Below are 48,500 nucleotides of genomic sequence, written 5' to 3' on the forward strand. Positions count from 1 at the left end.
TCGTGGTACGACCGCCGCGACTTTACCTCCGGTAACAACACTCATGTATACCTGGGTTACTCCACCGACGGCGGTGCAACCTTCACCCAGATGCGCATCACCCAGAATGTTATCAATCTCACCAGCAGTGTATGGTGCGATTACAACGACATTACAGCTCACGCGGGCAAGATATGGCCTATCTGGACCGGGCAAAGTGCCAGTGTATGGATCGCACTTGTTACACAAACCCTTCTAAGTAGCCAGGAGATCGTGAACGAATCCCGCACCACTTTATTCCAGAACTATCCCAATCCCTTCAACACGTATACGTTCTTCGATTTCTTTATCAGCGAACCCGGGAATGCCACCATGAAAATTACCGATATGACTGGTAAAGAAGTAGCGGTGATTTTTGAGAATCAGCATTTCGAAAAAGGGAGCCAACATGCTGAAATTCACAACGATAAATTAAGGCTTGCAGGGGGTATGTACTATTGTACCCTTTACACGGCTGCCGGCATTTCCACTCAAAAGATCCAGCTGGTCAAATAATAATATTTGGATAATTGGTTAAAACGTGCATACATTTGCTGCCTCGATGAATTATACTATCCATACGATTTTGAACAAGGGCATGATGTGCTGTATGATGTGTTGCTGCCCGCGCGGTATGGAAATGTCTTGCTGATAAGAAAATAAAAGTAATAAAGCAGAGGGCCTTTCCGAATGGAGGGGCCCTTTTTCATTTTACATTCTTCAACAGAAATTAATCACAGTATAAACAGAACATATGATATCGTTTCAGACAGAGTTAGAAAATCCCATCGTTCAGAAGGACATCATTGAGTTGGAAAAAAAGATACGGCAGTACCGGGAAGGAACCATTGATCCGGACCAATTCCGTTCGCTTCGGCTGGCACGGGGCATCTATGGTCAGCGGCAACAGGGAGTTCAGATGGTACGCATAAAGCTTCCGTTCGGCAAAATTACGCCCCGCCAGCTGAGGAGGATCGCGGATATTTCGGACGAGTATTCCAATGGAAACCTGCACCTCACCACCCGGCAGGATATACAGATTCACCACGTGAGCCTTGAACGCACACCGGAATTATGGTCGCTACTGGAGAAAGATGCTCTTACCATCCGTGAAGCCTGCGGCAATACGCTGCGAAATGTTACAGCCTCAGCCGAAGCAGGTATAGATCCACAAGAGCCTTTTGATGTATCTCCTTATGCTCAGGCGGTATTTGAATATTTTCTGCGTAAGCCTTTCGGACAAGAGATGGGAAGGAAATTCAAGATCAGTTTTTCTTCCAACGAGAACGATACTGCCTTTGCCTTTATTCATGATATCGGCTTTATCCCGAAGGTAAAAATCATCAACGGAGTAGTACAGCGGGGCTTTAAAGTCGTGATCGGCGGAGGGCTTGGTGCGCAGCCATTCAGTGCGCAGACGGCCTATGAATTCCTGGAAGAATACCGGATCATTCCGTTTGCGGAAGCCGTTATGCGGGTATTTGACCGTTACGGAGAGCGCAACAACAGGCATAAAGCAAGATTAAAATACCTTTTAGCACAAACGGGTCTTGAAATATTTCTTGAAATGGTGAAAGCTGAAGCTCCGGCCCTGCAGCAAGAGGAAATCGCCATTCGCCGTGATTCCGTACCCTCTGTGCCGCCCTCCGGAAAAATCTTCACCTCTCTCAAACCTTCAGATCCGGAAAAATTCCGTCGCTGGACAGCCACAAATACATTTGAACAAAAGCAGCAAGGGTATTACGGAGTATATATCCGGGTTACGCTGGGTAACATCACCTCCGCTCTCAGCAGGGAAGTGGCCCGGATCGCGGAAGCCTATGCCGCGGAAGAGTTACGGGTTACCGTTAACCAGGGATTGCTTTTGAAATTTGTTCCCTCTCAGGCTCTTCCTTCTCTGTTCCGGGAACTGGACGCGCTGGGGCTCGCCCTGCCGGGATTCACCGGAGCTGGATATATTACAGCATGTCCGGGCACTGACACCTGTAATCTGGGCATCTCCTCTTCCACCGGGATTACCCGTGAGCTGGAAAAAGTAATCAGTGAGGAATATCCTGATCTGATCTACCGGAAGGATCTGAAAATCAAAATCAGCGGCTGCATGAATTCCTGCGGTCAGCACTCCCTGGCGCAGATCGGTTTTCACGGAAGCTCCATCAAAGAAGGCAACACCGTTATTCCCGCCTTACTGCTTCTGCTGGGTGGCGGAGCGCTGGGAAACGGAAGTGGAAGATTTGCGGAAAAGATTCTGAAATTTCCTTCCCGCCGTGGCCCCGATCTACTTCGCGCACTCCTGAATGATATTCTTGCCAATGCAGCGAATACCGAATCGTTCAATGCCTACTTTGACCGCAAAGGGAAGGAATACTTTTATCATTTACTGAAAATATTTTCTGATACTTCCTCTTTTTCACAACAAGAGCTGATGGATTGGGGTCAGGAAGAAAAATTCAAACCAGTGATCGGAGTGGGTGAATGTGCGGGTGTTCAAATAGACCTCGTACAAACTCTTTTCCTGGAAGCAGATGAAAAACTACAGGCTGCACAAGAAAGCTTTCTCCTTCACTACTACGCTGATGCCGTGTACTACGCCTACGCTGCTCTTATTCATTCTGCCAAAGCCGCGTTGCTCAGCCGGAAGGTGTATGTAAATAGTCAGGATTCTGTTCTCCGGGCGTTCGATACCCATTTAGGTGACCAGATCGGACCGGAATGGAGGCCATTCAGGGATTTTGTGCTTGCCATCCGTCAGAAAAGGCCCGATCTTACTTTTGCCACCGCATATCTTGCCGGTGCTTCCGATCTTATAAAGAGTATCCGGAATATCCGTTTAAATGAACTTTCAAAATCTTCTGCATGAAAAGAAAACAACCAAAGCTAACAATCGCCGGTGCAGGCCCGGGCGATCCCGGTTTAATCACGTTGAAAGCGGTAACTGCTCTTCGTAACGCCGATGTTATTCTGTACGATGCCCTTGTGAATCCGGATTTGCTGAAACACGCTGCGCCCGGAGTGAAAAGGTTATATGTAGGAAAGCGAGATCATCGTCATACCCTTACCCAGGAACAGATCAATTCACTGATTGTTAAACTCGCATTAGAACATGGCCATGTGGTGCGTCTTAAAGGAGGAGATCCATTTGTTTTCGGACGCGGCCAGGAAGAACTGGCTTATGCGGCATCCTTCAATATTCCTACGGAATACATTCCCGGGATCTCCTCCTCCGTGGGAGTACCGGGCATAGCCGGTATTCCGGTAACACACCGGGGATCCAGCGAAAGCTTCTGGGTAATCACCGGAACCACGAGGAGCGGAAAAATCAGCGAAGATGTGTTCAAGGCTGCCCAAACAGACGCAACCATTATAATCCTGATGGGTGTGAGTCACCTGGCCGGCATTGTAAATATTTTTCAAACAGCCGGTAAAACGGATCTTCCGGTGGCGGTAATCCAGGATGGTTCTCTTCCCACCCAAAAGGAGGCGGTAGGTGTGCTAAGCAACATTGAAGAACGCGTGAAGCAGGCAGGCGTGGGCTCACCGGCGGTAATCGTAATCGGAAAAGTGGTGAAAAGTCATCCGGACTTCAGGGAAAAAGTACGGGTTGCCACCCGAACAGCTCCGACCAAATCATCAGGAAATACGGTACTTTTGCACCCCCCGGTTTATAACTGAAATGTCTAACAATTCCAACAATACCCTTTTCCCTGTCTTCCTGAAACTGGATGAACTGAACCTGCTGGTAGTAGGAGGAGGAAAAGTGGGTCTGGAAAAGTTACGCGCAGTAAAGAAAAACAGTCCCGGCTGCCTTATCACCTTAGTAAGCGAAAAGCTGGAAGAGTGCGAAGAGATTGAAGGGTTGAAAATCAGAAAAAAAAGGTTTGATGAGGGTGATCTCGAGGGACAACAAGTAGTAATTATAGCTGTCGGAGATGCAGTAGAAGCGAAAAAGATCCGGGATATTGCAAAAAAGCGCAACCTTTTGGTGAACGTAGCAGACAAACCGGATCTCTGCGATTTCTATTTAGGGAGCATTGTGCAAAAAGGAGATCTGAAGATTGCCATTAGCACGAATGGGAAATCACCAACCATGGCGAAGCGTGTAAGGGAAGTACTGGAAGAGAGTTTTCCTGAAGAAACGCAGGAAGTACTTGAAAATCTTTCTTCAATCCGGGAAAACCTGAAAGGAGATTTTGCCAAAAAAGTAAAGGAGCTGAACCGGATCACCTCAGGGCTGGTAGAAGAACAAAAGCGGGAACGCTCCCTCTGGAACCGAATCTTCAGGGCTACCGGGTACAGCGTTGCCATCCTGCTGATTATGATTGCGGGGCATTTCATTATCACCTATACCCCATGGGAAGAAATGGGAGGTTTGGCCACCGGACTACTTGGCAATCTGGACCAGGATTTCTGGTTGTATGTAGCCGGTGGTTTTATTGCTCAGATGATTGATGGAGCATTGGGAATGGCTTACGGAGTATCTGTAACCACTTTTCTCCTCAGTCTGGGCATTCCTGCTATTACACCTGCTGTAGCCAGCGCCAGCATGCACGCATCAGAAATTTTTACCACGGGATCATCTTCCCTGGTTTACTTTCGGTACCGGAATATCAATATGAAGCTGTTCCGGAAACTTGTGATTCCGGGTGCTCTGGGTGCCATCGCCGGTTCCGCTACTATTTCTTTCCTGAGCAAAGACGCTGTGGCTTTTGTAAAACCCTTTGTAGCTGCTTATACGCTGCTGCTGGGTATTTATATCATTGTGCGTGCGATACGGCTGGTAAACAACAAAGCCTACAAGATAAAAACCATTCAACCCGTAGCTGGTATTGGCGGTTTCTTAGATTCGGTAGGTGGCGGAGGCTGGGGACCCATTGTAACCACTTCACTCATTGCCGGCGGAAGGGACCTGCGGTATTCCATTGGTTCGTCTCATTTGGCCAAATTTGTAGTTGCGCTGGTCAGTACTCTTTCATTTCTCATCTTTATCGGTCTGGATCACTGGCAGATTATTTTCGGTCTGGTAGTAGGAGGATCGGTTGCTGCCCCGTTTTCGATCTGGTTTTCAACAAAAATTCCTACGAAAGCCGGTTTGATCCTCGTAGGCTCCGTGGTTATCATTGTTAGTTTGCGTATCATCATTTTAAGTTTAATCTGAAAACAGTAAGTCATGGACAGCGCAGAATTAAATGAAAAATACCAGCTGCTTTCGCCTGAAGAGCGGTTCAGGGCTATTACACAAGATTTTCAAAAAGTGCTTCTTACTTCTTCCTTCGGCACCACGGCCGGTGTTTCACTTCATTTGTGGAGTAAAACCAATCAGAATAAACCCGTTTATTTCCTGGATACCACCTACCACTTCCCCGAAACATTACAGTATAAAGATACGTTGACCAGGCAGTTGCAACTAAATGTAGTAACCTTAAAAGGGGATGAATGGAGAAACAAATTCACTCGGGAAGACAAGACGTGGGAAAAAGATCCGGATCTCTGCTGCTCCATTAATAAAGTAGAGCCTTTAAATGCGATTAAACCTCAGTTTGATATCTGGATCAGCGGGCTGATGAAATCACAGAATGAACACCGGAGTTCTTTAAACTTTTTCGAAAAAAAGAATGGTATCATCAAATTCTATCCCCTGATAGATATCACCGAAAAACAAGCCTTTCAGTACCTGACTGTAAACGGGATACCGGAACATCCCCTGAAGATAAAAGGGTATAATTCCGTTGGCTGCCTGCATTGTACTTCTCCGGGAAAATCAAGAGAAGGAAGGTGGATTGATAAAAGTAAAACAGAATGCGGATTGCATGAATAGATTAGTAGTAGTAGTAGAAAAATAAATATGGGTAAAGAGAAAATTTCAATTGGGTTGTTTGGATTCGGATGCGTAGGCCAGGGGCTCTACGATGTGCTGAACCATTCACAGGGGCTGAAAGCCACTATCGACAAAATTTGCGTGAAAAATCCTGAAAAGAAACGGAGGGTTGACATGTCGTATATCACCTACCGTCATGAAGATATTCTTGAAAAGGGTGGATTCGATGTGATCGTTGAGCTGATTGATAAATCGGATGAAGCATTCCGGATTGTAAAAGAAGCAATGGAACGAGGAGTGAACGTGGTAACTGCAAATAAAAAAATGCTGGCGGAGAACTTTGAAGAACTCTATAAGCTTCAGGAAAAGCACAAGGTGGCACTTATTTATGAAGGCAGCGCAGGCGGATCTATTCCCATTATCCGTAATCTGGAGGAATATTACGACAATGAGCTGCTCACCAGCGTGAGCGGGATACTCAACGGCACCTGTAATTATATTCTTTCGCGAATGGAGCTGGAAAATAAAGATTACGCCGAGATTCTCAAGGACGCGCAGGATAATGGTTTTGCAGAGAGCGATCCCTGGCTGGATGTGGCCGGATTCGATACGAAGTTCAAGCTCGTATTGCTCACCGTTCACGCTTTCGGGTTGGTATTAAAGCCGGATCAGGTGCTGAACCTGGGTATAGAAAATGTCTCATCCGATGACATTGTGTATGCACGCGAGAAGGGAAAACGAATCAAGTTGATTGCGCGGGCAGAAAAAATTGGCGATAAATTCAGGGTGTACGCACTCCCCCACTTCATCGGGAAAGACAGTGAACTGTTCAATGTTCTGTATGAATACAACGGCGTGGAGGTGGAAGGAGCCTTCTCCTGTAAGCAAACGTTCGTTGGCAAAGGAGCCGGTTCTCATCCCACAGGTTCCGCGGTACTTTCTGACATTTCTGCTCTAACCTACGATTATAAGTACGCCTATAAAAAACTGAAAAACATCCGCACACGTCTGAACGGGTCCTATGACGCCGAAAATCTGCTCGACACAGACTTTTCGCTAAAGGTCTATCTGCGTTTTCAGGACCGTAAGCAACTGAACGGACTCGAAATTAATTCGGTTGAGGAGGAGTACAAATCAGCAAACACAAACTACATCGTTGCGAATGTCAATTTCCGCTCCTTATTCAAACTGTACAACCGGATCGACAATAAGGTTTTTGTATGTGTGGTGTGATCAGATCCTGATTCCGATAACGCAGATATCATCCACTTGTTCAAGTTCTCCGCGCCAATCTTCAAAATTGCGTTCCAGCAGCTGTTTTTGCTCGGGCATGGTGCGGCTTTGAATGTCGGTAATCAGGTTTTTAAACTGGTTAAACTTAAATTTCTTTCCGTTCGGACCCCCGAACTGATCTGTATAGCCGTCTGTGAAAAGATACACGCTGTCTCCCTTTTCCAGGGTAAACATCTGCGATCCGTATTTCCGGTCCGGCTCAAGGTCATAGCCTCCAATGGAAATCTTGTCGGCCTGCAGTTCATGCAGGTTCCCGTTGCGAACGATGTAAACAGGATTATATGCGCCGGAATACATCAGCTCCTTTCTGGAAAAATTAATATTGATGAGGGAAATGTCCATTCCGTCGCGTAGATCATCGTCCACTGAGGTAAGTTTCATGGTTTCACTTAAACCCTTGTTCAGGCGGTTCAGGATTTCTGCGGTGTCTATGCCCGGCATATTCTCCACCGCTTGATTAAGAAGGTTATTCCCAACAATACTCATGAATGCTCCCGGAACGCCATGTCCTGTACAGTCCACCGCGGCAATCAGAACATTATTACCCTGCTGGTGCATCCAGTAAAAATCACCACTGACAATATCCTTTGGTTTGAACAGAATAAAATAATCAGCAATAAATTTCCGGATGGTTTTCTCCGTCGGAAGAATGTTATCCTGGATGCGTTTTGCATATTTGATGGAATCCGTAATGTCTCTGTTCTTCTCCGCCAATTCTTCATTTTTGTAAGCCAGTTCCAGGGTACGGCTTTCCACCATTTTCTCCAGCCTGGATTTATCCGTCCTGAGTTTACTCACCCGCAGGCGGTCTGTAACAAGGATGAGGAGCAGGCCAACCACAATACACAGGAAATAGAACCACTTTGTTTTCCAGAACGGAGGTGTTATCGTAAATTTATATTCCGAAGGTTCAGCGTTCAGAAGCCCATCTGAATTCATTGCCTTTACCTGAAACGTATACTCACCGTGCGGGAGGCTGGCGTAGGTAACCTCATTTTTACTGAGCAGCGGCGACCATTCTTCCTCGAAACCATGCAACCGGAATAGGTAACGAACCTTTCCGGGATTAGTAAGACTCACCCCCGCAAAGCGAAAGGTGAGATGATTCTGGTCGTAAGCAAAAATATTGTCTATCGGGAATACCGTGTCTCTCAGAAACATCTGAAGTCCGGTGATGCGCGTAATAGGTTCTGTCCGGTTCATCTGATCCTCTTCCGGATCAAATTTCACAGCTCCCACAATGGTCCCGAACCAGATCCGCTTGTCCAGGTCCATACACACCGCGTTGGGATTGGTTTCCACTCCGAAGAAACCCTCATCCTTTCCGTAATGACGAAAAGTGAATTTCACTGCATCAAAGCGGTCGATACCGTTCGTAGTACCGATCCATATGCGGTTTCCCTTATCGGCAACAATGGCGTAAGGCGAGGGCGAACTCAATCCGTGCTCCACATTATAGTTGATAAACTGCTGTCCGTTGTACTTGTATAATCCTCCGCCATAAGCTCCGAACCACACATTCCCATTCTGATCTTCGGTAATGGAAAGTATGAACCGGTGTCTCATTCCCTCTTCCTCATTGTACTTCCGGAAGCTGGATCCATCATACGACGTGAGGTTTCCGCCCAGCGCACCGAACCAGAGGTTTCCGCGGCTGTCGTTAAAAATCCGGTATATGGTATTACCGCCCAGTCCGTCATCCACGGTATATCTTCGGAAAGATCCGTCCGCCCGGTCATATCTCCAGGCCCCCGATTTAGTACCGATCCAGATATTCCTGAATTTATCTTCAGAGATGGTATAAACCGTTTGTCCGCTCAACCCATTTTCCGCTGTATTCATGGAACGGATTCGCTGCGTTTGCTTCTCCATCCGGCAAATGCCTCCGAAACCACACGCAAACCAGATATCGCCGTCGCTGTCCTGAAAAATACTCAGAACAGCATTCCCCGTAAGTCCGTCTGCCATAGTAAAGTTGGTTACTTTATAATCTGTAACACCCTTTGCATTACGGCTAATCTGCATTTTAGAAACGCCGCGATTCGTTCCCAGCCATATATTACCTTCCGAATCGCAGAAATTTGCCCACACAAGGTTATTATTCATTCCGTCGGCTTCGTCAAAAAGCTGGAAGCGTTCTCCCCGGTACTGATTAAGTCCCACATCCGTTCCGATCCAGAGATTTCCCTCCCGGTCTTCCAGAATAGCATTGACATTATAGAAATTAAGTCCCTGGCGCGTGCTGTAATTCTTTACCACGGGATCTGCCCATCCTCCATCCTTTCCCGGTCGCAGGCGGGCCACTCCTCCGCCCTGTGTTCCCACCCATACGTTTCCTGCACGGTCTGCGTAGATCGTTTTGATATTATTGGATCCCAGCCCTTCTGTTTCGCTTATCCGGAATATATTTTCACTTTGATTTTGTACAGACTTTGCAGTGAAGGGGCCTTTGATCTTCAGGACATAAACTCCCGCGTCTTTGGTACCTATCCACACCTCATCTTCAGTAAGAAAAAGGCAGGTTACCTGATCACTGCCGATCGCACCATTTTCAGTGCTCAGGTATCCGTAGGAAGAGGGAGATGTAATATCGTCATCCGAATCATACACGCAGACGCCCCGGTCTGTACCGATCCAGATGTTTCCCTTATCATCGGATCTCAGCGCGGTGACATTATCTCCGCTGATCCCCTCCTTGGTAGTAATGGAAATCATTTTATTAACTACCGGATTAAATTTATAGATCCCTGCTCCTTCGGTTCCCAGCCAGATGCTACCCGCCGCATCCTCCATAATAGTATTCACGGATTTAAAACGGGTGTACATTTCTACATTCAGATTAATAAATTTCTTCAGTTCCGGGTTGAAAACCGTAACGCCTCCGCCCCAGTGTCCGAACCAGAGGTTGCCGAGTTTATCCGTATAAGAGGACGTAACCCAATCCTCTGCCATGCTGTCTTTACGGGTGAAGTTTTTAAAACCAAGTCCATTGTAGCGCGAGATTCCTCCCAATGTGCCTATCCAGAGTTCACCGTTTTCGTCCTGGAGCAGTGTCTGTATCTGCGACTGTATAAGCCCGTTTTCCACACCGTACTGAATAAAACTGGTGGTTTGCCCCAAACCCGTCAAGGGAGAGGCGAACAACAGTATCCAGAATAATTGTTTGCACAGATAACGTAACATCGCGTTCATCTTATATTCTTGAATTTGAGAATTTCTGCAATAAATTCGACCGACCGGATTTCCTCTCCGTTTCTGTAAAAATATTCTGTTCCCCATATAAAAACTTCTCTTGTAAGGACTGTCTTTTGCTTGTTATAGGTGATCGTAACGGTAGTGATCCATGAAAACATGGATTCCGACTTTTCTACCACGAATACAGGCGGAGGAGGGAAAGAATAGTCCTTTACGTTACCCGCTCCCTTGGCGTTTTGTTCCTTAATAATTTTCTCCACCTGCGCGGCCGTTTTAATAATTCCGCTTTCTGCGAGAATTTTTTCCTTCTTCGCGTCCTCCTTTTTCTTTTTCAGGATCTGGATTTCCTTATCCAGCTCATCCAGCTGTGCCTTCAGTTCAGATTCCTTGCGCAATTTCTCTGTGATGGCATTCGCATCTGTTTCCGCCTTCTTCTTCATCATTTGCGATTGCTTCATTTTCTTTTCGTTTTCCGCCACCATTACGAGCAAATCGTTCTGATACTGTGCGGAGATCGCCTGATTTTTCTTTTTAATCTTTTCCTTCAGGTCCTTCTCCTGCTTCAGTTTCACATCCTCACCCACCGTCTCATCCTCCTTTGCCTTGACCAGCTGCTTCTCGAGCAGTTTCTGCTCCTCCTCCAGCTTTTTCTGTTTTACCAGTTTATCCTGCTGTTCCTTCTCCAGGCGTTCCCGCTCCTCTTTCTCTTTTAATAATTGCAGTTTAAGTGCCAGCTCTTTTTCCTTCAGTTCCTTTTCCTTCAGTTCTTTTTCTGCACGTTCTTTCTCTTCCTTTTCCTTTTTTTGCTTTTCCTTCAGAGCTATTTCCTCGAGTTCTTTCTTCCGGATCTCTGCCATCTCATCGAGGTCGTCCATTTTGCGGCGAAAAATATCAAAGTAGGAAAGATCCTCCCCGAAGGATTTCTGTTCCCACCGGATCTTAGCGAAAGGAAGATCCCGGTACGCGTAAATATTCACATCCTTTGTGTTGCTCGGCCACATAGGCAGATCCGGGAACTGATGCCCTTTCTCTATCGTGGTATATTTTGCCGGTACAGAGGAATTTACCACACAGAACATTCCTACGTGCAGCGGATAAGAAAACCGGATTTGGTATTCGCCGGTATTGGGGGTTATGAAAATGGCAAATCGCCCCTTCCGGTCTGTTTTCACCTCATCTACTTTGAAATTTCCTTTGTACAAAGCAACTACCACACCTTCCAGGCTTTTTTTCAAAGGCATTCCCACCACATTCCCGAATATCTCGATGGGTTGTATCTCGCCGCTCAGGGCAAATCCCCTTCCGCTGCCGACGAGTACGCAGAAACAGATGATAAAGGATACGAATGAACGCCGGTATAGCATCTGCGCCAAATACTAAAGATACGAATTTCCCTGCCTGTATTTTTTTACCTAATTTTAACCTATGTATCGGGTGCTCCCCTTATTGTTATTGGCCGGAATGCGGCTGTACTCCCAGACTTTTATGGCCGGCGGCGGGCAGATCCTGGATCTTCAGACCGTTGATTTCCCTCTGTCGGTATCCGGACTAACGCCGGCGAATATAGATAGCCTGAACTTCGGGCTGGAAACGGTTTGCATTAATCTTACACATACATGGGATGCCGATCTGGAAATAGAACTCGTTTCACCCGACGGAACATCTTTTTCGCTGAGTGCCGGGAACGGTGGAAGCGGCGATAACTATACCAATACCTGTTTCAATCATTTTGCGGGCACACCCATTTCCATGGGTTCGCCTCCCTTTACAGGAACTTTTAAACCCGATGGTGCCATGGGAATGGTCAACAACGGACAGATCGGCAACGGCATCTGGAAACTTCGGATTACGGACACGTACGCAGGCGATGAAGGCACATTACTCGGATGGGGTATTACCTTCGGGAACAACCCCGCCACCTATACGCCTCCCATTGTTTCCTCCAATCTTCCCATTATTGTGATTAACACCAATAACCAGGTTATTCCCGATGAACCAAAGATTATAGCTGACATGGGGGTAATTTTTAATGGTGTCGGGAACAGGAATTACCTGACCGATCCGTTTAACCATTATAACGGTAAGATCGCCATTGAAGTCAGAGGAAGTTCCTCACAGATGTTCCCAAAAAAATCTTACGGATTCGAAACGGTAAACGTATCCGGAATTGAAATTGATACCGGTTTCTTTGGTTTTCCCAAGGAAAGCGATTGGATTCTCAGTGCAAATTATTCTGATAAATCTCTTCTCAACAACACCCTCGCTTATGCCCTTCACGAAAGCATGAGCGGGCAATGGGCGCCGAGGACACAACATGTAGAACTTATCATCAATGGAGATTACAAAGGTGTTTATGTCTTTATGGAAAAGATTAAGAGGGACAACAAGCGGGTAGATATTGCGAAACTCAACAGCTGGGAAAATGCGGGTGACAGTCTCACCGGCGGGTACATTATCAAGATTGACAAGTTCACCGGTAATCAGACACAAAACTGGACCTCGCCCTACCCTCCGGCCCAGAGTTCCAACGGCCAGGTGATCCGGTTTTTATACGAATACCCCTCCGGCGATACAATCACGCCGCAGCAGATGACGTATATTCAGCAGTATGTAGACAGTTTCGAGGATGCCCTTGCCGGTCCGCAATTCGCTAATTCACTAACCGGATACAAACGGTATGCGGATATGTATTCCTTTGTAAATTATTTTCTGGTGAATGAAGTAAGCAAGAATGTAGACGGCTACCGGATCAGCACCTATTTTTACAAGGATAAATTCTCCAAAGGTGGTAAGATCACTATGGGACCCGTTTGGGATTATGATATTGCGTGGGGAAATGCCAATTACTGCGGAGGCAACGGAACCACCGGCTGGGCCTATCAGTTCGGGAATGTTTGTCCGGGTGACGGCTGGCAGATTCCCAGATGGTGGCAACGCATGTTACAGGATACCGTTTATGCCAATGCGGTTCAATGCCAGTGGAGCTACTGGAGAACCCGCATGCTGGATTCAGTGAAACTTATGACATACATTGATTCTATGGCACTTTATCTTGATGAATCGCAGCAACGCAATTTTGCCCGCTGGCCAATCCTGGGCAATTATGTATGGCCGAATCCTTCCCCTATTCCCGCCACCTATCAGGGAGAAATAGATGAACTAAAAAACTGGTTGTGGAACCGGATAGTATGGCTGGATGCCAATATGCCGGGGACTTGCTATTCATTGGGAGAATTTGAACAAGAGCTGGCAGATTCTCATTTTACACTTTATCCCAACCCGGCATCCGGCTCTATCTTCCTGCGTTTCCTTAACCTCGGAAATTCTTCTGTAACTATTGAACTTCTGGACATCTCCGGAAAAAGGATTTCCGGATTTAAGTACTCCGGCAGCGATCCTGAACCCCTCCTGGAATGGGGGCTACCGGAGGAAATTTCTGCCGGGATCTATCTGGTAAAAGTCAGCGGAGACAGCTTCTCGCTTACAAAGAAGCTTGTTATACGCTAAAAACCTGTTTTTAATCAGGTTCGGTTGACAGTTCCATGACAATTAAACAGGTGGGATTCAGCACTTTTGGGGGAGATTTACAGGTCGTTGGAACAGTTCAGAATCATATCCTTATCTCACAAGAATCTCCCGGTTGAAGACCTCGGTGCTTTTCACATTTCTGATGAGCACCTTGCAACACGGCTTTCCGCGCTGATTCATTTACCCGGTGTGGAGGAAGCCATGTTACTTTCTACGTGTAACCGTGTGGAATTTCTGCTCTCCTCACAGGTACTCATCGACCGGCCGTTTTTAGAACGTTTTTTTCAGGCTGTTTACCCTGACATGGCATTGTCCGGACTTCAACTGGCAGTTGACCGTGCCCTGATTTACTCCGGTGAAGACGCGGTGCTTCACTTATTCAGAGTAGCCTCGTCGCTGGATTCACTCATTGTTGGAGAAAGGGAGATCATTACCCAGGTACGCAATGCATATGAGCGTTGCCATGAATGTGGGGTGACGGGAGATCTGCTGCGACTTGTTATTAAGAAAACCATAGAAACTGGGAAGGAAGTTTATTCTTCCACAAATATTTCACGGCATCCTGTTTCTGTTGTTTCTCTGGCTTACCGGAAACTCCGTGATCTGAATGTAAAGCTCAACGCCCGTTTCATTCTTATAGGAGCCGGGGTAACGATCACCACGTTCGCAAAGTTTCTGCGTAAACACGGTTACACAAATTTTGTGGTTTTCAACCGTTCGCTGGATCGTGCCGTGACGCTGGCCGCTGAACTCAATGCGGTATGCCACCCGTTGACAGAGCTTCCGGAATACACCGATGGTTTTGATGTGATTGTTACCTGCACCGGTTCCTCCGAACCTCTGATTACACCGGAAGTGTACGGAAATTTGCTTGCCGGAGATACGAAACGAAAAATAGTAGTAGACCTTGCCGTACCCGGCGATCTTCATAAGGAAATTCACGCGCTCTACGATGTTCACGTAATATCGGTAAGTTCATTGCGCGATGTGGCCGAAAAGAATCTGCGAGAACGGGAAAAGGAAATGGGAAGCTGTGAGGTCATACTCGAAGAAAATCTGCAGGAATTCCGTATTGGCTTCCGGGCAAGACAGGTGGAGCTCGCTATGCAGGAAGTTCCAAGAAAGGTGAGGGAGATACGTGAAGTAGCACTCAATGAAGTTTTTGCCCGTGATCTTTCTGCCATGGATGATGCATCCAAAAAGGTTCTCTCTAAAGTCATTGATTACCTCGAGAAAAAGTACATCAGTGTTCCCATGAAGATGGCAAAGGAGATCCTCCTTGAAGAATCTTCCCAAAAATAATTCATGCCTGCTCCGCTGATCATCGGTTCCAGGGGTTCCGACCTCGCCCTGTGGCAAGCGAATCACGTTCGTGAACAGCTCGCAGCATTAGGTGTGAACGCAGAAGTACAAGTGATAAAAACCCGTGGAGATAACATTCAGGACATCGGCTTTGATAAGATGGAAGGAAAAGGGTTTTTCACAAAAGAGCTGGAAGATGCGCTTCTGAAGAAAGAAATTGATCTGGCAGTTCACTCCCATAAAGATCTTCCCACGGTTTCTCCGGCCGGCTTGGTCACTGCTGCGGTTTCCGGGAGGGAAGATCCATCCGAACTGCTTCTGATCCATCCGGGAGCGGTAGACGGGAGCATGCCCTTCTCGCTTAAAAAGGGTGCGAAGGTAGGCACGAGTTCTGCACGCAGGAAGTCGCAATGGCTCGCACTCCGGCCCGATTGTTCCGTGGAAGATCTGAGAGGAAATGTTCCCACCCGGATCCGGAAAGTATCGGAAGGAATGTACGATGCTATTCTTATAGCTGCGGCCGGAATCAACCGGCTTGAATCCGACACCGGCGATTTACATATTATTAAGCTCGCTCCCAAAGAATTTGTTCCTGCCCCCTCTCAGGGTGTGCTGGCGCTGCAGTGCAGGGAAGCGGATGAGGGCACAAGGGCCATCCTGGCCAGGCTGAATCACCCCGAAACAGAACGATGCATATCTGTTGAAAGAAAGCTGCTGAACCTGTTTGATGGAGGCTGCCACTTACCGCTGGGAGTTTTTTGCGAAAAAGAAGAGGATGATGATGGTAAAGATGTCTTCAGCGTTTGGGCTGCGCATGCCCAGGCCTGGGATAAAAAACCAGCTTATCTTTATTACAGAAGCAATACCCCGTCCGGACTGGCGGAGCGTATGCTGGATAATTTCCGCAATCTGAAACCCGCTTCAGTATTTATCAGCCGTAATCGCAAAAAGCAGGATCTGTTCTGTGAGGTACTTGAAGGGCACGGCTACCGGGTTACGGCTCAGCCGCTGATTGAATTTCGATCGCTTCCATTCTTCGCCCTTCCGGATGTAGACTGGATCTTTTTTTCCAGCAAACATGCTGTTAAATTCTTTTTTACACGAAAACCAGAACTTCCCGCCGCTGTTAAATTCGGTGTGATTGGGAAAAGTACAGCCGATGAAGTAAGGCGCTATGGTTATTCCGCAAACTTCATAGGGCAGGGGACCGATACCCGGCTGATCGGAAAACAATTTGCCGCTCTGGCCGGTAACCGCCGGGTGTTGTTTCCCCAGGCTAAAGGCAGCATGCGTACCGTGCAGCTTCAGCTCACCCGGAAAGAAAATGCCGTAGATGTAATCGTTTATGAAACAGTGGCCATGGACAAGGGAATGAACCCGGAAGCGGAAGTGATGGTATTTACCAGTCCCAGCAATGTGGAATCATTTCTCAGCAGCCGGCACTTTCCTTCGGAATCAAAGATCATCGCCATGGGCGACGCCACCGCACACGCAATAAAGAAATCCGGAGGCCGCGTACACGGTACACCTGCGGTTTTTACCGATCTTGGCTTGCTACAAGCTGTATTTAAAATTTCATAACATGATCCGACCCCGCCGACTCAGAAAAACGAACGTGCTCCGCGAAATGGTGGCCGAAACACGTCTCTCGAAAGATCAGTTTATCTATCCCTGCTTTGTAGTAACAGGAAAAGGAAAAAAAGATCCCATTGCATCAATGCCCGGGATCCATCACTTCTCCGTAGATACGTTACTCAGAGACACAGAAAAAGGATTAAAATATGGTGTAAATAAGTTGTTGCTTTTCGGGGTGGGAGAAAAAAAGAGCAAGGACGGATCTTCTGCTGCGGATAAAAATACCCTTGTGGTACAAGCCGTTAAAGCGCTGAAAAAAGAATTTGGTAATGCGCTCTTTGTGATCACGGATGTATGCGTTTGCGCGTATACCACCCATGGACATTGCGGAGTGCTGGAACATGGTCACGTTCAAAATGATAAAAGTGTGAAAATACTTACACGCATGGCGCTGGCACACGCTGAAGCGGGAGCTGACATGGTAGCGCCGTCCGATATGATGGATGGCCGCATCGGTGCGATCCGGACCATGCTGGATGAAAAAGGATTTGAGAATACAGGAATCATGAGTTATGCGGTAAAATTCGCTTCGTCGTATTACGGACCGTTCCGCGACGCAGCGGATTCGGCTCCGCAGGAGGGTGACCGCAAATCGTACCAGATGGATTCCCGCAACGTAAAGGAAGCAATCAAAGAAGCCTTGCTGGACGAAAACGAGGGTGCCGACATCCTGATGGTGAAACCGGCACTGGCGTACCTGGATGTGATCCGCTCTGTGAAAGAACAGACATTGCTTCCGCTGGCCTGCTATAACGTTTCAGGAGAGTATTCCATGGTGAAGCTGGCGGCAAAGAAAATGCTGATTGATGAAAAACCATTGGTGATGGAGAATATGCACGCGTTTGCACGCGCCGGGGCAGATATTATTATCAGTTATCATACGCGGGAAATGTTTGAGAGGGATTGGATTTGACACAGAAATTCACTTCTGCGCTTCCGTTCTGTTGTTCTATTGTTCTGTTATTGTCACTTCATTTCCGGTGAAAAAGAAAGTGGAAACAGGGCAACAACAAACCAACAGAAGTAAAGAAGTGCAGAAGTCTTTTGCTCTGCTCACAGAAACAAGAAGACCACCTGCGGAGCCCATCCCAGCAGATATCCTGTCCATATCTCGAACGGGCTATGCGCTTCCTGGTGCAGTCGGGCACCGGCCAATACTCCGGCCGCAATGAACAGTCCGGCCATTTCCGGAATGGTGGCATATCCCTGAGAAATGGAAAGAAAAAAGATTGCTCCGGTAAGCCCTCCGATTCCCACCATGTGAGCACTGACCTTGTAAAAGAAATTAGCCATAAGCGTAACGGCCACTGCCATGCTTGCCCCGAGCATCGCCGCGCTCAGGCTGGGTGCAGGAAGCTGAGCACGGATCATATACCATGAAACCAAGTAGACCACGAGCGTTGCCACATAGGGAAGCACACGTTCCTTCCGGTCATGTAAATAAAGAGAAGAAATAGCCTTCCGATACCAGAGAAAAAGGATGTTCAGAACCGGCAGGAGAAACGAAAAAAAGAAAACATAAAACAAGATCATACCCCGCAATTCTTCGGAGATAAACAGATCGTGACGGAGCAGAAAGAAAGCCCCATACGTTGGCATGAGCAGCGGATGAAGAATAAAAGAGATTGCCCGGGAGATCCAATTCGCCACTTTGCTCAGATCTGTTTGCGCAGCCGGGCCACGGGAATACCCAATTGCTCTCTGTATTTCGCCACGGTCCGGCGTGCAATATTATAGCCTTTGTCTTTCAGGATTTTTGCCAGCGCATCATCCGTGATGGGTTTCTTTTTGTTTTCAGCATTGATACTATCCTGAAGAATCTTTTTGACCTCGCGTGATGAAACCTCCTCCCCGCTGTCGGTAGAAAGAGATTCCGAGAAAAAAGATTTAAGCAGAAAGGTTCCGAACTGCGTTTGCACATACTTGGAATTCGACACACGGGATACGGTAGAAATATCCAATCCCACTTTTTCCGAAATATCTTTCAGGATCATGGGTTTAAGCGTGGTTTCATCGCCGGTAAGGAAGTACTCTTTCTGATAATCCATGATGGCCTTCATGGTTACATACAGGGTGTTTTGTCTTTGATTAAGCGTATCGATGAAGGCGCGTGCAGATTCAATTTTCTGCTTTACGAATGCCGCCGCTTCTTTGCCCATTTTATCTTTTCGCTGAGAGTATTCTTCCAGCATCTGAGAATATACACGGGCTACCCGCAGGTCGGGCATATTGCGCGAATTCAGATTCAGTTCCAATTTCCCGTCCTGGTTCAGAATGGAAAAATCCGGCACTACTTCCTGCATGCTCTTGGAAGAATCAGCCATAGAGCCGCCGGGTTTGGGATTGAGTTTTAGAAGCTCCTGTATTGCTGGACGCAGGTGTTCATCTTCGATCTCAAAATGTTTCGCGATTTTTTCGTAATGTTTGCGGGAGAATTCCTCCATTTTCTCCTGCAGGATATGACGGGCTGTTTCGATTGCCACCGTTTTCGGTTTGCGCGCCAATTGCAGAAGCAGGCATTCCTGTAAGGAACGGGCGCCTACTCCGGGGGGATCAAATTCCTGGATCACCAGCAACAATTCCTCCAGTTCCTCCCGGGTTGTCTGAATATTTTGTGTGAAGGCGATATCATCTACCACCGAGCCGAGGTCGCGGCGCATATACCCGTCTTCATCAATGTTTCCGATCAGGTATTTCGCCACCTGGTACTGGTGATCGGAAAGCACGCGTAGTCCGAGTTGACTTTCCAGCAGGTCATGAAAACTATAGGAAGAAGCGTAGGGAACCTCCCGGTGCTCATCATCCGGGGAAGTGTTATTGGCTTTCAGCTTATACTCTCCGCCTTCATCTTCGTCCATGTAATCAGAAAGTGTATAATCATCTGCCGGTTCGTCCTCGCTATTTTCTCCTTTTTCATCAAACTCCTCCTCGTCTTCCTTCTCCTCCTCCTCTCCTTCTACCGAATCTTCCAGAGCCGGATTGATCTCCATCTCTTCCTTAATACGCTGTTCAAGTGCGATGGTAGGAAGCTGCAACAGTTTCATGAGCTGAATCTGTTGTGGACTCAGCTTCTGTAGGAGTTTTTGCTGTAAAGTCTGGCGTAACATGCCGTAAATTTCTTCTTATACGAAGATACGGCGATTTTTGGTTCGATTTTTGATGTAGAGTAGGTATAGTTCTCTGATTGTCAGAATATTAAGACTACTCTGCACTGCTCGTCGCTCAGGATGACAGTTAAAACTCAGCGTTTCCCGGAGTTCTTGGGAAGGGGATAATATCGCGCACGTTTTGGAGGCCGGTGACAAATAAAACGAGGCGTTCGAAGCCCAAACCGAATCCGCTGTGTACACACGTACCGAATTTCCGGGTTTCGAGGTACCACCAGAGACTTTCCTCGTGAATTTTCATTTCCGTAATGCGCGTCTTGAGCTTTTCATAATTCTCTTCGCGCTGCGAGCCGCCCACCATCTCTCCCACAAAAGGGAAAAGGATGTCCATTGCCCGTACGGTTTTCCCGTCTTCATTCTGTTTCATGTAGAATGCCTTGATCGTTTTGGGATAATCAGTAATGATCACCGGTTTCCCAAAGTGTTCCACAAGATATGTTTCATGTTCCTTCTGCAAATCGGCGCCCCATTCGGGTTTGTACTCAAAACTCTTACCGCAGGATTTCAGCACCTCAATACCTTCAGTATAGGATAGACGCTGAAAATCGCTCTTTGCCACATGCATCAGCCGAGCCAGCAACTCCTTATCATACATTTTATTGAGAAACTCCAGATCCTCTTTACATTTCTCCAGCGCATAACGGATCACATACTTCAGCAGATCCTCCGCAAGATTCATGTTGTCTGTAATATCATAAAACGCCATCTCGGGTTCTATCATCCAGAATTCAGCGAGATGCCGCGGTGTATTTGAATTTTCCGCTCGGAAAGTGGGTCCAAAAGTATAAACCAATCCGAGTGCCAGTGCCGCCAATTCCCCTTCGAGTTGTCCGGACACCGTGAGGTTGGTGCTTTTACCAAAAAAATCCTTAGAGTAGTCAGTGCTTCCGTCTTTATTCTTCGGAAGCTTCTCCATGTCAAGCGTGGTAACCCGGAACATCTCCCCCGCCCCTTCGGCATCGGAACCGGTGATAATGGGTGCGTGGAGATAGAAAAATCCGCGTTCATCAAAGAACTTATGAATTGCAAACGCCAGGTGGTGCCGGATGCGAAGCACTGCGCCAAAAGTATTCGTACGTGGTCGCAGGTGCGCGATCTCGCGAAGAAATTCCAGGGTATGTCCCTTCTTCTGTAAAGGAAAATTCTCCGGAACGGTTCCCAGCACCTCTATTTTTTCGGTCTGAATTTCAAGGGTCTGTCCCGAACCCTGTGAACGGGTTAGCTTTCCGGTAACGGTTACACAGGCACCTGTGAGCACTTCTGAAAGGCTTTCCTTTGGAATGCGGTTGTAGTCTACCACGGCCTGAACGGAGGACTGGCAGGAACCATCGTTGATATGAACGAATGCAACATTCTTACTATCACGTGCGGTTCGGACCCACCCGCTCACCATCACCGTCTGGTCCACTTCACCGGAACGTAACAATTCTGCAATTCTCAGTTGTTTCATAGCATACCCCCCTCTGAAAGGAAGCACAAAAAAACGAAATAAATCGGGAACAGGGAAGGAATCAGGCTGCTTTAGGCGGACTTAGCCGTTTTACCAGCATCCGCTTCGCCACCGGCAGAAAAGTTTCCTGAACCGGAATCGGGATGTCGGACTCCAGGGCATAGGTTGCCGGGTTTGGCAATACGGGATGCTCGCGTAAAAGATCCGATTTTATATTCTGAAACGTGCAGGTAAAGCCGGAGGGGTAGGTGCGCAGGTACCGTGTGCGGATAGCCCTGAAGCGGTCTTCGGAATTCTCATAGAAAGTAAGCATGTATTCGAACACGTTGGTTTCGGTTCCGTCTCCGCCCTTGAGGAAAAAATATCCCTGCTCGGTCTGCAACGGAAGCAATCCCACTTCCGAAAATTGAATATGTCCCTCAATGAAATCATAAATCTTCTTCCCTTCTCTGAGATAGTCCTTGAATTTAGGAAGGGAAAACTCAACGATAGCGGTAATTTCCTGCATCAGGGCATCATCGTTAATCACCTGCCGGTACTTCAACTGCATTGTTTCGGCATCAATACCTGAGGCTTCTTTCGGAAACTGGCGGAAGATCTGCTCCCTGCCTTCTGCCAGCGCCTTGGTATGCAGGTAGTGATCCACCAGTTCCGACAGGGAAGGATACAGCTGGGTCATTTCAAAGTGCTTCTCCACTTCCTGCAAATAGGCAAGCAGCACATATTTTTTATACTCGAAGTCAATGCACTTCTCCGTAATCCAGTCTTTGCTGAGTTTAGGCATAACCTTTGTTTGCTCTAATTTCTCTTCTATAAACGTATATCCGTTGATAATGTTGCAGTTTTTATTGACATCTCACTGGGGAAAAAGTATAAGTTTGTACAGGATAAATCCATCTTCATGAAAAAACTTTCGCTCCCGGTCCTTGCCCTTGTTCTTTCTGCATTTGTAGTGCTTTTCTCCTGCGTTCCTGCCCGCAAATACGAGGAGCTGGACGCGAAGTACAAGGCATCCCGCGATTCCCTGACCAACTGCAAAGATTTTACCAAAACAGCTCAAACCACCATTAATGAGCTAAAGGCCAAGCAATTAGAGCTGGAAAAGCAGAAGTACGGCCTGGAAAAGGACACCTCTATCATCGGTACCAATTACCGTAACCTCACGAACAAGTATGATAAGCTCAACCAGGTAAATGAGCAATTGCTGGCACAGCTGGCAAAACTCACGGCCAATGCTTCCAATGAGAATAAAAACCTGGTGGGACAATTGCAGATGACACAGGAAGAATTGCTGAAAAAGGAAGATGAACTGAAGAAACTCCAGATGGAACTGGAAATCAAAAAGAAAAATCTGGATGACCTTTCCAAGCAGCTCGCAGACCGTGAACAGCGTATCAAAGAACTGGAAGATCTGCTGAAAAAGAAAGATGATGCTATCAAGGATCTTAAGAAAAAGGTTTCAGATGCTTTGGTAGGATTTGAAGGAAACGGGCTAACGGTGACCCAGAAGAACGGAAAGATTTATGTTTCCATGGATGAAACGCTTCTCTTTGCCACCGGTTCCACCACTGTACAACCAAAGGGTGTGGATGCCCTGAAGAAGCTTGCCAAGGTACTGGATCAGAACTCAGATATCAATGTGATGGTGGAAGGCCATACGGATGACCAGCCGATGAAGGGAACCGGGGATATTAAGGACAACTGGGACCTGTCCGTAATGCGGGCAACTTCAGTAACCAAGATCCTGCTGAACAATTCCAATATGGATCCGAAACGGATTACAGCTGCCGGCCGGGGAGAACATTTCCCTGTGGATTCTTCCAAATCAGCGGACGCCCGGAAGAAAAACCGCCGCACGGAAATTATTCTCACCCCAAAGCTGGACGATCTTTTCAAGGTTCTCGAGAACAACTAATCATGCGTTATTTGTTTTTCTTTTTTTTATGCTCTGTCGGTTTACCGGCAGCGGTTGCTCAAGGAAAGAAAAAGGATCCTCCTCCGGTAAAATACTGGGAGGAGTTGCACGACACTTCCCGCGCTGCCCTGAAAAATTCACCCCGTGTGAATAAATTCGCTTTGCTTTATCTGGAAGGTAAATTTATACCTGCAAACGACAGTGTTACGCGGCGAATGCTGCTGGATATTACCATGCCTACGGAAGACGGACTGCCCCTGAATTTTATGGTCTTCAACACCATCGTGAAAAAGCAGGAAGATCAGCTGAATCCAATGATGGGAGAGTTCTGCCGCCGCATGATCCTCAGTCATCCTGATTATACCCTGCACTGGCTGTTCAACCAAATGCAAAAAAAGAACGATACCTGGAAGCTCTACGCTAAGTATATCGGGGAACAAAGCAGCCCGATCGAATACCAGAATTTTGTCAATTTCCTGACTTTCTACTATGGCTCCGGAGGGAAAGCGGCGGCAAAGCAGATGAATGATCTGATACTCAAGGAGTCAAAAAAACACCGAAAGTAAGGGTCGGCATATTATTTGATGTTTACCGTAATAAACCCGTACGCATGAAACATTTCTTTTCCCTCTGCTTTGTCAGTTTTTTATTTCTTTTTTCCTTTTCCCAGGACAAAATTGTTTTGCACAGCGGCGAAGTGCTTTACGGAAAAGTGGAAGAAGTAGGCATTTCAGAAGTAAAATACCGGAAACAGGATAACCTCACCGGACCCGTTTATGTGATCAGTAAAACGGATATACATGCTATTCACTATGAGAATGGTACAAAAGATGAGTTCGCCGGGAAGCAGGAAAAAAAAGATGATGATTATGTGAAGAAGAATGAAAATTCAAAAGGCGACGGGGATGATGTTTACTCCGACGGCAAGGGGAAAAAAACGAACCGGAGACGTCACCCGCATGACCATGTAGATGTGATCATACCGGTGTGGCATGCGGTGGGATGGCTTATCTTAGCGGATATCCTGTTTGGCTGTTTCTGATCTTGGACCACAGCAACCGAAGAGATTTTCTGAAAAAGGCCGGGATGCTCAGCGTGCTTCCGGCTCTTTCTTTTCCCTCTTTGGAGGAGAAGAAAAAAAATGTGTTTCCTGAATTAAAAACGGGTGATACCGTTGCCATAGTTTCTCCGGCAGGTGCTGTTTTTGATCCCGCAGCAGTGAGTGAATTCAAGGCCATTTTGGAAGGGCTTTCATTTCGTGTGGTTACAGGGAAAACTACCGCACTCCGTACCGGATATTTTGCCGGAAACGATGCAGAAAGGTCCAAAGATCTCATGGATGCTTTTGCCAACCCCGGCGTCCGTGGAATTTTCTGTGCCAAGGGAGGATGGGGGTCAGCCCGGCTGCTTCCTTTACTCGATCTGGAGGTGATACGGAAGAACCCAAAGGTGTTGATCGGGTTCAGTGATATCACATTTTTACTGAACGCAATTACGGAAAAATGCGGTATGGTCACCTTTCACGGACCGGTGGGAAACTCTGCCTGGAATACCTTTTCGGTTGCTTCATTTCGGCGCTGCGTGCTGGAAAGAAAAGAACAGATTGTCAGTTTTAACGGCGACACCCGTATCCTGAAAAATGGCACTGCAGAGGGCGTCCTGTGGGGAGGAAATCTGTCCGTTCTGTGCTCCATGCTGGGAACACCCTGGATGCCGGATCTTTCCGGAGCCATTCTTCTGCTGGAAGAAACCACCGAGGAGCCCTACCGGATTGATCGCATGCTAACACATCTCGACCAGGCCGGTATTTTCGCCAGGGTGAATGGAATTGTTTTTGGGAAGTGCACAAAATGCCTGGCAGAAGAACCGGATAAAGCCTATACAACAGAAGAAGTCTTTCAAATGCATTTTTCAGGCCTTAGCATTCCGGTGGTTTCCGGATTGCCCTTCGGGCATACTGTTGATAAACTAACCCTCCCTATCGGCTGTAAGGCATCTCTGAGTACCGAAACAGGAAATTTCCTGCTGAGCACCACACCCTTCTAACCCTCCGTTTTCCAGCTCAGATTGTCGGTTTACCAATCAAAATCATTCCGTTTTTTTCGTGGAATAAACAAAACTCATGACACACATTGGAAGAAAAATCCGCATCGTACGTCAGCTCAAGGGCTATTCCCAGGAATATATGGCCATGCGGCTTGGTGTTTCCCAAAATGCCTACAGCAAAATGGAACGGGGCCGCATTGGTTTGAAAAATGCCAGGGTGATCGCCATCTCCAATATTCTGGAGATTCCCACCTACAATCTTTTAAAAGTGAACGAATCCCGGTACATGGCCGCTGAAGAGGCTGCCGACTACAGATCGGAAAAATAAATCTCGTAACTTACTGTATTTCTGATACTTAAAATGCGTCCGCATTAGAATTACAATGCCACTTTTTATCGGTTTAGGTTGTCTTATCAACAGGTTGTCCACCGTTTGGAATCCGGGCAGCCGAAATAAAGTACCTAAGCCCCATGAAAAAGAATGTTCTTCTGCTTATTGCACTGGTTTTCATTTCCGGCCTGAGCTTTTCCCAGGGACAAGCCAGTTGGTGGTATTTTGGCGCCAATGCCGGTTTGAATTTTAACCCGAATCCCACGCCGGTTGCAGGCGGGCAGATCAATACCATTGAAGGTGTTGCCGCTATTTCCACACCGGGAGGTCAATTGCTTTTCTACACGGATGGTATGCGGGTCTGGAACCGTAATCACGCGGTTATGCCCAATGGGAATGGGCTGATGGGTAGTTCTTCCTCTTCCCAGTCGGGTGTAATTGTGCAGCGACCCGGATCCCCCAATCTTTATTTTGTTTTTACCGCCGACGCACAAGCCGGAGCAAACGGGCTTCGCTGGAGCGAAGTGGATATGAATCTTTCTGCAGGCTTTGGTGATGTAACTGCCAACAAAAACATTCTGCTTTATACCCCCACCACCGAACGTATTTGTGCTGTACGTCACTGCAACAATGTAGATGTGTGGGTTATTTCCCATCACTGGGGAACCAATGAATTCCGTGCTTACCTGGTTACTGCTGCCGGGGTTAACCCTGTTGCAGTTGTCAGTGCAATAGGACCGGTTCACTCCGGATCCAACACCTCCACTATTGGTTACCTGAAAGTGTCTCCAGACGGGTCCAAACTGGCCATGGCCATTCGTTATTCTTTTACCGGATCTCAGCCGGGATGGTGCGAATTATATGATTTCAACAACGCAACAGGTGCGATCTCCAATCTTGTAAATCTTGGAAACCACTCGTATGCTTATGGCTGCGAATTTTCCCCGGACAACCGCCTGCTTTACACCACTTCATCGCAGCCGGGAACCATTTATCAGTATAATCTCTGCGCCGGTTCTTCCGCTGCCATTGTTGCCAGCCGGCTAACCATAGGTAATTCCGCCTCAGGGTGGATAGGACCATTGCAGCTCGGACCGGACGGAAAAATATACAACGCGCGATATCAGGTACAACAATTAGGCGTGATACAGAATCCGAATACACTCGGGGTGGGCTGCGCCTACATTGACAATGGTCAGGCGCTTCTGAACATGTCCACACTCGGACTACCCAATTTTGTGGCAGATTATTTCCGCATTCCTCCGGTGATCTCCGCCACCATGAACTGTTTAACCGGAAACTTTTCCTATACCTACACTCAATCCGGATGCAATCCGCAGGTTCCAACACAATCATGGAATTTCGGCGATCCCGGCTCAGGTCCTAATAATACATCCACCTCCACCACTCCAACCCACGTATTCTCCGGCCCGGGGAATTATATTGTAACTCTGGTTACACAATACACCTGCTGGTCCGACACGGATACCATTGCTGTAACTGCCATTTCCTGCGGCCCAACCGTAACCGTACAGGGGGCTTCCATCTGTCAGAATTCCTGCACCACACTCACGGCGAACGCTTCGGGAGGCACTCCTCCTTATACGTACGCCTGGACACCGAACATTGGCGTTGGCCCGGGTCCGCATAACGTTTGTCCTGCCACCACCACCACCTACACAGTAATTGTAACCGATGGTACCGGTGCTACTATGAGTACTACGGCAACCATCACCGTTAATCCGGCACCTGCAGCAACGGCAACTTCCACAAATCCGCTGTGTAACGGCGGTACCGGTACTGCCACAGCATTGGCTGGTCCGTACACCTATTCCTGGAGTACAAATCCGGTGCAAACCACACAAACAGCAACAGGGCTCACGCCCGGAAATTATACAGTAACGGTAACCGATGCCAACGGATGTTCGGATACTGCTATCATCACCATTTCCCAGCCACCACTGCTCACCGCGCTTGCATCCAACACACCCGAAACCTGTGTGAATTCAGCCAACGGAACCGTAACGGCTGCGCCAAGCGGAGGAACAGGACCGTATACCTATTCCTGGAACACCAACCCGGTGCAGACCACCGCCACGGCTACCGGATTGTCTACAGGAACATATACTGTTACCATTACCGACGCAAACGGATGCAGCACCACTGCCGTAACTACATTGTCGGCACCTACGGGTCTACAACCTACTGTGGCCGCACCGCAAGCCATTTGTATTTCGCAGTGTGCCACACTTACTGCCAATATAACCACAGGAAATGCCCCTTATACGTATCTCTGGATGCCTGGAAACCAAACCGGTCAGAGCATTCAGGCTTGTCCTACCACTACCGGCGTTTATACCGTAACCGTAACGGATGCGAGCGGGTGTACAGGAACTACAACTGTTACAGTAAACGTTCGTCCGCCATTGAGTGTAAGCGCGAATCCGGCCGGACCTGTTTGTCCGGGTTCACCTGCTTCCCTTACAGCAAATGGTTCCGGTGGCGACGGGGGTCCTTATAATTTTAACTGGATGCCCGGAAACCTGAATGGTTCTCCGGTAACAGTAAACCCAACAACTACCACAACGTATACTGTTATTATCACTGATAATTGCGGAAGTCCTTCCGTTACCAGCACCGTTACCGTTAACGTATTTGCCTTACCGCAGGTTGCATTTGCAGGTGACACATTGCAGGGTTGCGCTCCGCTGTGCGTAAACTTCACTAATAACACTCCCAACGCAGCCACATGCAGCTGGATTTTTGGCAACAATATGGCTACATCCGCCAACTGCAGCGAACAATATTGTTTCAACGCAGCCGGAACCTACAACGTAACTCTGACAGTGACAGATGGCAATGGGTGCATCAACACTCAAACGCTCACTAATTACATCACCGTATTTCCGGTACCTTCGGCACAGTTCAGTATGAGTTCATCACAGGTGACCATGCTGGAGCCTAACTTCTGTTTTACCGACATGTCAACCGGCGCTACTTCCTGGCTTTGGAATTTCGGTGACGGAAACGACACCACTCAGCAGAATCCATGTCATGCTTATGCAGACACAGGAAGTTATTGCATTACACTGGAGGTAGAGAACAACGAAGGATGCCGCAGTCAGATCACGTATTGTGTGGAAGTGGATCCGGAGGTAGCCATTTACGTTCCGTCTGCATTCACGCCGAATGGCGATGCCAACAACGAACTTTTCCTTCCGGAAGGCATAGGAGTGGATTCGCGCGATTTCCATATGTGGATTTTCGACCGTTGGGGAAACCTCATATGGGAGACCAATCAGTGGGGCAAGGGTTGGGACGGCAAAGCGAACGGCGGCTCAAAAATTGCTCAGGAGGACGTATATGTCTGGAAGATAGAATGTGTTGATCAGAAGAATTACCGTCATCAGTTTGTTGGCCACGTTTCACTGATCCGTTAACAGAAATTCATCCTATGAAAAAAATTCTTTTCGCTACATTGGTTCTCCTCGCGCTGGTTGCGTTTACAGGGGCACAAAAACAGTTTGAAGGAATCATCACCTACAGTGTAAAAGTGGAATCGGTTGATCCGGTCATCCAGACTTCTGCTTTTGCCAAGCTTACCGGTACCGAGCTGAAGATCTATGTAAAGGGGGCGTCCATTCGTGCGGTTTGCAATGGCACTTCAGGGTCATCCGGACTTCTGGTAGTCAATGCCGGAGACAAAAAAAGCTCGTCACTCACTTTAGGGAATGATGCCGCTGCCCTCTTCCTGAAAGAGAATACTCTTTTTGCAGTAAAGCAAAATAAAACCGAACAGATACTTAACCATAGCTGTAAAGTGCTCTCCTGCGATGTGAAATCAGACTATTCCGACTCCTATGTAAGAAAAGACTATTATCTCTGCGAGGATCTGGTGATGGATGCTTCTCCGTTTAAAGGCAATCCATCCACACTTTCGGTGTACAAAGCGCTGGAGAACGGTCATCTGCCATTGAAAATGGTATTTGAGGGGGCGGCGTACAAGGTAACATACACCGCGGTTTCGGTTGAGGAAAAATCACTGCATGATACGCAGATGAATCCGGATCAGAACTGATCCTAACCAAACAATACCCGAAACACTTCTTCTATTTTTCCTACCTGAATAAGGTGGATTTTGTAATTCCTCTGTTCAATTCCCTTTGAGTTATATCGGGAAATAAATATTTCTTCAAATCCCAATTTTTCCGCTTCGCTTATCCGCGTTTCTACTCTGTTTACGGGGCGAATCTCTCCACTGAGACCAACTTCGGCAGCAAAACAGGTTTTGGGAGAAATAGGAATATTTTCGGACGAAGAAAGCACTGCACACACTACGGCCAGATCAATGGCGGGGTCTTCAACCCTCAAGCCTCCCGCAATATTTAAGAACACATCCTGAGTTCCAAGCCGGAAACCGCAGCGTTTTTCAAGCACAGCGAGCAGCATAGACAGCCGGCGAAGATCAAAACCGGTAGCAGAGCGCTGCGGGGTACCATAAGCAGCAGAACTCACCAAAGCCTGGGTTTCTATGAGTAATGGTCGTAAGCCTTCCATGGTAGCGCTGATGGCCACGCCACTTACAGGTTCTTCCCTTGCGGAGATCAGGATCTCCGATGGATTGCTGACTTCCCTCAATCCGGCTCCCTGCATCTCATAGATCCCCAGTTCATTGGTGGAACCAAAACGATTTTTTATGCTTCGCAACAACCGGTAAACGTGGTGCCGGTCGCCCTCAAATTGCAATACAGTATCCACCATGTGCTCCAGTACTTTCGGACCGGCAATGGTTCCGTCTTTTGTGATGTGTCCGATCAAAAACACGGGTGTTCCGCTTTCCTTGGCAAATCGCAGCAGTTCTCCCGCTGTTTCCCGGATCTGCGATACAGAGCCCGGGGAAGATTCTATGTGCGCGGTATGCAGAGTTTGTATAGAATCAATAATTACCAGTTGGGGTTCCAGGGCTTCAATCTGCTTGAAAATATTTTGGGTGGAAGTTTCTGTGAGAATAAAACAATCCGGATTTTTAATGCCAATACGTTCGGCGCGCATGCGTATTTGCTGTTCACTTTCCTCCCCACTTACGTAAAGCACTTTGAAGCCCTTTAACTGGGTGGCAGCCTGGAGCATCAGGGTGGATTTCCCGATGCCCGGTTCTCCTCCAAACAGGGTAAGCGAACCCTGCACTAATCCTCCACCCAGTACCCGGTTAAGCTCTTTGTCTGGCAATTGAATCCGGTGTTCGGTACTCAGGTCAATTTCATTAATGGGAGAAGGCTTTATGGCGCGGCGGGAACTCAGCGCAATTCCGGGAGATTTCGCTTCAGAGACTTTTTGGATGATCTCCTCCACATAGGTGTTCCATTCATTACAGGATGGGCATTTCCCAACCCATTTGGGAGATTGTGCACCGCAGGATTGACAAAAAAAACTGGTCTTGACCTTGCTCATAGCGTAAAGCTACGAGGGGTCAGGACCAGAGTCTTTTTACAAAGTGTGAAATTCTTACTGCCCGCTTCCGTCGTTGTCTCCCTCTCCATTCTCTTTCATCTCCTTGTTCGGATTGTCATTGTTGATAATGCTCCCGTCGGGTTTTACCCATGCTTTGAGCACCAGGCCGGGTTTGCTGAGGCGGATTTCGATAAAATGGTTTCCGTTCTTGAAATTCTTCCACTCGTTGGCCCAGTCCACATTAAAGCCCGGATATGCGGCAATCACCTGTGCTGACCACGATGCCGGCACCTGAGTTTTATTATGGAAGGTATGAAGCAGCACTGGCACGCCGTTCATGTCATAGCGGGCACGCTTGGCATAGCCGCCCTGATTGAAAACGGCCACATAATCTTTCTTCAGGCCTCCTTTAACTTCCCAGCGTTTGAGTTTGGCGTCGGGATACTCCTGTTTAAACTTGTTTTTCACCACTTCCGGAGTCAGGTTGGATCCCGGTACATTTTGTGCTACCGCCACGCTGAGCATCAGCAGGCAGAAAATTGTAAGAACTTTTTTCATGGTTGGGTTGTTTTGTTGAATGGTTAGACACAATCTGTGTACCAAAGTTTATTCCCGTATTCGTTTTTCAATAGCTGTGGTTGAGAACCCGGGCAGTAACTCGATGAGTTTCACCTCTCCCCCGTTCTTCTTCACAATTTCATGCCCCGCGATATCTTCCACCTTATAATCAGCTCCTTTGACCAATACATCGGGAAGCAGGGCAGCGATGAGATCCTGTGGAGTGTCTTCATTGAAAATGACCACCGCATCCACTACATGCAAGGAGGCGATGATGAATGCGCGCGACTTTTCGTCCTGGATGGGACGATTTTGTCCCTTGTTCAGTTTTTTTACGCTGGCGTCGGAATTCACGGCCACAATGAGCCGGTTGCCGCAGTCGCGTGCCCTGGCCAGGTAGTCCACATGACCGGGATGCAAAAGATCAAAAACACCATTGGTGAAAACGATCTTCACATTCTTGATTCTCCACGAGGCAATCCTCGCCAGAAGTTCCTCTCTGGTACTGATCTTTTTTTGAATGATCTCGGTGTAGTTCATATACTTCTCGTGTCCCCAGTAAAAGTACTCAAAGTTAAGACCTGTTTCAATGAGTGGAGTATGACGTTGATTTGTTTTTTATGCTTATTTTTTGTTACTTTAACAGATGAGAATACCCCCCCCCTCTCTTTTACCCCTTCTCTTTCCTTTAAGTCTTCTTTGGTTTTCCGCCTCCTTTTCGCAGGTAAACCAGGAATGGGAAAGGAGATTTTCAAACACTTTAAATAGTACGGATGTGGCCATGAGTTTAGATGCTGATGGCTTTGTATATGTTGCCGGGAACTCTTTCTCTCTTGGCACTTCCAGCGACTGGAAGATCATCAAGTACCATCCGGACGGCACCCAGGAATGGATGTTCACATACAATGGGACAATGAATGGCGGAGATTATGCTAAGGCCCTGAAAATTGACCCTACCGGGAATATTGTTATAACCGGAACCTCGGTTCGGGCCAGTGGAAACGATATTACCACGATTAAGTTGAATAGTAGCGGAACATTGTTGTGGGAATCTCATTATGATGGAGGAAGCGGAGGTAATGAGTCTTCGGCAGGTCTTTCATTAGACGAAGGTGGCAACATCTATGTGTGCGGTTCAACCCTTGGTGTTGCATCCCAAGATGTAGTAATTATAAAGTATTCTCAAAATGGAGTCGAACTCTGGAATCAAACCTTTAATGGATCCTGGAATCTCGACGATATACCTTACAGAATCGCATGCGATAATAATAGCGTTTGGGTTGCAGGGAAAACATTCACTGGCACCTATTCTGATGCCTTGCTTTTAAAATATTCATCTGCAGGGACCTTTTTGTGGTCAAAAACCAACAATGGCAGTGGGAACCAGGATGACGAATTTCTTGACCTAACTGCCGACGAAGCCGGAAACATCTATGTTACTGGCAATACCTATGGTTCCGGACCCGGGCAGGACATGCTTACCGTAAAGTATTCCTCATCCGGCCAACAAAAATGGGTTAGTAAATACAATGGTCCGGCCGGAAACGATGACCTGGGAACTTCGATCGTTTATCACACCGGTAGTGTCTACGTCTGCGGTGGGAGCAAGGGAGAAGAATCGGGTATTACATCTTATGATTTTGTCACAGTAAAATATGGTTCCAACGGATCCGCAAAGTGGATCCAGCGTTATAACGGTGCAGCGAATAGAGATGATATGCCTGCCCAGATCATTCTGGATCAGGCGGGAGACATTTTGGTGGGAGGTTCTTCAGAAGGAGGCGACACGAATACAGATTATCTTGTTGTGTCTTATTCCAAACAAGGAACTTTCGACTGGCTTCACCGGTATAATAATGCAACAGTAAATGGGGCTGATGTTTTGGTTGGGATTGCCTCGGATGAGCTGCATAATGTATACCTGACCGGAACAAGCTATGGCGGAGTCAGTTTCAATGATATTGCTGCCATTAAGCTAGCTCAAAGCGGAAAGCTCGCATCTATATTAAAGGAGAAATTGAATATGTTGATGGTGGGGTTACTGGATGAGAGAATGAGAGTAAAAACGATACCGTTAAAAACTTTGTTTTTGCCACTTGTCGCTTGGCTGTTGATTCCCTTTACTTTATCCGTTTTGATTCATTGATTTCCCGATGTGAACAGGTAGGCCTGAATCTTAAAGCGCGTATGAACGCAAGAATAGATCAATATTTCAATTTCGCTCCGGGTAAAGATCATGTTTCGCTGATACTAAAATCCATCCGAATTCAGGGGACCCCAATTATGCCTATTCTCTCCGTGCCTTCCTTTCATTCTCACACCCCAGTTACATTAATCAGCGATCCACATCTTTCCTATGGATACGATGAAATAGATTACCCAATACCTTGCATTAATTGTGCAAGTGGAAGTATTGGTCGAGCAGAAGCGGAAATGCAGCTTACTTGGACGAGCCTGATAGTTGTTCCTCCTTATGTCAACTCAAAACCAGGCTTAAGACGGATTACAAATTGTCTTGGTCAGCTAGATCCATCGATATCAAATCGATGTTCTGTTTGTCCTCCAAATAATACTTTGGATGGGCTTGCTATTGGTTTGCCGCAAAATTTATTTGGTATCGAGCTAGAAATCGTTCTAGGAACAGGGGGGGTGCCGGGATTTGATTATTGTTATGGAACTCTTACAACTTTAGGACCGAATAGCTTAAATCCACCTGAAACCTATGCCACACTTTCTAGGCTACCAGGATTTACATATTACAGAAGAATTGATCCACCATTTTCGGATAACGTGAGGTTAAAAAAATTACAGTACTCTATCGTAGATAGAGACCACTACTCATCTGGAATATTCCTTGAAGGGGATCATCTTACGCTTTGTGAGAAAGAAACCTCATTTAACTCTTGGGAAGAATCTGGCGTTAGATATGCCTTTGGTCTAGGCGGTGTGTACAAACTATCAAGACCTGGAATTAATCAGCAGCCTGTATATTTTATATTCCCTTATGCAAAAGGCTTCTGGTTTTCACAAGGTCCCGACATGCGGATATATTATGGAACAAATCATACCCAATCAACGTGTCCATCTGGAACACTTGAAATTCAACAACAGAATGAAACCAGGGGATGTGAATTTTGTGCCTTCGGACAATCATTCAATATACCGCAATACCAAGTAACAGATTATATTATTTCTACCGATCTTGCCTTTCTTCAAAATTATTGGCTCGATAATGTGATTTCTGTTGGAATTAAATCTGCGCCCACGAGTGGCATTTCTATAGGAAACACCTTGATCTTCTCCGCGAGCAATACACAACCGGGTTGTATCAATCCACCCTCTGGGCAACCGTTGGTTGTAATGGAAGTGCTTCCTGATGGGAGTTATGAATACATTAAAGAATTTGACAACAATGTAATACTTCCTCCCAATACAACGGTCTGGGTTCGTGTCCAGGCTACATTTTCGAATGGGGAAGTTATTAGTGATTGCCAATCAATGACCCTGGACTCCAGCTCAACTCAATATCAATTTGTTACAGCGGAAATAAGGGGAAGTATTCTTGATTATATCCCAAACTATTCAGGTGTTATTTACAAGATTGAGATCTATCAATGAAGTCTTTGCGATTCATTTTCGTTTTTAGCTGTGTGATTGCTGCCTATTCTGCCTGCGCACAAACTTTGTTCCTAGAGCGTTCTATATCTGCTCCACCTGACAACAGGTTGACTGCGTTAAGGAAGATGGATACCTCTTCATTCATTGTTTCAGGATATATAAATAATGGCATGTTTGGGGATAAAGATATTCTCCTTATAAATTTTTCTCTCACCGGTGACACAATATGGTCACGAGTTATTGGCAGCGCAGGTGATGATATTCCCACTGATATTACTATTGATATCGATTCAAACATTTACATCACAGGGTCAACATCGGCTACAAATTCAGATCAGGATGCCATCATTATTAAGCTAACTAAGTCCGGAAATGTTATCTGGTCAAAAAAATTGGGACTTCCCGTCAGTAATGAATCTTCAAATTCGATATGTATTGGATTAGATGGCGATTTGATTATTTGTGGCAAATCGGATTATTTTGGCTTAGGGGATGATGATGTATATATCGCAGCATATAATTCCTCCGGTTTATTATTATGGTGCAAGGCAATGGGCGATCAATATTCCAACATCGGCAGATCGGTCATTAACTGGAAAGGGGGATATCTGGTCGCTGCAAGTCATATTGGCGCCTCCGCCCCAATGGCATTAATTCACGTTGATACGGTAGGAAATATTCTTAATTCCATTCATTATGACTTTGGGTTTTCATCCAATGGATTGGGCTTGATATCACTTAGCTCAGATTCCTTACTCCTATACGGTTATGGCCAGCCTATCTCCTCGCCAGTCCTCATGTGTATAAAGTTAGATAGTTCCTTAAATGTCGTTTCCGCCAAATCCTATAGAACATCACAAGCGGGTCTTTGTTATTCCGCTTTTCCTGTTTTTAATGGTCAAATTTGTTTAGTTGGCACGTCTTATTCATCTAGCTCCTATAAAAACATCGCATTGTTTCTTGATCAGAATTTAGACACGATTTCAAGTCTTTCTTGGGGAAATTCAGCGGGGGAATTCCTTAGCGCTGGACTTTCTTCCGACTCAACGCTTCTCTTTATTGGGAATCAAAGCACGCTTCTTCCCGACTACACTGGTTCATTGTACCTCACCACTTCGTCGAACAATTCGATATGTAACCCCATTCCCATCTCCATGAATTTGGTTAACGAGTTGGCCAACGTGACGCAACCTAATTATTCACTATTTTCAGGCGGATTTGATAGTTCGCTTTCTGTCCTCAATTCGTTTGGTCCAGGCTTGATAACGACTTGTGCCCAAATCGCAAATGTTAGGGATCCATACATTTTGGAGAATGTGATTTTAGTTCCCAACCCAACTTCGAATACGGTTCAAATCATTGTGGATCAATTGTATTCTGAGTTAAGTGTAAAATTTTATTCTGCTATAGGAGAATTAAAGCATTCTGCGCAATTCCATTTCAGGAATTTTTTGGAATTAGATGTTTCTAACTTAAGTAATGGTATTTATTTTGTTACTATCGGGAGTAATGAACAAATTATCAATCACAAACTCATAATACAACGCTGATGAGAATAATAAATGTATTACTTCCCGGATTGTTACTGATAGGCGTCACCTTCAGCGCACATGCCCAGATCACAAGCACGATACAGACAGAGAATGCGGGAAACATCGAAACCATTTCAGAAGACTCGATCCCGGAAGAAGATCAGATCGAACATGTGTTTATGGCAGACAGTGGGGGCTCTGTTGTCGCTGTTATCCTTAATGAGTCATCCGATTTGCGCATACATCAGACGAAACTGCCCCGGCCATACGCCTTCCTTTCCCCAAACCCCTCCAATGGAAGAGTTTCCTTGATCAGTGTCTATCACCCTATGCTCTATATTCGCCTGTTGTCAGTTTCCGGTGAGTTGCTGATGGCGCGCTCCATAAATTCCCAGTTCAAGTCGGAGATCAATTTAGCTAACTATCAGAATGGGTTATACTTTGTCCAAATTCAGCTGATTGATGGAATGTGTCAGACGGAGAAGCTAATACTTAATAATAAGTAGTGACCGTATTACTTTTCCTTATTCAAAATGGGAAGTAAGATCAAAGATAGTGATCCGGCTATGAGTATGGTCACAAACTGGCTGGCCCAAACGATCCAGCAGAAGGCCCCGGCAATGGGAACCGAAATTCCAGCCAGAGGAGAGGTAAGTGTTTTGGAAACCAGAAGATGGTATCCACCAATGCCACCCTGCGTGAACATGATCCCCACGGCGCCCATAATCAGCACAGCCATTCCCTGCCCTACCCTCAGTCCTGAAGTTTCTTCAAAACTGTAGAAGCAAACATGCAGCATCACATAGTATAACGTCCAGATGATCACCGTATGCATCAGGAACAGGCCCGGGCTCCGGAGTTTACGGATAGAAACCAGGCCTTCCCAGAATCCTTTAATAATTCCCCCCACTTTGCCTCCCAGAATATTCCTGACACGCTGCCTGAACAGGAACAAACCGATCAGGGAAAATCCCAGGAATCCGATCCCTCCCCAAAACAACACCGGGTTTCCTCCAATGCGGCTGAACAGTCCCTTCACCGGAAATAATATGTGTTCATTCACCAGGGCGTAAATGCCGTCGAACTGCATATACAAGGTTACCAGAAAGATCAGTCCCAGACAAAGCGTATCAAATGCTCTCTCCGCAATCACCGTTCCGAACCCTTGGGGAAACGGCACTTTCTCATACTTGGTCAGCACCGTGCACCGGGTAACTTCTCCCAGCCTTGGAAATGCAAAATTCGCCAGGTATCCCACCATCACCGCAAAAAAAGTATTGCGCACTCCCGGCTTATATCCCACCGGTTCCATGAGCATGATCCAGCGGATGGCACGACTCACGTGTGAGAATATTCCGAGAATCATGGAGAGAATGATCCACGAATAATCTGCCATTCCCAGGGCCCTGTAAAACTCGTCAATCTGTTCTTCAGAAAAATCCTTCACGCTCAGCCATACGAGGAAAATACCCAGGCCAAAGAACAAGGAAAATTTCAGTATCGAAAGGATCCTCTTTTTCAAGAGTGTTATTTTACCTTATTGGTGCCGGCTTCAGGAAAAGCTATGGCAGGCTTGAATTTCTTCGCCTCTTCAAAGTCCATTTGCGCGTACGACAGGATAATCACTTCATCCTCCACCCGGAACTTCAAGGCGGCCGGGCCATTCAGGCAAATCACTCCGCTGCCGCGTTCGCCGCGGATCACATACGTGATGATGCGCTCTCCATTACGGTAATTTAAAACATGGACCGCTTCGTTCTCAATAAGATTCACCGCATCCATCATATTCTCGTCGATCGTTATGCTCCCCACATAATCAATATTCGCCTCCGTGACGGTGGCGCGGTGAAGCTTCGATTTCATTACTTCTATCAGCATAGCGGGGCAAAGGTAGGATTAAAGTACGAAGATAGTAATGAGTTGGTGCGTTTCAGAGTTCAACGTTGTCGATCAGGCGAACACTGCCGAGGTGCAAGGCAACGCAAGCCACAGCGTTTTGCGGAAACTGATCGTGTGCCAGGGGAAGAAGGGTGTCTCTGCCGGCAATCTCAAAATATTCCAGCTGAAAAGACTTTTCGTTCTTCAGTTGTTTTTCCGCCTCCGCTTGAAGCTCTCCCACTGTGAGAAGGCCCGCATTTGCTTTTGTCCAGTTCAGCACGGAACAGATCCGGGATGCTTTCCGGCGGTCCTCTTCACTTAATTTCCGGTTACGGGAGCTCAGGGCGAGGCCATTCGACTCACGCACCGTATCACACGCTATAATCTCTATATGCGGCCGGACTGCTGCCTTAAGCCTGAATAATGACATCTTTTTAATTATAGCCAGTTGCTGATAGTCCTTTTTTCCAAAATACGCCCTGTCCGGCTTCACGATATTAAAAAGCCGGTTTACCACCACCGCCATTCCTTCAAAATGTCCGGGCCGGAATTTTCCCTCCATCACTTCACCCAGACTCCCCAGCTCGAATCCGGGAAGATCTTGCTGAAACAATAAGGCTGACTGCTGGCTGCTGATTACTGACTGCCCATAGACTTCCTGCACCGAAGGAACAAATACCAGGTCACAACCGGCTTGTTCCAGCATCCGGAGATCCTCTGTTAATGTCCGGGGATATGTTTCCAGGTCTTTCGGATCATTAAATTGGGTTGGGTTAACGAATATGCTGGACACGGTAACACTACATTCACGTTTGGAACGTTCCAGCAGTGAAATGTGACCTTTATGTAAAGCGCCCATGGTGGGAACAAATCCGCACTCCCCGCCGGAGGCCCTGAGGGGAGATAAAAAGGAAGCTAATTCTTCCGCTGTATCAACTACTTTCATTACAGGCACTTATAGCGTCAAAATGGACTCTAAACTATGGGAAATATTGCATAATCCCCTGTTTTTTAGTAAATTTGCATACTTTTTCTTAACAGACTTCTTCCTGGTTCCAGCCGGTCTTACCACCTTCCGGAATTCCGGAAAGGTCATAAACAAAACCCGAAATGAAAAAAGCGCGTGTACTTTTTGTTTCCTCTGAGATCACCCCATATCTAGAGGAAACAACGAGGGGAACCATTGCCCGTTACCTGCCCCAGGGAATTCAGGAACGTGGTAAGGAGATCAGGACTTTTATGCCCCGTTACGGTTGTATCAATGAACGCAGGCATCAGCTCCATGAGGTCATCCGCCTCTCCGGAATGAATCTGATCATTGATGATTCTGATCATCCGCTGATCATTAAAGTAGCTTCTATACAGGCTGCACGCATGCAGGTTTATTTTATTGATAACGAAGAGTATTTCCAGCGCAAGGCTACTCTTTCCGACAAGAACGGCAAGTATTTTGCCGATAATGACGAGCGCGCGATCTTTTTTGCACGCGGTGTTATTGAGACCGTGAAAAAACTGGGATGGGCTCCTGATATCGTGCATTGCCACGGATGGCTGACCTCCCTGGTACCTGTTTATCTGAAGCGTTCTTTCCGTGAAGATCCGATCTTTGCCGACAGCCGGGTGATTTATTCTGTATACGACGACGAATTCAGTCCGGCGATGGATAAGAACATGGCCCGTAAAGCCGTTTACGAGAATGTTGAAAAGGGAGATCTTGAGCACCTGAAAACTCCGAATTTCGTGAACCTTACTAAAACCGCCATTGACTATTCTGATGCGGTGATCAGGGGCGCAGACAAACTTCATCCGGATCTCGACAAATACATGAAAAAAGCCGGCATTCCGGTGCTGGGTTATAAAGATATGGACGAATACGTAGACGCATACAACGAGTTCTATGATGAAGTCCTTGAACTGGAGCCGGTATTTGCCGACTAATACCTTTATGACCGGAGCAATAATTCTTTTCACATCACGTTTGCGGAAAATGAAAAATTCATTTTCCGCTTCGTGCTTTTTAGCACTTGCACTATGCCTTGCATCCTGCAAAAAGGAGAATAGTAACATAGGGCTGGATCTGATAGACGATCAGCTTGGGGTTGAATACACCGAAGCGGCCTATTTGCAGGCCCATACGATAAGAGAAGACAGTCTGGTTACCTCCAACCGTTCGGCAACTTCCCTGGGGTACTATGACGATCCTGTTTTCGGAAAAACAACCGCCTCGGTGTATTCTCAATTCCTGCTTTCCACAACGGGCCCAAACTTTGGAACAGCTACCTGTGATTCGGTGATCCTTTCGATGACATTTAAAGGATTCTACGGCACACTGAGTCCGCAGGTGTTTACCGTGTACACATTGAACGGAATGATGTACAAGGACAGTACGTACGACTGCGAAGATTCAATTGACGTATCCACCAGTCTGGCTGGAGTTCAAACCATTTATCCAAGACCTTTCGACAGTCTGTTTGCCGGGAACGATACCTTCCCCCCGCAGTTAAGGATCAAACTGAATAATTCTTTCGGAAATTTTCTCCTCGCTGCCTCTGCGGGCGACCTGGCTTCCAATACAGCCTGGGTGAATTATTTCAAAGGGCTCTACATTACTGCCGGACCGGTGAATACCAACGCGCGTAAAGCGGGAGGTATTCTCTCTTTCAAATGGGCAGATGCCAACACTAAAATCACGCTCTATTATCACGATGCCTATGGTACGCACGGAAATCAGGGAAGAGCCAGCTACTCTTTCATTGTAGACGGGAATACAGCGAGCTTTAACCATTATCGTCATGACTATTCCGGACGACCGGCCATTACTGCCCAGCTCAATGGAAACGATACTGCGAACTACGATCATGTATATGTCCAGGGACTCATGGGGCTTAAAACAAAATTTTACCTTCCCAACATTCAATTCCTGAAATCACAAGGAGATATAGCTGTGAATAAAGCAGAGTTGATCCTTCAGACAGATGCTTCCACTATGGACAATGATTTTGCTACTCCATCCAAACTGGTGCTGGTAGCGCTGGACAGCGCCGGCAAGCAGATTCTGTTATCTGACTATTATGAGGATCAGGGGGGCACTTATTTTGGCGGTACCTGGGATGCCACCAAAAAGCAGTACCGTTTCAATATAGCCCGTCACATACAGGATCTTCTCAACGGAGAAAAGCAGGATTACGGACTCATTCTTCTTGCTTCCGGAAGTGCGGTGAATCCACACCGGGTGGTGCTGGGAGGAGGAACTACCAGCAGTCCGCATAAAATGCGTTTAAAGATCACCTATACAAAACTGAACTGATTCGATGTGCGGCATTGTAGGATATCTGGGAGATAAACAAGCCTATCCAATTCTCATCAAGGGATTACACCGCCTGGAATACCGGGGTTACGACAGCGCAGGTGTGGCAATCATCAACTCTCAGCTCAATGTATACAAGTGTAAAGGAAAAGTTTCTGACCTTGAAAAGTACGCTGCAGGAAAAGATACTGCGGGCACCATCGGTATCGGTCATACCCGGTGGGCCACCCACGGGGAACCCAACGATGTAAACGCCCATCCTCATCAGAGCATGACCAAGGACCTGGTGATTATCCATAATGGGATTATCGAGAACTATGCTCCTATCAAGGAAGGATTAAAAAAGCGAGGTCATAAATTCACTTCGGACACTGATACCGAAGTGCTCATTCATCTCATTGAAGATATTCGCAAAAAAGAGAGTGTTCGTCTCGGAGAAGCCGTTCGTCAGGCCCTTAATCAGGTAGTAGGGGCCTACGCCATCGTGATCCTGGATAAAAACAATCCCAATGAACTGATTTGTGCGAAAAAAGGCAGCCCGCTGGTAATCGGGATCGGGAAGGATGAATTCTATGTTGCATCCGATGCCACTCCCATTGTGGAATACACCAAGAATGTAGTTTATCTTGAAGACGAGGAAATGGCCTTTGTGGAACGCGGGAAGGAGCTTAAGATCAAAACTATAAAGAACAAGCCCAAGACACCTTACGTTCAGGAGCTGGAGATGGAAATGGAAGCGCTGGAGAAAGGCGGTTTCGACCATTTCATGCTCAAGGAAATATACGAACAACCGCGTTCAGTGCGCGACAGCATGCGTGGCCGGCTGAATCTTGATGCCGGGGTAGTTACACTGGGAGGAATCCTTGAATATGAACAGAAATTTCTCAACGCCAAGCGAATCATCTTTGCCGCGTGCGGCACCAGCTGGCATGCCGGGCTGGTGGGAGAATACCTGTTCGAAGATCTTGCACGTATTCCCGTAGAGGTGGAATACGCTTCCGAATTCCGATACCGGAATCCCATTGTTTATGAGCAGGACGTGGTGATCGCCATTTCACAATCGGGTGAAACTGCTGATACCCTTGCCGCCATTGAACTGGCAAAATCGAAAGGCGCTACCATCATTGGTGTATGTAATGTAGTAGGATCGTCCATTCCCCGTCATACCCATGCAGGATCCTACACTCACGCCGGCCCGGAGATCGGTGTAGCCTCCACGAAAGCCTTTACAGCCCAAGTGACCGTGCTTACATTAATGGCGCTGAGAATCGCTTTCCGGAAAGGTAGCATTAACTCCTCACGGTATCATACCCTGCTGAGTGAATTGAATTCAATTCCCGAAAAAATTGAAAAGGTTCTTCAGCTGAACGACGGCATCCGTAAGCTGGCCGCAAAATTCAAAGATTGCACCAATGCCCTTTACCTGGGCCGCGGTTATACATTCCCGGTTGCACTGGAAGGCGCTCTGAAGCTAAAGGAGATTTCCTACATTCATGCAGAGGGCTATCCTGCAGCGGAGATGAAACATGGTCCGATTGCACTCATAGACGAGAATATGCCGGTGATTGTGATCGCTACCAAAGGGGCGAATTACGAAAAAGTAGTGAGCAACATTCAGGAAGTGAAAGCGCGAAAAGGTAAAGTAATCGCTATTATTACCGAAGGCGACGATATTGTGAAAGGAATCGCAGATCATGTAATTGAGATCCCTGAAACGGACGAATGCCTGGTGCCTCTGGTTTCGGTGATTCCTCTGCAGCTGCTCTCCTATCATATTGCCGTAATGCGCGGTTGCAATGTGGATCAGCCCCGCAACCTGGCTAAATCTGTTACCGTAGAGTGATCCGTGGCCTATTCCTTAACCCAGATCCGGACTTTTGTTAACGGAGCCCTGTGCGGGAAGGAGAGCGCAGAAAGGGTGGTTCGACATCTCCTCATCGACAGCCGAAAGATCTCCCATGCCGATTCTTCCCTGTTCTTCGCCCTCAAAGGTGAGCGTAACGACGGACACCGGTACATTCCGGAGTTGTATGATAAAGGAGTAAGAAGTTTTATTATTTCTGACGCCCTTTCTGATCTGTCACGTTTTCCGGAAGCCATTTTCATTCAGGTTCCCGACACGCTCCGTGCCCTGCAGCAGTTATGTTCCGCACACAGGAAACGCTTTAATTATCCCGTACTGGCCATCACCGGCAGCAACGGAAAAACCATTGTAAAAGAATGGCTCTTCCAGCTTTTGAGGGAAGATTATACTATTGTACGCAGTCCGCGCAGTTTTAATTCACAGGTAGGCGTTCCGCTTTCGGTGTGGGACATGGGTGAAGAAAATACGCTGGCTATTTTCGAAGCGGGCATTTCGCATCACAGCGAAATGGAAAAACTCGAAGAGGTGATTCAGCCCACCCTGGGTCTCATCTCCAACCTGGGCGATGCGCATTCGGAAAATTTCAGCGGGCTGGAAGACAAGGTGAATGAAAAACTGAACCTTTTTGCTCATTGCGGATTGGTTTTTTATTGCAAAGACTACCTTGTGATCCACGACGCCGTAGGGAAACATCCTGGCCTGAAGCAAACCCGCGTATTCTCCTGGTCCAGAAAGTCGAGGGCCGATCTACAGGTTGGGAAAATGACAAGGGAAAACGGCGAGACCGAGATCCAGGGGATCTTTAATAACGATTTCATTCGTATCCGAATACCTTTTACGGACGAGGCCTCCATAGAGAATGCAATCCATTGCTGGTCAGTGATGCTCTACCTGGGCATTCCCAACGAAGAGATCAGTAAGCGCTTTAAATACCTCAGCCCTGTTGCGATGCGACTGGAACTGAAGGAGGGCGTGAATCATTGTTCGGTGATCAACGACAGTTATAATTCCGACCTGGGTTCATTAAGTGTTGCGTTGGATTTTTTAAACCAGCAGAAACAACATCCCGGCCGAACACTGGTGCTTTCTGATATTCTTCAAAGCGGCAAAGATGAAAACAAGCTGTATGCAGAAGTAGCGGACCTGATCCATAAAAAAGGAGTTACGCGCCTGATCGGTATTGGAGAGGCCATTTCAAGGAATAAAGATCTGTTCCATTTAAAGAAATCGTTTTACCGGGATACGCACTCCTTCCTGCAAGAATACAATCCGGAACTTTTTCATAACGAATCCATCCTTCTGAAGGGAGCACGTGCATTTAGCTTTGAGGAAATCAGCAAAGTGTTGCAGCAAAAGGCGCACGAAACGGTGCTGGAGATCAATCTCAATTCGCTGGTCCATAACTATAATTATTTCAGATCTAAACTCAGAGGCGACACGAAGGTGATGGCCATGGTGAAAGCTTTCAGCTATGGCAGCGGAAGCTTTGAGATCGCCAATGCGCTGCAATTTCACCGGATCGATTACCTGGCCGTGGCTTATGCCGATGAAGGCATTGAGCTTCGAAAAGGCGGGATCACCATGCCTATTATGGTCATGAACCCCGAAGTGCAGAGTTACGATTCCATGGTGCAATACAACCTGGAGCCGGAGATCTTCAGTTTCAAAGTTTTGTCGCTTTTTGATGAGGCTGTGAAACGTTATCCCAGTAAAGACGGAAAGCCCTTCTTAGTGCATCTTAAACTGGACACCGGCATGCACAGGCTGGGATTCGAGGATCATGAATTGAATGAGCTTATTGTTCGCATCAAGAATAACAAACAGATCAAGGTTAAAAGCGTTTTTTCCCATCTGGCGGCCAGCGATGAAAATGAACACGATGAGTTTACCCGTTCACAGATTCGCAAGTTCATGGAGATGTCGGATAAACTCAAGCCACACTTCCCCGAGCCTTTCTTACGTCATATTTTAAATTCGGCAGGCATTATCCGCTTCCCCGATGCACAATTTGAAATGGTACGACTTGGCATCGGAATGTATGGGGTGGCCTTCGATGAAAAAGAGCAGGAAAAGCTTCAACACGTAAGCACATTGAAGACCACCATATCCCAGATCAAGCACATCAAGGCCGGCGATACGGTGGGATATAGCCGAAAAGGAAAAGCCGAACGCGACATGACCATTGCCACGGTTCCTATTGGATACGCCGATGGGTTAAGCCGCAAACTGGGCAATGGTAAAGGAAAAATGATGGTACATGGCCGTCCCGCTCATGTGGTGGGAAATGTATGCATGGACATGTGCATGATCGATATTACCGGCATTCAAGCCAACGAAGGCGACGAGGTGATCGTATTCGGCAAAGAGTATCCCATCATTGAAGTAGCCCGCGATCTGAACACCATTCCGTATGAGGTACTCACCAATGTAAGCCGGAGGGTGAAGAGGGTGTATTATCAGGAGTAATTACTGTTTTATTACTTTAGTTTAGTTGTTTTATTGTTTAATTGCTTTCAGCTTTACTTTTCTCTAACAGCGAAGAAAAGTGAAATGAAAAACAGCAAAACATTTAAACATGCAAAGTAAATCGAATGCTCCTGGAATCAAAACAGGATAAACTTCGTCAGTACTCCTGACAAACTTTATTTTCATTTCCGCTAAGCTGTCATCGATTTGGCATTCAGCGCTTTATAAACCATTGGTCATTTCGAAATCAGGTTCGTCATTAATAACTTTGGAATTGCCGCCCCCCTGCCATATTATTGTAAATGAAAACTATGAAAACATCCCTTCTCTCCATCGCCGCCTTTTTGGTATTCTCCCTAACGGGAATTGCCAACAACAACGAGGCCGCCAAGTCTAAAGTTGAAATTTTTGAACCAGCCGGCTCTATCGTCTCGTGTACTGTAGATGCAGGCAGCAACCGTACCAGTTGCTCAGGCTCATACTCCGGGACCATTGGAGGAAGTCCAACTGCAGATGGTTGCGCGGGCGGCTTTAGTTACGCCTGGACACCATCTACTTGTCTGAATTTTACCAATATTGCCAATCCCACTGTAACAAATCTTACATCAACAACAACATATTGGGTGACCGTTACAAGCCAAGGCTGTTGTGACGCCTCCGATTTTGTAACCATTACCATAAATTGCTCCTGCTGTAAAATAGAAAATCCTGAGTCTAAACCTGAATATTCTTCAGAAGACATCGTCATCTTTCCCATTCCTGCAAAGGAAACTCTTTCGTTCAAGATAAAGTCTGAATCCAAGATATATACCATAGGGCTTTATGGCACTACCGGAAATTTGTTGCTTGAAAGAACCGAAACGGGGGCGTTCTTTAACGGGAACGGCCTTCAGGTATCCGGATATCCTGCCGGCATTTACTATCTTCAGATCATATCCGGAGAGGCTGTGGTACTATTTAAAAAAGTAGTACTTTCAGAGTAGGAAAATGTTAAAGTATTTTTTTTCTGCAGTCTTTTGTTTGTTGGGTGTGTGCCACGCCCAGTCCCCTCGCTTTCAACACCTCTACGGAAACACCCAGGTCGATTGGATTTATGCCGTGGATACCATCGCCAATGGATGTTTATTAGCCGGTGGATCTACAAAAAGCTACGGACAGGGAGACTATGACGGATGTATACTTCGTACCGATTCTTTTGGAAATGTGCTTGGCCTGGTAACGCTGGGTGGTGCCTTGGAAGACGCGGTTTTTGATTTTGTGACCCTGCCATCAAATCGACATTTGGTGGCAGGTTTTAGCAAGAGCGTCGGGATCAATACTCCGGTACCCAATGGGTTTCTTAGCCTTATAGATGACAATGGTAGTGTTCTGTGGCAAAAAGCAGTCGGAGGAAATAATCAGGAGGGCTTACGCTCGATAATTCGACCGTCACAGGGAAAGTATTTCTATGCCTGCGGCTTCACATCCTCCCAGGGCTTGGGCGGAGAAGACGGCTGGATAATCAAAGGAGATACATTGGGAAATATTCTCTGGCAGGTTACACTGGGAACCCCGAACAATGAGCGTTGCCAGAAGTTGGTAGAGACTGCAGACGGGAATTTGGCGGCTATCGTAAATATGGATACCGGGACCTATGTTAATTTCGGCATAGTCAAAGTAGATACAACAGGTAACGTTCTCTGGCAAAAGATATTCAACGGCCCTTTGATGGATATGGCAGTCTCTATTATTTCGACCGCTGACTCAGGATTTGCTATTGCTGCCGGTGGCTATTCCTATGGGGCGGGAAGTAAAGACGTTTATTTAATCAAGTTGAATTCCTTTGGTCAAACCCAATGGTTCAGAACTTACGGCGACACCTATGATGATAATGTATGTGACCTTGTAGAATATACCGATGACCAGGGGGTGCCACGAAATTACTTTTTAACCGGCTACTCTCCCGGCCTGGAGAGCGACACCTCAGCAACTTGGGGAAATTATAAAGGATTTGTGCTATGCACAGATGCCTCCGGAATCATGCAATGGGTAAATATGTATGGACAAGGCCCCTCGGATTATTTCTTAACCATGCAATTGCTCGGGAACAATGATCTGCTGCTGGCCGGTAGTGGAACCGGGAGTACATGGG

39 protein-coding genes (1 of these 39 only partly in view) are annotated in these 48,500 nt (G+C 46.9%); 27 read left to right on the top strand and 12 right to left on the bottom strand.

The window, feature by feature from the left end:
• The 6 genes from IT233_04040 to IT233_04065 all read left to right on the top strand — a co-directional run.
• Positions 1–534 carry the 3' portion of an exo-alpha-sialidase gene (locus IT233_04040; protein ID MCC7301794.1) on the top strand. The gene continues 993 nt to the left of window position 1, outside the view, so the window shows 534 of its 1,527 coding nt (coding positions 994–1,527); its start codon lies beyond the left edge, outside the window; its stop codon occupies positions 532–534.
• A gap of 238 nt (positions 535–772) precedes the next feature.
• Entirely contained in the window at positions 773–2,878 is a 2,106-nt protein-coding gene (locus tag IT233_04045) for a nitrite/sulfite reductase (protein MCC7301795.1), read from the top strand.
• Positions 2,875–3,690 carry a uroporphyrinogen-III C-methyltransferase gene (gene cobA, locus IT233_04050; GenBank protein ID MCC7301796.1) on the top strand — a complete coding sequence of 272 codons (816 nt, stop codon included), beginning with the start codon at positions 2,875–2,877 and terminating at the stop codon, positions 3,688–3,690. The genes IT233_04045 and cobA overlap by 4 nt, the downstream gene beginning before the upstream one ends.
• A 1-nt stretch (position 3,691) precedes the next feature.
• Positions 3,692–5,173 (top strand): TSUP family transporter, encoded by a 1,482-nt coding sequence (locus IT233_04055; protein ID MCC7301797.1) that lies wholly within the window; start codon positions 3,692–3,694, stop codon positions 5,171–5,173.
• A 12-nt stretch (positions 5,174–5,185) separates the two neighbouring features.
• The gene (locus tag IT233_04060) at positions 5,186–5,833 is read left to right on the top strand and encodes a phosphoadenylyl-sulfate reductase (GenBank protein MCC7301798.1); all 648 of its coding nucleotides are present in this window, start codon (positions 5,186–5,188) and stop codon (positions 5,831–5,833) included.
• Positions 5,834–5,860: 27 nt separating this feature from the next.
• Entirely contained in the window at positions 5,861–7,066 is a 1,206-nt protein-coding gene (locus IT233_04065) for a homoserine dehydrogenase (protein MCC7301799.1), read from the top strand.
• Here the strand turns inward: IT233_04065 and IT233_04070 are convergent, their stop codons facing one another.
• The gene (locus IT233_04070; protein MCC7301800.1) at positions 7,067–10,309 is read right to left on the bottom strand and encodes a SpoIIE family protein phosphatase; all 3,243 of its coding nucleotides are present in this window, start codon (positions 10,307–10,309) and stop codon (positions 7,067–7,069) included.
• 5 nt (positions 10,310–10,314) lie between these two features.
• A complete protein-coding gene (locus IT233_04075; protein MCC7301801.1) occupies positions 10,315–11,694 on the bottom strand; it encodes a hypothetical protein in 1,380 nt (459 codons plus the stop codon).
• Between the two features lie 52 nt (positions 11,695–11,746).
• Between IT233_04075 and IT233_04080 the strand changes: the two genes are divergently transcribed.
• The 4 genes from IT233_04080 (at position 11,747) to hemB (ending at position 17,699) form a co-directional block, all read left to right on the top strand.
• Entirely contained in the window at positions 11,747–13,828 is a 2,082-nt protein-coding gene (locus IT233_04080) for a CotH kinase family protein (GenBank protein ID MCC7301802.1), read from the top strand.
• 87 nt (positions 13,829–13,915) lie between these two features.
• The gene (gene hemA, locus IT233_04085) at positions 13,916–15,151 is read left to right on the top strand and encodes a glutamyl-tRNA reductase (protein MCC7301803.1); all 1,236 of its coding nucleotides are present in this window, start codon (positions 13,916–13,918) and stop codon (positions 15,149–15,151) included.
• A 3-nt stretch (positions 15,152–15,154) separates the two neighbouring features.
• A complete protein-coding gene (gene hemC / locus IT233_04090) occupies positions 15,155–16,732 on the top strand; it encodes a hydroxymethylbilane synthase (GenBank protein ID MCC7301804.1) in 1,578 nt (525 codons plus the stop codon).
• 1 nt (position 16,733) lies between these two features.
• A complete protein-coding gene (gene hemB, locus IT233_04095) occupies positions 16,734–17,699 on the top strand; it encodes a porphobilinogen synthase (GenBank protein ID MCC7301805.1) in 966 nt (321 codons plus the stop codon).
• Positions 17,700–17,839: 140 nt separating this feature from the next.
• Here hemB and IT233_04100 read toward each other — a convergent pair whose 3' ends face one another.
• From IT233_04100 to IT233_04115, 4 genes are all read right to left on the bottom strand, one after another.
• A complete protein-coding gene (locus tag IT233_04100; GenBank protein MCC7301806.1) occupies positions 17,840–18,436 on the bottom strand; it encodes a hypothetical protein in 597 nt (198 codons plus the stop codon).
• 5 nt (positions 18,437–18,441) lie between these two features.
• On the bottom strand, positions 18,442–19,893 hold the full coding sequence (gene rpoN, locus IT233_04105; protein ID MCC7301807.1) for an RNA polymerase factor sigma-54: 1,452 nt from the start codon (positions 19,891–19,893) through the stop codon (positions 18,442–18,444).
• 127 nt (positions 19,894–20,020) lie between these two features.
• Complete coding sequence (gene asnS, locus IT233_04110; protein ID MCC7301808.1) at positions 20,021–21,403, bottom strand: asparagine--tRNA ligase; 1,383 nt, start codon at positions 21,401–21,403, stop codon at positions 20,021–20,023.
• A gap of 61 nt (positions 21,404–21,464) precedes the next feature.
• Positions 21,465–22,187 carry a hypothetical protein gene (locus IT233_04115; GenBank protein MCC7301809.1) on the bottom strand — a complete coding sequence of 241 codons (723 nt, stop codon included), beginning with the start codon at positions 22,185–22,187 and terminating at the stop codon, positions 21,465–21,467.
• A 117-nt stretch (positions 22,188–22,304) separates the two neighbouring features.
• On the opposite strand from IT233_04115, the gene IT233_04120 reads away from it, so the two are divergent.
• The 7 genes from IT233_04120 (at position 22,305) to IT233_04150 (ending at position 29,773) form a co-directional block, all read left to right on the top strand.
• Positions 22,305–23,318: an OmpA family protein gene (locus IT233_04120; GenBank protein MCC7301810.1), complete on the top strand. Its 1,014-nt coding sequence runs from the start codon at positions 22,305–22,307 to the stop codon at positions 23,316–23,318.
• 2 nt (positions 23,319–23,320) lie between these two features.
• Positions 23,321–23,884: a hypothetical protein gene (locus tag IT233_04125; GenBank protein MCC7301811.1), complete on the top strand. Its 564-nt coding sequence runs from the start codon at positions 23,321–23,323 to the stop codon at positions 23,882–23,884.
• 44 nt (positions 23,885–23,928) lie between these two features.
• Positions 23,929–24,360 carry a hypothetical protein gene (locus IT233_04130; GenBank protein MCC7301812.1) on the top strand — a complete coding sequence of 144 codons (432 nt, stop codon included), beginning with the start codon at positions 23,929–23,931 and terminating at the stop codon, positions 24,358–24,360.
• Positions 24,361–24,404: 44 nt separating this feature from the next.
• Positions 24,405–25,364 carry an LD-carboxypeptidase gene (locus IT233_04135; GenBank protein MCC7301813.1) on the top strand — a complete coding sequence of 320 codons (960 nt, stop codon included), beginning with the start codon at positions 24,405–24,407 and terminating at the stop codon, positions 25,362–25,364.
• 76 nt (positions 25,365–25,440) lie between these two features.
• Positions 25,441–25,692 (top strand): helix-turn-helix transcriptional regulator, encoded by a 252-nt coding sequence (locus tag IT233_04140; GenBank protein MCC7301814.1) that lies wholly within the window; start codon positions 25,441–25,443, stop codon positions 25,690–25,692.
• Positions 25,693–25,835: 143 nt separating this feature from the next.
• A complete protein-coding gene (locus tag IT233_04145) occupies positions 25,836–29,135 on the top strand; it encodes a PKD domain-containing protein (protein ID MCC7301815.1) in 3,300 nt (1,099 codons plus the stop codon).
• A 14-nt stretch (positions 29,136–29,149) separates the two neighbouring features.
• On the top strand, positions 29,150–29,773 hold the full coding sequence (locus IT233_04150) for a hypothetical protein (GenBank protein ID MCC7301816.1): 624 nt from the start codon (positions 29,150–29,152) through the stop codon (positions 29,771–29,773).
• Positions 29,774–29,775: 2 nt separating this feature from the next.
• Here the strand turns inward: IT233_04150 and radA are convergent, their stop codons facing one another.
• Genes radA through rfaE2 form a run of 3 tightly spaced genes read right to left on the bottom strand, consistent with a single transcriptional unit; the run spans position 29,776 to position 32,244 of the window.
• Positions 29,776–31,146: a DNA repair protein RadA gene (gene radA, locus IT233_04155; protein ID MCC7301817.1), complete on the bottom strand. Its 1,371-nt coding sequence runs from the start codon at positions 31,144–31,146 to the stop codon at positions 29,776–29,778.
• Between the two features lie 54 nt (positions 31,147–31,200).
• Complete coding sequence (locus tag IT233_04160; GenBank protein ID MCC7301818.1) at positions 31,201–31,704, bottom strand: hypothetical protein; 504 nt, start codon at positions 31,702–31,704, stop codon at positions 31,201–31,203.
• Positions 31,705–31,752: 48 nt separating this feature from the next.
• Complete coding sequence (gene rfaE2 / locus IT233_04165; GenBank protein MCC7301819.1) at positions 31,753–32,244, bottom strand: D-glycero-beta-D-manno-heptose 1-phosphate adenylyltransferase; 492 nt, start codon at positions 32,242–32,244, stop codon at positions 31,753–31,755.
• Between the two features lie 241 nt (positions 32,245–32,485).
• Here rfaE2 and IT233_04170 point away from each other — a divergent pair, with 241 nt between their 5' ends.
• The 4 genes from IT233_04170 to IT233_04185 are packed head-to-tail and all read left to right on the top strand — an operon-like array spanning position 32,486 to position 37,360.
• Complete coding sequence (locus IT233_04170; GenBank protein ID MCC7301820.1) at positions 32,486–33,850, top strand: hypothetical protein; 1,365 nt, start codon at positions 32,486–32,488, stop codon at positions 33,848–33,850.
• Between the two features lie 41 nt (positions 33,851–33,891).
• The gene (locus tag IT233_04175) at positions 33,892–35,322 is read left to right on the top strand and encodes a hypothetical protein (protein MCC7301821.1); all 1,431 of its coding nucleotides are present in this window, start codon (positions 33,892–33,894) and stop codon (positions 35,320–35,322) included.
• 5 nt (positions 35,323–35,327) lie between these two features.
• Positions 35,328–36,872 (top strand): T9SS type A sorting domain-containing protein, encoded by a 1,545-nt coding sequence (locus IT233_04180; GenBank protein ID MCC7301822.1) that lies wholly within the window; start codon positions 35,328–35,330, stop codon positions 36,870–36,872.
• A complete protein-coding gene (locus tag IT233_04185) occupies positions 36,872–37,360 on the top strand; it encodes a T9SS type A sorting domain-containing protein (protein ID MCC7301823.1) in 489 nt (162 codons plus the stop codon). The genes IT233_04180 and IT233_04185 overlap by 1 nt, the downstream gene beginning before the upstream one ends.
• Before the next feature lie 8 nt (positions 37,361–37,368).
• Here the strand turns inward: IT233_04185 and IT233_04190 are convergent, their stop codons facing one another.
• The 3 genes from IT233_04190 to IT233_04200 are packed head-to-tail and all read right to left on the bottom strand — an operon-like array spanning position 37,369 to position 39,678.
• On the bottom strand, positions 37,369–38,376 hold the full coding sequence (locus IT233_04190) for a flippase-like domain-containing protein (GenBank protein ID MCC7301824.1): 1,008 nt from the start codon (positions 38,374–38,376) through the stop codon (positions 37,369–37,371).
• A gap of 5 nt (positions 38,377–38,381) precedes the next feature.
• The gene (locus tag IT233_04195; protein ID MCC7301825.1) at positions 38,382–38,732 is read right to left on the bottom strand and encodes an aspartate 1-decarboxylase; all 351 of its coding nucleotides are present in this window, start codon (positions 38,730–38,732) and stop codon (positions 38,382–38,384) included.
• A gap of 52 nt (positions 38,733–38,784) precedes the next feature.
• The gene (locus IT233_04200; GenBank protein MCC7301826.1) at positions 38,785–39,678 is read right to left on the bottom strand and encodes a pantoate--beta-alanine ligase; all 894 of its coding nucleotides are present in this window, start codon (positions 39,676–39,678) and stop codon (positions 38,785–38,787) included.
• Positions 39,679–39,842: 164 nt separating this feature from the next.
• Between IT233_04200 and IT233_04205 the strand changes: the two genes are divergently transcribed.
• From IT233_04205 to IT233_04230, 6 genes are all read left to right on the top strand, one after another.
• The gene (locus IT233_04205; GenBank protein MCC7301827.1) at positions 39,843–40,670 is read left to right on the top strand and encodes a glycogen/starch synthase; all 828 of its coding nucleotides are present in this window, start codon (positions 39,843–39,845) and stop codon (positions 40,668–40,670) included.
• 49 nt (positions 40,671–40,719) lie between these two features.
• Positions 40,720–42,039, top strand: a complete 1,320-nt coding sequence (locus tag IT233_04210) for a DUF4270 domain-containing protein (GenBank protein MCC7301828.1) — start codon at positions 40,720–40,722, stop codon at positions 42,037–42,039.
• Between the two features lie 4 nt (positions 42,040–42,043).
• Entirely contained in the window at positions 42,044–43,882 is a 1,839-nt protein-coding gene (glmS, locus tag IT233_04215; protein ID MCC7301829.1) for a glutamine--fructose-6-phosphate transaminase (isomerizing), read from the top strand.
• Between the two features lie 3 nt (positions 43,883–43,885).
• Positions 43,886–46,369 carry a bifunctional UDP-N-acetylmuramoyl-tripeptide:D-alanyl-D-alanine ligase/alanine racemase gene (locus IT233_04220; protein ID MCC7301830.1) on the top strand — a complete coding sequence of 828 codons (2,484 nt, stop codon included), beginning with the start codon at positions 43,886–43,888 and terminating at the stop codon, positions 46,367–46,369.
• Positions 46,370–46,680: 311 nt separating this feature from the next.
• Positions 46,681–47,352 carry a T9SS type A sorting domain-containing protein gene (locus IT233_04225; protein MCC7301831.1) on the top strand — a complete coding sequence of 224 codons (672 nt, stop codon included), beginning with the start codon at positions 46,681–46,683 and terminating at the stop codon, positions 47,350–47,352.
• A 4-nt stretch (positions 47,353–47,356) separates the two neighbouring features.
• On the top strand, positions 47,357–48,500 hold a 1,144-nt coding region (locus IT233_04230; protein ID MCC7301832.1), incomplete at its 3' end, for a hypothetical protein.

The organism is Bacteroidia bacterium (assembly GCA_020852255.1).
Lineage (GTDB): Bacteria > Bacteroidota > Bacteroidia > JADZBD01 > JADZBD01 > JADZBD01.

Bases quoted from the DNA above. Each gene is read 5' to 3' on its own strand.
- IT233_04045 (MCC7301795.1), top strand. From the start codon at position 773: ATGATATCGTTTCAGACAGAGTTAGAAAATCCCATCGTTCAGAAGGAC.
- cobA (MCC7301796.1), top strand. From the start codon at position 2,875: ATGAAAAGAAAACAACCAAAGCTAACAATCGCCGGTGCAGGCCCGGGC.
- IT233_04055 (MCC7301797.1), top strand. From the start codon at position 3,692: ATGTCTAACAATTCCAACAATACCCTTTTCCCTGTCTTCCTGAAACTG.
- IT233_04060 (MCC7301798.1), top strand. From the start codon at position 5,186: ATGGACAGCGCAGAATTAAATGAAAAATACCAGCTGCTTTCGCCTGAA.
- IT233_04065 (MCC7301799.1), top strand. From the start codon at position 5,861: ATGGGTAAAGAGAAAATTTCAATTGGGTTGTTTGGATTCGGATGCGTA.
- IT233_04070 (MCC7301800.1), bottom strand. From the start codon at position 10,309: ATGTTACGTTATCTGTGCAAACAATTATTCTGGATACTGTTGTTCGCC.
- IT233_04080 (MCC7301802.1), top strand. From the start codon at position 11,747: ATGTATCGGGTGCTCCCCTTATTGTTATTGGCCGGAATGCGGCTGTAC.
- hemC (MCC7301804.1), top strand. From the start codon at position 15,155: ATGCCTGCTCCGCTGATCATCGGTTCCAGGGGTTCCGACCTCGCCCTG.
- hemB (MCC7301805.1), top strand. From the start codon at position 16,734: ATGATCCGACCCCGCCGACTCAGAAAAACGAACGTGCTCCGCGAAATG.
- rpoN (MCC7301807.1), bottom strand. From the start codon at position 19,893: ATGTTACGCCAGACTTTACAGCAAAAACTCCTACAGAAGCTGAGTCCA.
- asnS (MCC7301808.1), bottom strand. From the start codon at position 21,403: ATGAAACAACTGAGAATTGCAGAATTGTTACGTTCCGGTGAAGTGGAC.
- IT233_04115 (MCC7301809.1), bottom strand. From the start codon at position 22,187: ATGCCTAAACTCAGCAAAGACTGGATTACGGAGAAGTGCATTGACTTC.
- IT233_04120 (MCC7301810.1), top strand. From the start codon at position 22,305: ATGAAAAAACTTTCGCTCCCGGTCCTTGCCCTTGTTCTTTCTGCATTT.
- IT233_04125 (MCC7301811.1), top strand. From the start codon at position 23,321: ATGCGTTATTTGTTTTTCTTTTTTTTATGCTCTGTCGGTTTACCGGCA.
- IT233_04130 (MCC7301812.1), top strand. From the start codon at position 23,929: ATGAAACATTTCTTTTCCCTCTGCTTTGTCAGTTTTTTATTTCTTTTT.
- IT233_04135 (MCC7301813.1), top strand. From the start codon at position 24,405: ATGCTCAGCGTGCTTCCGGCTCTTTCTTTTCCCTCTTTGGAGGAGAAG.
- IT233_04140 (MCC7301814.1), top strand. From the start codon at position 25,441: ATGACACACATTGGAAGAAAAATCCGCATCGTACGTCAGCTCAAGGGC.
- IT233_04145 (MCC7301815.1), top strand. From the start codon at position 25,836: ATGAAAAAGAATGTTCTTCTGCTTATTGCACTGGTTTTCATTTCCGGC.
- IT233_04150 (MCC7301816.1), top strand. From the start codon at position 29,150: ATGAAAAAAATTCTTTTCGCTACATTGGTTCTCCTCGCGCTGGTTGCG.
- radA (MCC7301817.1), bottom strand. From the start codon at position 31,146: ATGAGCAAGGTCAAGACCAGTTTTTTTTGTCAATCCTGCGGTGCACAA.
- IT233_04160 (MCC7301818.1), bottom strand. From the start codon at position 31,704: ATGAAAAAAGTTCTTACAATTTTCTGCCTGCTGATGCTCAGCGTGGCG.
- rfaE2 (MCC7301819.1), bottom strand. From the start codon at position 32,244: ATGAACTACACCGAGATCATTCAAAAAAAGATCAGTACCAGAGAGGAA.
- IT233_04170 (MCC7301820.1), top strand. From the start codon at position 32,486: ATGAGTTTAGATGCTGATGGCTTTGTATATGTTGCCGGGAACTCTTTC.
- IT233_04175 (MCC7301821.1), top strand. From the start codon at position 33,892: ATGAACGCAAGAATAGATCAATATTTCAATTTCGCTCCGGGTAAAGAT.
- IT233_04185 (MCC7301823.1), top strand. From the start codon at position 36,872: ATGAGAATAATAAATGTATTACTTCCCGGATTGTTACTGATAGGCGTC.
- IT233_04195 (MCC7301825.1), bottom strand. From the start codon at position 38,732: ATGCTGATAGAAGTAATGAAATCGAAGCTTCACCGCGCCACCGTCACG.
- IT233_04200 (MCC7301826.1), bottom strand. From the start codon at position 39,678: ATGAAAGTAGTTGATACAGCGGAAGAATTAGCTTCCTTTTTATCTCCC.
- IT233_04205 (MCC7301827.1), top strand. From the start codon at position 39,843: ATGAAAAAAGCGCGTGTACTTTTTGTTTCCTCTGAGATCACCCCATAT.
- IT233_04210 (MCC7301828.1), top strand. From the start codon at position 40,720: ATGAAAAATTCATTTTCCGCTTCGTGCTTTTTAGCACTTGCACTATGC.
- glmS (MCC7301829.1), top strand. From the start codon at position 42,044: ATGTGCGGCATTGTAGGATATCTGGGAGATAAACAAGCCTATCCAATT.
- IT233_04225 (MCC7301831.1), top strand. From the start codon at position 46,681: ATGAAAACATCCCTTCTCTCCATCGCCGCCTTTTTGGTATTCTCCCTA.